Origin of the sequence: uncultured Roseobacter sp., assembly GCF_947496515.1 — a bacterium.
GTDB lineage: Bacteria > Pseudomonadota > Alphaproteobacteria > Rhodobacterales > Rhodobacteraceae > Roseobacter.
In genome coordinates this window covers 1-56,486 of sequence record NZ_CANMDB010000017.1, presented here as the reverse complement: position 1 = coordinate 56,486, position 56,486 = coordinate 1, and the positions used below count along the sequence as shown (strand labels likewise).

At 63.1% G+C, this 56,486-nt stretch carries 53 protein-coding genes (1 of these 53 running past the window's edge); 22 read left to right on the top strand and 31 right to left on the bottom strand.

The annotated features are described in order from the left end of the window. From Q1A53_RS21075 to iolD, 8 genes are all read right to left on the bottom strand, one after another. On the bottom strand, window positions 1-82 hold the 5' end (the start) of the coding sequence (locus Q1A53_RS21075) for a right-handed parallel beta-helix repeat-containing protein (protein ID WP_299970546.1). Its footprint begins 2,687 nt before the window's first position; 82 of the gene's 2,769 nt are visible here — the first part of the coding sequence; the start codon lies at window positions 80-82; its stop codon lies beyond the left edge, outside the window. A 500-nt stretch (window positions 83-582) separates the two neighbouring features. After that, on the bottom strand, window positions 583-2,559 hold the full coding sequence (locus Q1A53_RS21070) for an EAL domain-containing protein (RefSeq protein ID WP_299970543.1): 1,977 nt from the start codon (window positions 2,557-2,559) through the stop codon (window positions 583-585). 94 nt (window positions 2,560-2,653) lie between these two features. After that, entirely contained in the window at window positions 2,654-2,938 is a 285-nt protein-coding gene (locus Q1A53_RS21065) for a hypothetical protein (protein WP_299970539.1), read from the bottom strand. Window positions 2,939-3,144: 206 nt separating this feature from the next. Then, window positions 3,145-4,131 carry an inositol 2-dehydrogenase gene (gene iolG / locus Q1A53_RS21060; protein WP_299970536.1) on the bottom strand — a complete coding sequence of 329 codons (987 nt, stop codon included), beginning with the start codon at window positions 4,129-4,131 and terminating at the stop codon, window positions 3,145-3,147. Window positions 4,132-4,135: 4 nt separating this feature from the next. Next, on the bottom strand, window positions 4,136-4,963 hold the full coding sequence (locus Q1A53_RS21055; RefSeq protein WP_299970533.1) for a class II fructose-bisphosphate aldolase: 828 nt from the start codon (window positions 4,961-4,963) through the stop codon (window positions 4,136-4,138). A 134-nt stretch (window positions 4,964-5,097) separates the two neighbouring features. Further along, window positions 5,098-5,940 carry a 5-deoxy-glucuronate isomerase gene (locus Q1A53_RS21050; protein WP_299970530.1) on the bottom strand — a complete coding sequence of 281 codons (843 nt, stop codon included), beginning with the start codon at window positions 5,938-5,940 and terminating at the stop codon, window positions 5,098-5,100. Window positions 5,941-5,951: 11 nt separating this feature from the next. Next, a complete protein-coding gene (locus Q1A53_RS21045) occupies window positions 5,952-6,935 on the bottom strand; it encodes a PfkB family carbohydrate kinase (protein ID WP_299970528.1) in 984 nt (327 codons plus the stop codon). Beyond that, window positions 6,935-8,791, bottom strand: a complete 1,857-nt coding sequence (gene iolD / locus Q1A53_RS21040; RefSeq protein WP_299970525.1) for a 3D-(3,5/4)-trihydroxycyclohexane-1,2-dione acylhydrolase (decyclizing) — start codon at window positions 8,789-8,791, stop codon at window positions 6,935-6,937. Before iolD ends, Q1A53_RS21045 begins: the two co-directional genes overlap by 1 nt. Before the next feature lie 103 nt (window positions 8,792-8,894). On the opposite strand from iolD, the gene Q1A53_RS21035 reads away from it, so the two are divergent. From Q1A53_RS21035 to Q1A53_RS21025, 3 genes are read left to right on the top strand one after another with little or no spacing between them, the layout of a single operon-like run. Next, window positions 8,895-9,998, top strand: coding sequence for a Gfo/Idh/MocA family oxidoreductase (locus Q1A53_RS21035; protein ID WP_299970522.1), 1,104 nt, complete (start codon window positions 8,895-8,897; stop codon window positions 9,996-9,998). A gap of 10 nt (window positions 9,999-10,008) precedes the next feature. Then, on the top strand, window positions 10,009-10,899 hold the full coding sequence (locus tag Q1A53_RS21030; RefSeq protein ID WP_299970519.1) for a TIM barrel protein: 891 nt from the start codon (window positions 10,009-10,011) through the stop codon (window positions 10,897-10,899). A 36-nt stretch (window positions 10,900-10,935) separates the two neighbouring features. Beyond that, on the top strand, window positions 10,936-12,090 hold the full coding sequence (locus Q1A53_RS21025) for a Gfo/Idh/MocA family oxidoreductase (protein WP_299970516.1): 1,155 nt from the start codon (window positions 10,936-10,938) through the stop codon (window positions 12,088-12,090). Here Q1A53_RS21025 and Q1A53_RS21020 read toward each other — a convergent pair whose 3' ends face one another. Beyond that, a complete protein-coding gene (locus tag Q1A53_RS21020; protein WP_299970513.1) occupies window positions 12,091-13,092 on the bottom strand; it encodes a LacI family DNA-binding transcriptional regulator in 1,002 nt (333 codons plus the stop codon). It abuts the gene before it with no gap. A gap of 181 nt (window positions 13,093-13,273) precedes the next feature. Between Q1A53_RS21020 and Q1A53_RS21015 the strand changes: the two genes are divergently transcribed. The 3 genes from Q1A53_RS21015 to Q1A53_RS21005 all read left to right on the top strand — a co-directional run bounded on the left by Q1A53_RS21015 (window position 13,274) and on the right by Q1A53_RS21005 (window position 16,196). Further along, window positions 13,274-14,224 (top strand): sugar ABC transporter substrate-binding protein, encoded by a 951-nt coding sequence (locus tag Q1A53_RS21015; RefSeq protein WP_299970511.1) that lies wholly within the window; start codon window positions 13,274-13,276, stop codon window positions 14,222-14,224. Window positions 14,225-14,302: 78 nt separating this feature from the next. Further along, entirely contained in the window at window positions 14,303-15,415 is a 1,113-nt protein-coding gene (locus Q1A53_RS21010; protein WP_299970508.1) for an ABC transporter permease, read from the top strand. 1 nt (window position 15,416) lies between these two features. After that, window positions 15,417-16,196: an ATP-binding cassette domain-containing protein gene (locus tag Q1A53_RS21005; RefSeq protein ID WP_299970505.1), complete on the top strand. Its 780-nt coding sequence runs from the start codon at window positions 15,417-15,419 to the stop codon at window positions 16,194-16,196. 91 nt (window positions 16,197-16,287) lie between these two features. On the opposite strand, the gene Q1A53_RS21000 is transcribed toward Q1A53_RS21005, so the two are convergent. The 4 genes from Q1A53_RS21000 to Q1A53_RS20985 form a co-directional block, all read right to left on the bottom strand. Continuing rightward, complete coding sequence (locus Q1A53_RS21000; RefSeq protein ID WP_299970502.1) at window positions 16,288-17,673, bottom strand: PepSY domain-containing protein; 1,386 nt, start codon at window positions 17,671-17,673, stop codon at window positions 16,288-16,290. Window positions 17,674-17,743: 70 nt separating this feature from the next. Further along, window positions 17,744-18,106 carry a hypothetical protein gene (locus Q1A53_RS20995; protein ID WP_299970499.1) on the bottom strand — a complete coding sequence of 121 codons (363 nt, stop codon included), beginning with the start codon at window positions 18,104-18,106 and terminating at the stop codon, window positions 17,744-17,746. A gap of 220 nt (window positions 18,107-18,326) precedes the next feature. After that, on the bottom strand, window positions 18,327-20,243 hold the full coding sequence (locus tag Q1A53_RS20990; protein WP_299970496.1) for a fasciclin domain-containing protein: 1,917 nt from the start codon (window positions 20,241-20,243) through the stop codon (window positions 18,327-18,329). 24 nt (window positions 20,244-20,267) lie between these two features. Continuing rightward, window positions 20,268-20,687, bottom strand: coding sequence for a fasciclin domain-containing protein (locus Q1A53_RS20985; protein ID WP_299970597.1), 420 nt, complete (start codon window positions 20,685-20,687; stop codon window positions 20,268-20,270). 187 nt (window positions 20,688-20,874) lie between these two features. Here Q1A53_RS20985 and Q1A53_RS20980 point away from each other — a divergent pair, with 187 nt between their 5' ends. The 3 genes from Q1A53_RS20980 to Q1A53_RS20970 all read left to right on the top strand — a co-directional run bounded on the left by Q1A53_RS20980 (window position 20,875) and on the right by Q1A53_RS20970 (window position 23,772). Then, a complete protein-coding gene (locus Q1A53_RS20980) occupies window positions 20,875-21,720 on the top strand; it encodes a DUF6502 family protein (protein ID WP_299970493.1) in 846 nt (281 codons plus the stop codon). Continuing rightward, window positions 21,707-22,621 carry a DUF5666 domain-containing protein gene (locus tag Q1A53_RS20975; RefSeq protein ID WP_299970490.1) on the top strand — a complete coding sequence of 305 codons (915 nt, stop codon included), beginning with the start codon at window positions 21,707-21,709 and terminating at the stop codon, window positions 22,619-22,621. The genes Q1A53_RS20980 and Q1A53_RS20975 overlap by 14 nt, the downstream gene beginning before the upstream one ends. Window positions 22,622-23,586: 965 nt before the next feature. Further along, window positions 23,587-23,772 (top strand): hypothetical protein, encoded by a 186-nt coding sequence (locus Q1A53_RS20970; RefSeq protein ID WP_299970487.1) that lies wholly within the window; start codon window positions 23,587-23,589, stop codon window positions 23,770-23,772. Window positions 23,773-24,368: 596 nt separating this feature from the next. Here Q1A53_RS20970 and Q1A53_RS20965 read toward each other — a convergent pair. From Q1A53_RS20965 to Q1A53_RS20945, 5 genes are all read right to left on the bottom strand, one after another. Then, window positions 24,369-25,439: a Gfo/Idh/MocA family oxidoreductase gene (locus tag Q1A53_RS20965; protein ID WP_299970484.1), complete on the bottom strand. Its 1,071-nt coding sequence runs from the start codon at window positions 25,437-25,439 to the stop codon at window positions 24,369-24,371. After that, window positions 25,436-26,452: a Gfo/Idh/MocA family oxidoreductase gene (locus tag Q1A53_RS20960; RefSeq protein ID WP_299970482.1), complete on the bottom strand. Its 1,017-nt coding sequence runs from the start codon at window positions 26,450-26,452 to the stop codon at window positions 25,436-25,438. Before Q1A53_RS20960 ends, Q1A53_RS20965 begins: the two co-directional genes overlap by 4 nt. Further along, complete coding sequence (locus Q1A53_RS20955; protein ID WP_299970479.1) at window positions 26,449-27,501, bottom strand: Gfo/Idh/MocA family oxidoreductase; 1,053 nt, start codon at window positions 27,499-27,501, stop codon at window positions 26,449-26,451. The genes Q1A53_RS20960 and Q1A53_RS20955 overlap by 4 nt, the downstream gene beginning before the upstream one ends. 255 nt (window positions 27,502-27,756) lie before the next feature. Further along, window positions 27,757-27,963 carry a hypothetical protein gene (locus tag Q1A53_RS20950; protein ID WP_299970476.1) on the bottom strand — a complete coding sequence of 69 codons (207 nt, stop codon included), beginning with the start codon at window positions 27,961-27,963 and terminating at the stop codon, window positions 27,757-27,759. 263 nt (window positions 27,964-28,226) lie between these two features. Next, window positions 28,227-29,840 (bottom strand): choline dehydrogenase, encoded by a 1,614-nt coding sequence (locus Q1A53_RS20945; RefSeq protein WP_299970473.1) that lies wholly within the window; start codon window positions 29,838-29,840, stop codon window positions 28,227-28,229. Between the two features lie 92 nt (window positions 29,841-29,932). Here Q1A53_RS20945 and Q1A53_RS20940 point away from each other — a divergent pair, with 92 nt between their 5' ends. From Q1A53_RS20940 to Q1A53_RS20925, 4 genes are all read left to right on the top strand, one after another. Continuing rightward, window positions 29,933-31,162 carry a TRAP transporter substrate-binding protein gene (locus Q1A53_RS20940; protein WP_299970471.1) on the top strand — a complete coding sequence of 410 codons (1,230 nt, stop codon included), beginning with the start codon at window positions 29,933-29,935 and terminating at the stop codon, window positions 31,160-31,162. Window positions 31,163-31,315: 153 nt separating this feature from the next. Next, window positions 31,316-31,984 carry a TRAP transporter small permease subunit gene (locus tag Q1A53_RS20935; protein ID WP_299970468.1) on the top strand — a complete coding sequence of 223 codons (669 nt, stop codon included), beginning with the start codon at window positions 31,316-31,318 and terminating at the stop codon, window positions 31,982-31,984. Further along, on the top strand, window positions 31,984-33,342 hold the full coding sequence (locus Q1A53_RS20930) for a TRAP transporter large permease (protein ID WP_299970465.1): 1,359 nt from the start codon (window positions 31,984-31,986) through the stop codon (window positions 33,340-33,342). Before Q1A53_RS20935 ends, Q1A53_RS20930 begins: the two co-directional genes overlap by 1 nt. Before the next feature lie 20 nt (window positions 33,343-33,362). Then, complete coding sequence (locus Q1A53_RS20925) at window positions 33,363-34,142, top strand: IclR family transcriptional regulator (RefSeq protein ID WP_299970462.1); 780 nt, start codon at window positions 33,363-33,365, stop codon at window positions 34,140-34,142. 2 nt (window positions 34,143-34,144) lie between these two features. On the opposite strand, the gene Q1A53_RS20920 is transcribed toward Q1A53_RS20925, so the two are convergent. Together Q1A53_RS20920 and Q1A53_RS20915 are read right to left on the bottom strand one after the other, a co-directional pair. Beyond that, on the bottom strand, window positions 34,145-35,959 hold the full coding sequence (locus Q1A53_RS20920) for an adenylate/guanylate cyclase domain-containing protein (RefSeq protein ID WP_299970459.1): 1,815 nt from the start codon (window positions 35,957-35,959) through the stop codon (window positions 34,145-34,147). Continuing rightward, window positions 35,956-36,429: a FecR family protein gene (locus tag Q1A53_RS20915; protein ID WP_299970457.1), complete on the bottom strand. Its 474-nt coding sequence runs from the start codon at window positions 36,427-36,429 to the stop codon at window positions 35,956-35,958. The genes Q1A53_RS20920 and Q1A53_RS20915 overlap by 4 nt, the downstream gene beginning before the upstream one ends. A 247-nt stretch (window positions 36,430-36,676) precedes the next feature. Between Q1A53_RS20915 and Q1A53_RS20910 the strand changes: the two genes are divergently transcribed. After that, window positions 36,677-37,753, top strand: coding sequence for a DUF2793 domain-containing protein (locus Q1A53_RS20910; RefSeq protein ID WP_299970454.1), 1,077 nt, complete (start codon window positions 36,677-36,679; stop codon window positions 37,751-37,753). A gap of 133 nt (window positions 37,754-37,886) precedes the next feature. Then, window positions 37,887-39,485: a gamma-glutamyltransferase family protein gene (locus Q1A53_RS20905; RefSeq protein WP_299970451.1), complete on the top strand. Its 1,599-nt coding sequence runs from the start codon at window positions 37,887-37,889 to the stop codon at window positions 39,483-39,485. Between the two features lie 104 nt (window positions 39,486-39,589). Here the strand turns inward: Q1A53_RS20905 and Q1A53_RS20900 are convergent, their stop codons facing one another. The 5 genes from Q1A53_RS20900 to Q1A53_RS20880 form a co-directional block, all read right to left on the bottom strand. Then, a complete protein-coding gene (locus Q1A53_RS20900; RefSeq protein ID WP_299970448.1) occupies window positions 39,590-40,291 on the bottom strand; it encodes an ABC transporter ATP-binding protein in 702 nt (233 codons plus the stop codon). Continuing rightward, window positions 40,284-41,060, bottom strand: coding sequence for an ABC transporter ATP-binding protein (locus tag Q1A53_RS20895; RefSeq protein ID WP_299970445.1), 777 nt, complete (start codon window positions 41,058-41,060; stop codon window positions 40,284-40,286). The genes Q1A53_RS20900 and Q1A53_RS20895 overlap by 8 nt, the downstream gene beginning before the upstream one ends. Continuing rightward, window positions 41,057-42,916, bottom strand: coding sequence for an ABC transporter permease (locus Q1A53_RS20890; protein WP_299970442.1), 1,860 nt, complete (start codon window positions 42,914-42,916; stop codon window positions 41,057-41,059). Before Q1A53_RS20890 ends, Q1A53_RS20895 begins: the two co-directional genes overlap by 4 nt. Window positions 42,917-42,991: 75 nt before the next feature. After that, window positions 42,992-44,197 (bottom strand): ABC transporter substrate-binding protein, encoded by a 1,206-nt coding sequence (locus tag Q1A53_RS20885; protein WP_299970439.1) that lies wholly within the window; start codon window positions 44,195-44,197, stop codon window positions 42,992-42,994. 35 nt (window positions 44,198-44,232) lie between these two features. Continuing rightward, complete coding sequence (locus tag Q1A53_RS20880) at window positions 44,233-45,297, bottom strand: aromatic ring-hydroxylating dioxygenase subunit alpha (RefSeq protein ID WP_299970436.1); 1,065 nt, start codon at window positions 45,295-45,297, stop codon at window positions 44,233-44,235. 366 nt (window positions 45,298-45,663) lie between these two features. Between Q1A53_RS20880 and Q1A53_RS20875 the strand changes: the two genes are divergently transcribed. Together Q1A53_RS20875 and Q1A53_RS20870 are read left to right on the top strand one after the other, a co-directional pair. Further along, window positions 45,664-46,254: a thymidine kinase gene (locus tag Q1A53_RS20875; RefSeq protein WP_299970434.1), complete on the top strand. Its 591-nt coding sequence runs from the start codon at window positions 45,664-45,666 to the stop codon at window positions 46,252-46,254. Window positions 46,255-46,486: 232 nt separating this feature from the next. Then, window positions 46,487-46,735, top strand: a complete 249-nt coding sequence (locus tag Q1A53_RS20870) for a hypothetical protein (RefSeq protein WP_299970431.1) — start codon at window positions 46,487-46,489, stop codon at window positions 46,733-46,735. Between the two features lie 64 nt (window positions 46,736-46,799). Here Q1A53_RS20870 and Q1A53_RS20865 read toward each other — a convergent pair whose 3' ends face one another. From Q1A53_RS20865 to Q1A53_RS20845, 5 genes are all read right to left on the bottom strand, one after another. Further along, window positions 46,800-47,738, bottom strand: coding sequence for a D-glycerate dehydrogenase (locus tag Q1A53_RS20865; RefSeq protein ID WP_299970428.1), 939 nt, complete (start codon window positions 47,736-47,738; stop codon window positions 46,800-46,802). 11 nt (window positions 47,739-47,749) lie between these two features. After that, window positions 47,750-48,088 (bottom strand): tRNA-binding protein, encoded by a 339-nt coding sequence (locus Q1A53_RS20860; protein WP_299970425.1) that lies wholly within the window; start codon window positions 48,086-48,088, stop codon window positions 47,750-47,752. Next, the gene (proC, locus tag Q1A53_RS20855) at window positions 48,081-48,896 is read right to left on the bottom strand and encodes a pyrroline-5-carboxylate reductase (RefSeq protein WP_299970422.1); all 816 of its coding nucleotides are present in this window, start codon (window positions 48,894-48,896) and stop codon (window positions 48,081-48,083) included. Before proC ends, Q1A53_RS20860 begins: the two co-directional genes overlap by 8 nt. Before the next feature lie 37 nt (window positions 48,897-48,933). Next, entirely contained in the window at window positions 48,934-49,434 is a 501-nt protein-coding gene (locus Q1A53_RS20850) for a YbjN domain-containing protein (RefSeq protein WP_299970421.1), read from the bottom strand. A 295-nt stretch (window positions 49,435-49,729) separates the two neighbouring features. Then, window positions 49,730-49,972, bottom strand: coding sequence for an accessory factor UbiK family protein (locus Q1A53_RS20845; protein WP_299970418.1), 243 nt, complete (start codon window positions 49,970-49,972; stop codon window positions 49,730-49,732). A 94-nt stretch (window positions 49,973-50,066) separates the two neighbouring features. Between Q1A53_RS20845 and lgt the strand changes: the two genes are divergently transcribed. The 3 genes from lgt to pgeF are packed head-to-tail and all read left to right on the top strand — an operon-like array spanning window position 50,067 to window position 52,752. Next, complete coding sequence (gene lgt, locus Q1A53_RS20840) at window positions 50,067-50,945, top strand: prolipoprotein diacylglyceryl transferase (RefSeq protein WP_299970415.1); 879 nt, start codon at window positions 50,067-50,069, stop codon at window positions 50,943-50,945. After that, complete coding sequence (locus tag Q1A53_RS20835) at window positions 50,942-52,000, top strand: SAM-dependent methyltransferase (protein WP_299970412.1); 1,059 nt, start codon at window positions 50,942-50,944, stop codon at window positions 51,998-52,000. The genes lgt and Q1A53_RS20835 overlap by 4 nt, the downstream gene beginning before the upstream one ends. Further along, window positions 51,997-52,752, top strand: a complete 756-nt coding sequence (pgeF, locus tag Q1A53_RS20830) for a peptidoglycan editing factor PgeF (RefSeq protein WP_299970409.1) — start codon at window positions 51,997-51,999, stop codon at window positions 52,750-52,752. The genes Q1A53_RS20835 and pgeF overlap by 4 nt, the downstream gene beginning before the upstream one ends. Window positions 52,753-52,776: 24 nt before the next feature. On the opposite strand, the gene Q1A53_RS20825 is transcribed toward pgeF, so the two are convergent. Further along, the gene (locus Q1A53_RS20825) at window positions 52,777-53,277 is read right to left on the bottom strand and encodes an Lrp/AsnC family transcriptional regulator (RefSeq protein ID WP_299970404.1); all 501 of its coding nucleotides are present in this window, start codon (window positions 53,275-53,277) and stop codon (window positions 52,777-52,779) included. A 198-nt stretch (window positions 53,278-53,475) separates the two neighbouring features. Here Q1A53_RS20825 and trxB point away from each other — a divergent pair, with 198 nt between their 5' ends. Beyond that, window positions 53,476-54,477, top strand: coding sequence for a thioredoxin-disulfide reductase (gene trxB / locus Q1A53_RS20820; RefSeq protein ID WP_299970402.1), 1,002 nt, complete (start codon window positions 53,476-53,478; stop codon window positions 54,475-54,477). 399 nt (window positions 54,478-54,876) lie between these two features. Further along, window positions 54,877-56,196: a cytochrome P450 gene (locus tag Q1A53_RS20815; protein ID WP_299970399.1), complete on the top strand. Its 1,320-nt coding sequence runs from the start codon at window positions 54,877-54,879 to the stop codon at window positions 56,194-56,196. Window positions 56,197-56,486: the final 290 nt, after the last annotated feature.

Sequence of the window (56,486 nt, the reverse complement as noted above, 5' to 3'; positions counted from 1 at the left end):
CGGGTATGCTGGTGAAAGTGGCGTCGTGCTCTGCGTTGGTCCCGCCGCTTTTCGAGACGAGAAGGGATCGGCCTTGCGCCATGTCGCTGCTCCATTGATATACTTAAGGGTGAGTGAGTCGGATAAAATCGCGTTATACGAGCATTTTGAACAGCGTCCAGAGGTGTTCTGACGGGTTTTGAGACAGGCGCAATGCAGCGCGACGTCAATTCGCCTGAAGGGGGGAAAATCCGCTGTAACCTGCCGATGCCTGACCGGTGAACCGGCGTGTTTGCGCGGATTTTAGGCGGCGCGCACAGTCACGCGATGTTTATGGACGACAGATGCCGCCTTGCGGATCAGGTTCCGGGACTTTTTGGGGTCGTCTCGGCATCCCGAGCAGCGATCTGCTTCCCGAACTGGGGGGCTATTGCCCGCGGGCCCCGTTGAACGACCGAGACTGCAGGGTGCCCGTACCGGGTGCCAGACGGGAAAGGTGGCGTTGGTACCAAACAGGCGCGCAAGGTCTCTGACGCGCGAGCGCCTGCGGTCCTTGGCCTATCGAGGCCGCGGCGTCCGGCGACGGGCCGCTGCCCCTGCGGACTAAGTCCGGCCGATCCGGGCGATTTCCACATCAAGCGCGTTCATCGGGACAGGATAGGCAAAGTAATAGCCCTGCATCTGCTGACAGCCGATCTTGCGCAGGGCTTTGGCCTGTTGTTCGGTCTCGACCCCTTCGGCGACCGTGATCGCACCGATCTGATCCGCCAGGGTGTGGATCAGGCGGATGATGGGTTCCGAGGTAGGCAGCTCATCCACGAAGGACTTGTCAATCTTAATGCAGCAGATGGGAAAGCGCGAGATATAGGCAAGATTGGAATAGCCGGTGCCGAAGTCATCGACCGACACCCGGAAGCCGTAATCCACGATCCGGCGCAGCTGCTCTGCCAGCATATCGTGGTCCCCGACCAGCGCCGTTTCGGTGATCTCCAGCTCCACCCGTCCGACCGGAAACCCGGGCCTGCGCGACAGCTCCGCGATGATCTCCATGAACCGGGCGTCGAGGAACTGCCGGGGTGAAACATTGACGGACATGCCGATTGTCATGCCGTTCTGGTGCCAGGCGATCATCTGGTCGCAGGCCTTGCGCAGCACGAGGTTTCCCAGCTCTTCGATCATGCCCGTCTCTTCGCAGACGGGAATGAAGGCGTCGGGGGACACCATGCCGCGGACCGGATGCTCCCACCGCACCAGTGCCTCCACCGACATCACGCGACCGCTTTGAGCGTCCACGCGCGGCTGAAAATGCAGGATGAACTGATCTTCGGCAATCGCGCGTTTGAGATCCTGCTCGATGCGGAACCGCTCTGCGGCGGCGCGGTTCATATCCTCGTCAAAGAGAGAGGCACGGTTGCGCCCGGCCTGCTTGCTTTCGTACAGAGCGATATCCGCCCGCTTCATGTATTCCGACCAGTCGGTGGCACCGGGCGGGACGATGGCGATACCGATGCTGGTGGTCAGCGCCACCCGCGTCGATTTGTGGACGACCGGCTGATTGATGGCTGTCTGAATGGCCTCTATGCGGACCTCGGGGCTGGTTTCACCCTCGGCCAGACGCAACAGGGCCACAAACTCATCCCCGCCGAACCGGGCGAGCAGATCGTCCGTGCCGAGACATCCCTGCAGCCGCGCTGTCGCCGCGTGCAGGACGGCATCGCCCACCTCATGGCCAAAACTGTCGTTGATCAGTTTGAACCGGTCGAGATCGATGAACACCAGCGCAAAACGGTCCTTTTGTGCCTCATGCAAGCGTTCACCCAGAGCGCGGGTAAAATAGGCACGGTTGTAGCATCCCGTCAGCTGGTCGCAGTCCGCCAGATAGCGGGCCCTGTCGCGCGCCATCTTCAGCTCGCTCACATCCACTGCCGTGACCAGCGTGGCCGGTTGGCCGGTGACCGCATCGGTGCATCTCTTGACTGACAGATCATACCATGAGGATCCGGCCTCGGTGATGACTTCGGCCACGTGCCGGTGCTCTCCCTTTTCCAGGGCCTGGCAGACGATGTCGTCGTGATCTTCCGGGGTGACGAACCGGTCGCGGAACCGCGCCTGCCCGCGCGGGGCGGACCGGCGCGCCATGGGGTTCATGTAGAGTGCCTCGCCCGCGTCATCATAAAGCGTGATCATGACGTCCGTATGCAGCAGGGCCTCCGCACTGCGGATATTGTCGGGTGTGTCCTCGGCGGCGCCGGGCACTTCGCACATCATGGCCATCCGCCCGCCCGGCAGCATGAAACCGCTGAAGTACACCCTGAGGGTCGTGGGCACCCCGTTCGGGTAGAGGGTCCACATCTCATTGAATTTGGCATCGCGGTCGATGAAGTCCCGCTGGTACTGCCGCAGCCTGTCGCGCACGGTGATGGACATGCCCTGGCTCAGGTCGCGGTCGCACAGGTCCTCTTCGGAAGCTGCCTGCCAGATGTTGACGGCAGCGTCATTCGCCTTCACGACCCGACTGTTGTCGACGTCAAAGACCCAGATCGCCGTCTTGAGGTGCCGCAGAACATCAAAGTCGTCCACCTCAGGTGCGGTGAGCGCAAGATCGGGGGCCGCCGGAGCTGGCCGATGTCCGGATGCGCGCGCCATTATATCAACCGACCGGTCACGCCAGACGTCAGGCGGCGGCGCGCTGCGCGCGGGGGGTGGGTGCGGTCGACAACTGGGGTGATCCGTGGGCCGGATACCACAGACCCACCTTGCCTTCACCGATCCCGTTGCCCCCGGGGGTTTTCGGGCACTGCACGACACCCAAGGGAGGGCCCGCCAGATCCTCCGGCGATGTCCGGGCGCCCGCCGACCCGGCTGTCAGATGGGCGTCGCGCGGGATGCTCAGCTGCTGGGCCGCATGCTGTGGCGTGCAAGAATTTCCCGAGCCAAGACAGGCAAACAATCTGCGCATCGGCGCGCCCTCCTCCCAAAAAGATCTGGCCGCAATGCTTTGCGCAGGCGGTCTTAAGATCCGGTGACGAGACGGTGGTATGGCGGGGCTTCAGGCGGAGTATTCCGCTACAATTTGAGGCGAAGCCGTGCGGTTGCGCCCTCTTTAAGTCCCGCGCTCTGCGGTGATGCAGCCTTAAAAGGGGCGCTTCAAGGGGGTCAGGATCGTCACAGCGGGACGGGCCGCGCCTCCACGTGCGACAGCGCCGCGGCATCCGCGAGCAGTTGGGCCCGCAGACCGTCCTGCAGCGTCGGCGACAGCGCCGTGCCAGCCTGCACAGCCTCCACGAAATGGGCCATTTCCGCCATATAGGCTCCCTCATACCGTTCCAGAAAGAAATGCTGGGCGGGCGCGCGACGGAAGCCCTGAGCCGTGGCAAGCTCCACCGTGTTTTCCAGATGGTTTTCCGCCCGCAACAAGCCCTTTGATCCGTGCACTTCGACCCGCTGATCGTAGCCGTAGGTGGCACGGCGCGAGTTGGAGATCTGGCAGATCTGGCCGCTGGCGGTCGTCAGGGTGACGGCAGCGGTGTCCACGTCGCCTGCGGCGCCGATGGCCGGATCCACCAGTGCCGCCCCTACCGCAAACACCTGTACTGGCTCCTCCCCCAGCAGAAAACGGGCCATGTCAAAGTCGTGGATCATCATGTCCCGAAAGATGCCACCCGAGCTTTCGATATAGCCGATGGGTGGCGGGGAGGGATCGCGCGACAGGATCGTGACGATCTCAACGGCCCCGATCTCGCCCGCGACAATCCGCGACCGGATGTCGGCAAAACCCGGATCAAAGCGGCGGTTGAACGCTGTCATGAAGGGCACGCCCGCGGCTGACACCGCCGTCTCGCAGGCGCGGATCCGGTCAGCGGACATATCAACCGGCTTTTCGCAAAAGATGGCCTTGCCCGCCGCGGCGGCGGCATGGATCACATCGAAATGCGTGTCCGTGGGGCTTGCGATGACGACAGCGTCGACGTCGGATGCCGCGATGACCTCCGCGCTGCTGCGGGCCTCGGCCCCGGTGGCAGTGGCCAGGGCCGTCGCTGCCGCGGGCACCGCATCGGCGACGGCGACCAGCCGGGCGGTCTCCAGCCGGGCGATGGACATGGCGTGAACCTTACCGATGCGGCCACAGCCCAGAAGTCCGATGCGCAGCATGTGCTTATCCTTTCAGTGCCACCAGAACCCGCCGCGTGGCGGCGACCAGCGGCGCATGGGTGTCCTTGAGTATCTCCACCCGGTCAAACCTGTCGGGGTCCGCTTCTACAGCCGCGCGCAGTGCGGTGCCGAAGGCCATGCGCAGCTCGGTCCCGATGTTGTATTTGCAGATGTTGGAGCCGCGGGCCAGCGCCCGCCGTTGCGCCGCCGGCACACCGGAGCCGCCGTGGATCACCAGCGGCACATCCGTCACAGCTTCGATGGCGCGGAGGCGCGGCTCGTCGAGGCCGCCGTCCTGATCCTGTTGCAGATGCACATTGCCCAAGGAGATCGCCATGGCATCGACGCCGGTTTCCGCGGCAAACTGCGCGGCCTCGGCAGAGTCGGTCCCGGCAGAGCTTTCGCCATCGGCATAGCCGACAAAGCCGATCTCCCCCTCGCAGGAGGCCCCTGCCGCATGCGCCATCTGCGCGATGTCGCGGGTCCGGGCGATATTCTCCGCCAGCGGCAGGCGCGATCCGTCGAACATCACGGAGGTAAACCCGGCGTCGAGTGCCGCGCGGCATTCCTCGGCTGTGTATCCGTGATCGAGATGTGCCACGACCGGGACAGAGGACGCGTCAGCCAGATACCGGAACATCGCGCCGAGCACCGGCAAGGGCGTATGCGCCCGGCACCCCGGCCCCGCCTGCAGGATCACCGGGCAGCCCTCGGCCTCCGCCGCGGCCACATAGGCGCGCATGTCCTCCCACCCCAGGGTGACGAGGCCCGCGACCGCGTGGCCTTTCGTGAGGGCGGGTTGCATCACGTCGGTGAGGGTCACGAGTGGCATTGCTGAAACAATTCGCTGAGGGCGGTTACCGGACCGCGGGTGAGGGTGAAGCCACCGCCCCGGGGGGGCGGGGGCTGCCCGGCGATGCCGCCGGGCGGGGGTGAGTAGCTAGAGACGATGCGCCGGGATCCGGCTCATTTGAACTTCGCAATCATGTCCTTGATGCCGGGGATTGTCTCCACCTGGTAGGCGTGCGACGGCTGGAAATACTGCACGAGCGAGCGCTGCGACAGCCCACCGAGAATGGTGAAATAATACATCTGGTAGCCGGGCAGCACCGCGCAGGGGTGATAGCCGTTATCGAGGCAAATGGTGGAGCCATCGACGATGTGATAGGCATCGCCCGCCTTGCCATCCTCGCGCTGGAGCATCTGCACGCCGGAGCCGTGATTGGGCTTGAAGCGGAAGTTGTAGGTCTCGTCGTGTCGTGTCTCATCGGGCAGACGGTCGGTGTCGTGCTTGTGCGAGGGGAACCCTGACCAGCCGCCCTCGCCCACAGTAAAGAGCTCAGAGACCAGCAAACGGCCCACCTTGTCGTGATACTTGGTGCCGAGGATATGCTTGATCTTGCGGTGCGTCTTGGTGTCGTCGGAGCCGTATTGCACCAGATCCAGATCACCGGTCCGCACGTCGAAGGCCTCCAGCACGGTGTCATAGCGGGCGCCGCAGACAAAAACCTCCGCCGCCTCCGAGGTGCACTCCATCACCGCCCGCGCCGCCGTGGGCACATAGACCCCCTCGGGCTCCCCGTCCCAGACGTCTTCGCCGCGGTTGCCCAGCGCGTCAGCCTTGAAGCCTTCCACATCCACGTCGAGCGTGCCGGTGGCGGGCACGATGCAGGTCTCATAGCCTGGCACGGCGTACTCAAACGCCTCGCCCTTTTCCAGTTTGACGATGTTGAAATAGTTGAGCGGCACCGTCGGGTCATCCACGTCCACGATGGGCTTGTTGTGATTGTCGAAGGGCGGGATATGCATGTCTGGCTCCTTTAGGGTGTGGTCGGGCCGGGATGATCTGACAGAAACTGCGCGAGCGTATCCGGGTCGGGCATGGCGGGGGCGCAGCCGGGTTTACCGACGACAATCGCTGCACAGGCGGAGCCGCGCAGGACCGCGTCATGCAGGCTCAGACCATCGGCGATACCGGTGAGCAGCCCCGCCATGAAGCTGTCGCCCGCGCCCGTGGGTTTGAGGGCGGTGACGGGATAGATGCCGCTGCGGGTCTCGCCTGTCTGGTCGATGGTGACAGCGCCGTCCGGACCCATCTTGTAGATCACGATGGTGGCGGTGCTCGCCGCGAGCGCGCGCGCCTTGTCGAGCCCCTTGTCGATGCCGCCGGCCATGAAGCCGAACTCCTCATCATTGCCCACGATCACGTCCGACAGGGCACCGGCGCGGGACAGCACATCTTCGGCCACCTGCGGGGAGGGCCAGGAATAGGGGCGGTAGTCCACGTCAAAGATGATCGGCAGGCCAGCGGTGCGCGCCAGCTCGAACGCGGTGAAGGCAGCACTGCGCGACGGCTCGGCGGCAAAGACGGTGCCTGCCGTGACCAGCGCGCCGAACTGGCTGTAGTCCACCGCGCGCACGTCGGCTTCGGTCATCTCGAAATCGGCAGCGCCGTTGCGGTAGATGACCGACTGGTGATCCTCCATCCGGCTTTCGTAGAGCGCCAGCGAGTTTCGGGCCTCGCCCCCGACGGTGCGGACGTGATCGGTGCCGACGCCGTATTTGCCCAGCAACCGCACACAGGCGCGGCCCACCGCGTCATCCGACACGCAAGTGACCAGCGACGCCGCACCGCCCAGCTTCACGATACCCGCCGCGGTGTTAGCGGCGGAGCCGCCCATGTCCACGTTCATCAGCGTGGCCTCTTCGACGCCAGTGCCCGCAGGTTCGGGAAAAAGGTCCATCCCGACGCGGCCGACAATGACAAAGCGGTTTGCGGCAATGCTGTCGAGCAAGGCTTGCATCAGACGCCCTTGCGCTGTTTGGGACGCGCGGCTTCGACCTCTTCATGCGCTTTGTGGATCTTGTCGGAGGTCGTGATGTGGGGCGTGCCCACCTCCCACCAGGTATGGCCCTGGTCGGTCCAGCCCTCGTAGGCGTCCACCTTCATGCAGATCACGTAAGTCTTGTCGCTGGCCTTGGCCCGTTTGAAGGCCTCACCCAGCTCCGCCGGGTTGGCCACGGTTTCGGCTGTGGCGCCCATGGCCGCGGCGTGCGCTTCGAAATCAACCGCGAAAGGCTGGATCGCCGTAGGCGTGTCGGCGATCAGGTTGTTGAAGCTTTCGTTGCCGGTGTTGGTCTGCAGCTTGTTGATGACCGCAAAGCCGCCGTTGTCGAGCACGAGGATGATCAGCTTCATCCCCGTCAGCACCGATGAATAAATATCGGAGTTCATCAACAGATACGACCCGTCGCCGGTAAGGACGATGGTGTCCTGATCCGGCTCCCGCTGGGCCTGGGCGATGCGCGCGCCCCAGCCGCCCGCGATCTCGTAGCCCATGCAGGAGAAGCCGAACTCCACATCGACCGTGCCGATGTCCAATGTGCGCCAGTTCGCCGTCACCTCCGCCGGAAGCCCGCCTGCCGCGGCCACGACCCGGTCGCGCGGATCACAGAGCGCGTTGATCACGCCGATGGCCTGAGCGTAGGAATTCGGACGATTGCCTGGGGCCACGTTCTCGGCCACATATGCGTCCCACTTCTGACGCTCCGCCTGGGCAAAGGCTTTCCAGGGGCCCGGCGCGCGGTAGTCGGACATCATCGCGGTGAGCGCGCACTTCGCATCGCCCACCACGGTCATGGCCAAATGCTTGGCCGCATCATGCCGGCCCACGTTGATCCCGATCAGCTGCGCGTCCTGCGCAAAAGCAGTCCAGGAACCAGTGGTGAAATCCTGCAGGCGCGTGCCTACGGCGAGGATCAGATCCGCCCGCTCGGCAATGGCATTGGCGCCGTCAGACCCTGTGACGCCAATGGGCCCGATGTTGAGCGGATGATCCGCTTTCATGTTGGCCCGGCCCGCGATGGTCTCCACCACCGGGATGCCGGTCGCCTCGGCGAAAGCCGTCAGCTCTGCCACGGCGCCGGAATACTGCACACCGCCACCGGCGATGATCACCGGACGCTCCGCCGACTTCAGCCGTGCAAGGGCCTCCGCAATCTCATCGGCATCGGGCGCCTGACGGCGGATGCGGTGCACGCGCTTGGCAAAGAAGGCTTGCGGGTAGTCATAGGCCCAGCCCTGAACATCCTGCGGCAACCCGATGAATGCCGGGCCGCAATCGGCCGGGTCGAGCATCGTGGCCAGCGCCGCGGGCAGCGACTGGAGGATCTGCGCAGGGTGCGTGATCCTGTCCCAATAACGGCTGACGGCCTTGAAGGCATCATTGACTCCAAAGGATGGATTGCCGAAATGCTCCAGCTGCTGGAGCACCGGGTCGGGCAGCCGGGTCGTATAGGCATCACCGCAGAGCATCAGCACCGGCAACCGGTTGGCATGGGCAAGCGCGGCGCTGGTCAACAGGTTCGCGGTGCCCGGCCCCGCGCTCGCCGTGCAGAACATGAAGCGCTGACGCAGCCATTGCTTGGCATAACCCGCCGCGGCAAAGCCCATGCCCTGCTCGTTCTGGCCCCGATAGAGCGGCAACGTCGCGCGATGATTATAGAGTGCCTCGCCAAGACAGGTCACATTGCCATGGCCGAAGATCCCGAAACCGCCCCCGCACAAACGATGCTCCTCACCGTCGATGACGATGAACTGATTGTCGAGATACCGGACGATGGCCTGCGCCACGGTCAGGCGCACGGACTGGTCTGTCATACCTGTTTCTCCCCCGCGCCGCGATTGGTGCTTGCGCCCTCTTGCCGCCGAGGATAATGATTTTGCAACCGGTTGCAAACAGAATCTCCGGGGAGGCGCAAGAATGACGGAAATCGGCATCGGGATCCTGGGGGGCGGCTACATGGGCAAGGCGCATTCGGTCGCCATGTCCTCGGTGGGGGCTGTTTTCAATACCGCCCTGCGCCCGCGGCTGGAGATGATCTGCGCCAGCACGCCTGCCTCCGCCGAGCGTTATCGCGCCGCCTACGGCTTTGCCCGGGCGACGGATGACTGGCAGGCACTGGTCCGTGATCCCGCGGTCGAGGCCATCGTGATCGCCACACCGCAAGAGATGCACCGCCCCATCGCGGAAGCCGCCTTTGCCCTCGGCAAACCGGTGTTCTGCGAAAAGCCGCTGGGTACCGGGATAGAGGACAGCCGCGCCATGCTGGCGGCAGCGGAGGCGTCGGGCACGATCCACATGACCGGGTTCAACTATGTGCGCACGCCAGCAACGCAATACGCACGGCAGCTGATCGAGGACGGCGTGATCGGCACCGTCACCGGCTTTCGCGGTCAGCACACGGAGGATTTTCTGGCCGACCCGGAGGCCCCGGCAAGCTGGCGCACGAGCGGAAAGGCCAACGGCATGATGGGCGATCTCGCGCCGCATCCCATCAACTGCGCGCTGAGGCTGATGGGGCCGATTGCCTCCGTCATGGCGGAGATCGAGACCGTGTTTGACAAACGCCCCGGCGGCACTGTCACCAATGATGATCATGCGCATATCCTGTGCCGCTTTGCCTCTGGCGTGCTGGGGTCGATCTACGCCAGCCGCATCGCGACCGGGCGCAAGATGGGCTACGCCTATGAGATCACCGGCACCAAGGGGGCCATTCACTTCGACGGGGAGGATCAGAACGCGATCCACCTCTACCGGATGGCGGGGCCCGAGGCGCAGCGCGGCTTTATCAAGATCCTGACCGGACCGGCGCATCCCGATTACGAGGCCTTTTGTCAGGGGCCGGGGCATGGCACCGGGTACCAGGATCAGATCATCATCGAGGCCCGCGACTTCCTGCGCGCCATCGAGACCAAGACCAACCTCTGGCCCACGTTTCGCGACGGGATGGAGGTCAACCAGATCATCGCCGCTGCGCATGCGTCTTCGGACGCGAAAGCCTGGCGCGATGTCTCAGACTTCTGAGGAGCCGCCCATGAGCATCCAGATCGGTAATGCGCCCTGTTCCTGGGGGATCGAGTTTCCCTCTGACCCGGCCTATCCTGCGTGGCAGTCGGTGCTGCAGCAATGCGCCGAGGCGGGCTACAAGGGGATCGAGTTGGGACCCATCGGCTATATGCCCGAGGACCCCGCGGTGCTGGCAGAGGAACTGGCCAGGCACGATCTCAGCATCATCGGCGGTGTGGTCTTCCGCCCCTTCCACGATCCCGACAAATGGGACGAGGTGATGGACGCGACGCGGCGCACCTGCAAAGCGCTCAGCGCCCACGGGGCGGAGCATCTGGTGCTTATCGACAGCATCTCGCCGCGCCGGGCGCCGACCGCGGGCCGCGCCACAGAAGCCGAGCAGATGGACCGTGCCGAATGGTCCGCTTACCGCGATCGCATTGCCGCCGTCGCGAAGCTGGGGACCGAGGAATACGGGCTCACCGTCGGCATCCATGCCCACGCCGCGGGCTTCATGGATTTCGAGCCGGAGCTGGAGCGGCTGCTTTCGGAGGTGGACGAGCGGATCCTGAAGATCTGTTTTGACACCGGGCATCATTCCTACGCGGGCTTTGACCCGGTGGCCTTTATGAAACGGCATATGGGTCGCATCAGCTATATGCATTTCAAGGACATCGACCCGGTGGTCAAAGCCGATGTGGTCGCCAATCGCACCGATTTTTATACCGCCTGCGGCCAGGGTATTTTCTGCAATCTGGGCAAGGGGGATGTCGATTTTCCGGCGGTGCGGCAGGTCCTGCTGGACGCAGGGTTCGAGGGCTGGTGCACGGTCGAGCAGGACTGCGACCCCTCCCTGCCCGGCACCCCCATGGAAGACGCGGCCAGCAACCGCACCTACCTGCAAAGCATCGGGTTCTAGATCCGCTGCCTGTCATCAGCAAGAAAGAGGCCTGTCATGGCAAAGCTCACATGGGGAATGATCGGCGGTGGCGAAGGCAGCCAGATCGGGCCAGCGCACCGGTTGGGTGCGGGGCTCGACGGGCTGTTTGACTTCGCCGCAGGTGCTTTGGATCACCGCGCCGCGGAAGGCATCGACTACGGCCAGCGGCTGGGTCTGGGGGAGCGCGCCTATGGCAGCTGGCAGGAGATGCTGGCGGGCGAGAGCGCCCGCGAGGACAGGGTCGATCTGGTCACCATCGCCACGCCCAACGCCACACATTTCGAGATCACGAAGGCCTTTCTGGAGAAGGGCTTCAACGTGCTCTGCGAAAAGCCCATGACCATGACCGTGGAGGAAGGCGAAGAGATCGTGCGGATCGCCGAGCGGTCGGGGACCATCTGTGCGGTGAATTATGGCTACAGTGGCTATTCGCTGGTGCGGCACATGCGGGCGATGGTGGCGCGCGGCGATCTCGGCAAGGTGCGGCTGGTCAACGCGGAGTTTGCCCATGGCCACCACGCCGATGCCGCCGATGCGGACAACCCACGGGTGCGCTGGCGCTATGATCCCGCACAGGCCGGGGTCTCTGCTCAGTTCGCGGATTGCGGGATCCACGCGCTGCACATGGCGTCCTTTGTGACCGGGCAGGAGGTCACCCGGCTCTCCGCGGATACCGTCTCCTGCCTGGAGGCGCGCGTGCTGGAAGACGATGCCATGGTGAGCTTTCGCATGGATGGTGGTGCTGTCGGGCGGCTTTGGACGAGTTCTGTTGCCATCGGGCGGCAGCACGGGCTGGGCATCCAGGTCTTTGGCGAGACGGGCGGGCTGCGCTGGTCACAGGAACATCCCAACCAGCTCTACCATATGCCGCTGGGGGGTCGGTTGCAGGTGATCGAGCGGGGTGAGGCGAACCTGTCGCCCGAAGCGGACCGCACAAGCCGCGTCACCATCGGCCATGCGGAAGGAATGCCGCTGGCCTTTGCCAATATCTACAAGGATCTGGCCGAGGCGATCAGCGCACGCAAGGACGGGCGCGAGATGGACCCGGCGGCCAACCTTTACCCCCGGGCCGCGGATGGGTTGCGGTCGATGGCGGCGGTCTATGCCGTCGCAGCCTCCGGCCAACAGGAGGGCAAATGGCTCGACGCGCGGCCCCCGATGTTCCGCTGATCACGGGGTCTGCGGGGGTCTGAGGGTCCCGCGCTCCACGATCCGGCAGGGCAGCACGCGCGCCTCGGGCGCGCGGTCGGGCTCGTCGAGCATGCTGGCGACCATGTCGATGGAGGCCTGCACGATATGGGGGATGGGCTGGCCGATGGTGGTCAGGTTGATGTTCTGCCAGCCCGCCATTTCCATATCGTTCAGCCCCAGAATGCCGATGTCACCGGGCACGTCGAGACCCGCATCGCGGATCGCGCTGAGCGCCCCGATCGACAACACATCATCGCCGCAGAAATAGGCCTGCGCGGGCTTGTGCTGCAAAAGCTCCAGCATGGCCTTGCGCCCGGCCTCGAACGAGTAGGCATCCGCAAAGGACAAGCTGGGCTGCAGGCCTGCGGCGGTGAGCTCTGACACAAAGCCTGTCATCCTGTCCTGGGTCGAGGTCGCTGCCTCCGGCCCGCCCAGAAAGGCCACATCCTCGTACCCCCGCGCGATCATGGTCCGGGCTGCCATACGTCCGCAGGCGACATTGTCGATGCCGATCACATGGACGTCCGGCGTGCCGGAATAGCGGCCAAACGTGTTCACCACTGGCATGCCCGCATCCCGGAACGCCTTGGAAAACGCGGGCGGCAGGGTCGAAGACGCCACCACCACCCCATCGACCGAGTACTGCCGCAGCATCTGCACACTGCTGTCGGGATCGGTTTCATCCGTCAGATTGACCAGCAGCGGGCGCAGACCACGGTCCTGCAGGCCCCGGGTGAAGAGATCAAAGACCGTCAGAAAGACGGGGTTGTGAAAGTTGTTGGAAATGAGCCCGATCATCTTGGTGCGCCGGGTCGTCAGGCTGCGGGCGAGGAAGTTCGGGCTGTATCCCAATTCATCCGCGGCTTTCAGCACGCGCTTGCGCATCTTTTCCGAGACAGACGCCCCGTCGGTAAAGGTGCGCGATACGGCGGATCGCGACACACCGGCACGCGCGGCCACGTCTTTGAGCGTTGCAGTCATAGGGGCCTTTTCGGGTTTCCTGACGCTGTTTTACCCCAACGCCGTCCGGGTTGCAGCACAAATGACAGCACATATTTGCAACCGGTTGCAAATTTACCTGAATCGTGTTTAGGTAATAATCGAGCGGGGAGATACACTCCGTTTCAAGCTTGGGAAGCTTGTGATTTTTTGGGAGGAAATAATGAAAACGATGATGAAACAGGCTGCTTTGGCCACAGCTGTCGCAGCGACAGCGCTGACGGGCGCGACCGCTGCTTCCGCCGAGGGAGAGACGTATATTCTGGTCAGCCATGCACCGGATTCCGACAGCTGGTGGAACACCATCAAGAACGGGATCGCGCTTGCGGGCGAACAGGTCGGTGCTTCTGTCGAATACCGCAACCCGCCGACCGGGGACGTGGCCGATATGGCACGCATCATCGAGCAGGCAGCGGCCTCCAACCCCGATGGCATCATCACCACCTTGGCGGATTTTGACGTGCTCAAAGGGCCGATCAGTGCCGCCGTGGATCAGGGTATCGACGTCATCATCATGAACACCGGCACGCCGGAGCAGGCCCGCGAAGTCGGTGCCTTGATGTATGTGGGTCAGCCTGAATACGACGCAGGCTTTGCCGCCGGTCAACGCGCCAAGGACGAAGGGGTGACGAACTTTCTCTGCGTGAACCATGCCATCCAGCAGCCGACCGTGGGCGAACGCTGCCGCGGCTATGCGGACGCACTGGGCGTGGAGCTGGGCAATGCGATGATGGACAGCGGGACAGACCCTGCCGAGATCAAGAACAAGGTGCTGGCCTATCTGTCGGCCAACCCCGATGTGGACGGCATCCTGACGCTGGGCCCGGTGTCCGCCGATCCTACCATCGCAGCGCTTGAAGAGAACGGCATGGCCGGTGACATCCACTTTGGCACCTTTGATCTGGGCGAAGAGATCGTGGATGCCATCAAGGGCGACGTGATCAACTGGGGCATCGACCAGCAGCCATTCCTGCAGGCCTACATGCCGGTGGTCATTCTGGCAAATTGGGACCGTTACGGTGTGCTGCCGGGCAACAACATCAACTCCGGCCCCGGCTTTGTGACCAAGGACGCGCTGAGCAAGGTTGAAGAGTTCGCCGGCGAATACCGCTAAGCGACACAGCTTTTTCGGGCGGTCTTTCCCTCGCGGAAGGCCTCCCTTTTTCCTCATACTGCTTTTGGAGGCCTCCAGATGGCTGATACCGCCAACTCAGACGAGCGGATCAAGGATATCTCGCGCCTGCGCCGCGCGCTCATTCGCCCCGAACTGGGCGGGATCGTGGGCACGGTTGCCGTTTTCACCCTTTTTGCGCTCTTTGCCTTCGACAGCGGGATGTTCAACAGCCAGGGGGTGATGAACTGGTCGGTTGTCTCAGCGCAATTCATGATCATCGCGGTGGGGGCCTGTCTGCTGATGATCGCCGGTGAGTTCGACCTTTCCGTAGGGTCCATGATCGGCTTTGCGGGTATGATGATCGCGGTCTTCGGTGTGGTGCTGGCGTTGCCCATGTGGATCGCCATTCTGATCACCTTTGCGATCTGTATGGCGCTTGGCGCGCTCAATGGCTGGATCGTGGTGCGGACCGGGTTGCCGAGCTTCATCGTGACACTGGCGTTTCTGTTTATCCTGCGCGGCTTTACCATCTACATTCCGCAGACGGTGGAGAACAAAACCATCATCGGCGGGATCCGCGATGCGGCAGAGGGCGACTGGCTGGCGCCTTTGTTCGGCGGCAAGATCGGCCAGCCGATTTTCCAGTGGCTCGGGGATCAGGGACTGATCGCGGTGTTCGAGCGGGGGACGCGCGCGGGTCAGCCTGTTGTCGATGGCATCCCGATGCTGATCGTCTGGGCGATCGCCCTGGTGGTCATTGGCCATATCCTTCTGACACGCACCCGCTTTGGCAACTGGATTTTTGCCGCGGGCGGCGATCCCGACGCGGCGCGCAATTCCGGGGTGCCGGTGAACCGCGTCAAGATCCTGATGTTCGTGCTGACCGCCTTCTGCGCTACGGTGCTGGCGGTCTGCCAGGTGATGGAGTTTGGCTCCGCGGGTGCGGACCGCGGCCTGCTGAAGGAGTTCGAGGCGATCATCGCCGTGGTCATCGGTGGCGCCCTGCTGACGGGCGGCTACGGCTCAGTGGTCGGGGCGGCCCTGGGCGCATTGATCTTTGGTGTGGTACAGCAGGGGCTGTTCTTTGCCGGGGTGGAAAGCTCGCTCTTCCGGGTGTTCCTCGGAGTGATCCTGCTCTTTGCGGTGATCCTGAACACCTATATCCGCCGCATCATCACGGGGGAGCGCTAGTATGGCCGATCCCATCATCCAGATGCGCAACATCGAAAAGCACTTCGGCTCGGTCATAGCGCTTGCAGGCGTGTCGCTCGACGTGCACCGCGGCGAATGCCACTGCCTGCTGGGCGACAATGGTGCCGGGAAATCCACCTTTATCAAGACCATGTCCGGTGTGCACAAACCGACCCGGGGCGAGATCATCTTTGAAGGTAAGCCCTTGGACTTCAACCGCCCCCGCGATGCCATTGCGGCGGGGATCGCCACGGTGCACCAGCATCTGGCGATGATCCCGCTGATGTCGGTCAGTCGCAACTTCTTCATGGGCAACGAGCCGGTCAAAAAGCGCTTTGGCATGTCCTTTTTCGACCATGACTACGCCAACAAGGTCACCATGGCCGAGATGGGCCAGATGGGCATCAACCTGCGGGGGCCGGATCAGGCGGTGGGCACGCTGTCGGGCGGCGAACGGCAAACGGTTGCCATCGCGCGCGCGGTGCATTTCGGGGCCAAGGTGCTGATCCTCGATGAGCCGACCTCGGCCTTGGGTGTACGCCAGACGGCCAATGTGCTGGCAACGGTGGACAAGGTGCGCAAGCAGGGGATCGCCGTGGTCTTCATCACCCACAACGTGCGCCACGCCATGGCCGTGGGCGACCGCTTTACAGTGCTGAACCGCGGCAAGACCTTTGGCACCGCCAGCCGCGGCGAGATCACACCGGAAGAGCTTCAGGACATGATGGCCGGTGGTCAGGAACTGGCGACGCTGGAAGGATCGCTCGGCGGCACCGTCTGATATTCGGGGAGGCTCGGCGCAATCCGTGCCACCAGAGTATGTCAGCGTATTGAACAGGGGCAGCGTGTCGCGCCGCCGCCCCTGCCCGCGATCAGGTCAGGCTCTGACGAAGTCGGGGCATCCGGGAGAGGATCAACAGATCGAGCGCCAGCACACTCAGCAGCGCAATGCCTGCCATGGGAAAGGCCATCGACACACCGAGCCCCACCAGAATGGCGCCCTGCCATAGCGGCATCTCCTTAGGCATAGGCGGCGCCGCGAGACGGCCCGCGCCCGCGGGCCTGCGCTTCCACCACAGCACAACGGAGCTGACACAGAGAAACAGCACCGACAGGCAGACCACCGTATTGGCCAGAACGCTCCACAGTCCCAGTGTGCCCATATGCAGGGCAATGCCCACCGCCATCATCTTTGCGGGCACGGAATAGTCAGCATAGCGGACGTCGGCGAGGATCTTGCCAGTGAACTGGTCCACGTGAATGGTCCGGTCCGTCGTGGGCACGGTGCTGTCGGTGCTCATGGAATCGCGGCTGAGTGTCCAGACCCCAGCCTCTCCGGAGGGCAGGTTCAGCTGGTAGCGCGCATCGAACCCGATGGCCCGAGCCAGTGCATCCACACTGTCGAGCGTCACCGGCCCGGACACGCCCGTTACGCCTGCTTCGCTGCCGGAGGCCGGCAAGGGCGTCTGCTCCAACCCCCAGGGAACCTCGCGCCGGTCGTGGTTCATACTGGCATGGGTCTCATCCGACAGCGGGACGTTGTCCCACTTCTCAGCGGGAAACTGGCTCCAGGCCTGGACCATCTTGCCGCCCCAGATCCCGGCCCAGGCCAGACCGGAGATCAGAAAGAAGACCAGAAAGATCGACATCCAGATGCCGACAACACCATGCAGCGATTTCCACAACGACCGGCCGCGGCCGAAGCCCGGCAGCAGCGCCGCGCGCCATCCCGCCTCTCGTGGCCACCACATGTAAAGGCCCGTGGCCACCAGCATCAGGCTGAGCGAGGCCGCTGTCTCCAGCAGTCTGTCGCCGAGGACACCCAGCATCAGGTCGCTGTGGATGCCGTCGAAAAAGTCATACCAGCCACTGCGCCGCGGGAAACGTTCGATCACCTGCGCGGTGTAGGGGTCCACTGCGACCATCGTTGCCTCGCCGTCCCGATCAACCCGAAAGAGGGCTGCCAGATCGTCGCGGCGCGGGGCCACATATTGCCTGAGTGTGCCGCCGGGGACAGCGGCCAATGCCGCCTGGGACTGGGCAGAGACCGCCAGCACCGTGTCTTGCGGTACGACAGGGGTGCGTTCGCCGTCGCGGCCGTCAACCCAGGCGATCCACAGCATCATCATGCCGGTAAAGGCCAACACTGTGAGAAACGGAATTACGAACAACCCGGCGTAGAAATGCCAGCGCCACGCGGCGAAATAGATCTTGTTGGCGCGCCGCTCGGGCTGCGCATCTGGTGCAGTCATTGTCATTTTAGGGCTCCAGGCCTGAGAACCCGCGGCACAGGGCGCACGGGCAATAAAGGGTTCTGATGTAAGAGGATCAGGCCAGAGGGGGTGCGCGGACCAGACGCGCCGGATCAAGGCCGCGCGCCTCTGCCAAGCGTTTCGCGATGACCCGGAGCCGGTCACATTTGGGCAGTGTTGCAACAAAGGTCCCGCCGCTCGTGGTCAGCAAGGCCGCCGCATCACTGATCCGGCAGGCCTCGCAGGCCACAGGCGCGGTGCCATCGCTACCGCCCGATCCGCAGACATCGCTCAGCGATCCGCCCGATGCCAGATACGCGATCATGTCGGGGGATGCTGCGGGATGCGCCACACGATGGGCAAAGCCGACCGCGATCACCGCGATCATCGCACTGACGATCAGCAAGACCCGGCAAAATCTGACTGCGCTTTGCACCATGCGAAAGATCTAGCAGGCATCGCGCATCAGCACTAGCGGGCATCGATGCCAGTACGCCGGATTTTCAATCCCGGCAATCCGGCAGAAAAAGGGGCCGACAGCGTGCTGCCGACCCAAGTTGCCTGACGCGGTGCCACGTCAAGCTGGGGTATCCGGCACCGGGGTCTTGTGATGCCAAAGGCAGATGGCTGCACCCGGTGCCGGATGAGGGATCCACGGCCTAGAAGATGAAATCTTCCGCACCCAGATCGATGTTCCGTCCTGTCAGGATGATCGCCTGATCCTCGCCCAGATCGATCACGGTCGCCCGCCCCTTCTGGGTGATGCTCAGATCGTCGATGCTGGCAGCGTCGGTGCCGCTCAGGTCGATCAGGTCATGCCCATCCTGGAAATGCTTGATCAGGTCGGTGCCATCGCCTGTGCGGAAGACAAAAACATCATCGCCGCTGTTGCCGATCAGCAGATCATTGCCCTTGCCGCCCTCTAGCCGGTCATCGCCGCGCCCGCCGTGGAGGATGTCATTGCCCGCACCGCCGAGCCCGATGTCATCCCCACTGCCGAGCCGGATGAAGTCATGACCGCCGTTGCCGTCCACCAGGTCATTGTCGCGTCCGGTGCGGATCACACTGCCGCGGTCACCGTCGATCACGAAATCAACGTCACCGGATCCATCCGATTGCAGGATGTCCGCTGGCAGCAGCACACCATCGAGCACATGCGCGATGCCGTTTGAGGCCTGAATGTCGGTCGCGATCAGGCTGGGGTCGGTGATATCGGGATCCGCATCCACAAGGCGCGTGCCCTCAACCGTCAGCGTGCCCCCCTGCAACGTGACGATGCCCGTGCTGCTCAGGACAGCGGTGGAGTCCAGCGCCTCGGGTACCACGTGGTAGGTCAGGATCTCAGTGAGCAGCGGAACGGGATCACCGCCACCGCTCAGCAATGTCAGCGCATCGACCAGATAGGCAAAGGCTTCGCCCTCGTCCGACCCCTTGAACCCCAGCGTCTGGCTGAGCGTCACAAAGGCGTCGTCGTTGGGCGCAAAAACCGTCAGATCCGCCTCCGGATCGTTCAGCGCATCCGCCAGCCCGGCTGTCTGGACCGCGTTGAGCAGCAGATCGAAATCGCTGCCATCCTGATCGAAGGTGCCACCGCTGGCCGCTACGATCTCGGTCAACGTCGGCAACGGCTCAGGCTCGGGCGTGTTGCCGGGGATGTCGAGCGGGATCAGCACCCGGTCGATCACCTGGACCATGCCGTTTGACGCAGCGAGATCCGGGATCACGATATTGGGGTTGGCCACATCGGGTTCATTGTCTACCAGCTCGGTCCCCTCGGAGCCGAAGGTCGCCCCCTCCAGCAAGGTCTGGACCTGCTCGGCGGCATCCACCTCTGCCGCGGTCTTGGCGCCCGCTGACACGTGATAGAGCAGGATGTCCGTCAGCAGCGGGATCGGGTTGCCATCGGGGGCGAGCCCTGCCAGCGCTCCGGCGATAAAGTCGAAGACGGCATCTTCATCCGTGCCATCCCCGTCAAAGCCCAGATCCTTGGCCAGTTGGGTAAAGGCCGCATCGGTCGGTGCGAAAACGGTAATGTCATTGGCGGCCTGAACCGTGCCGACCAGATCCGCCGCCGTCAGCGCCTTGACCAGGATGTTGAAGTCATCCGATCCCGCAGCGATCTCCACGATGTTGGGTTTTGCGATCTCCCCGGCCGAGAGCTTGTCGTAGCTGAGCCCCCGGCCCGTCACGTTCGCGGGGCTACCGACCGTCAGGGACACACCGACAGGCGGTACAGGCCCCAGGAAGGTAAAGCTGTCAGGCTGTTGGCCCGGCTGCTCCAGTTCGACCAGACGGTAGCCTTTGCCGTCATCGCCGCGCAGGTGCCAGACGTTCTCTGCATAGAGCCGCCCACCTGTGCCAACGTCCTCGCCGTCACGCAGAATGGTGGCTTTCTGACCGCTGGTATCATCGCCGCGCTCATTGCGGTGCGCATCGCCCGACAGGCGCGGATCGTCATCTGTCACGGTAATGTCCAGCGTGGCCGAGGCGGGCATGGTGAACTCAAGGTGAGACCTTATCGAGGTCTCGCCAAACAGATCTGCCGCGCCAAAGCCGGTAAATTGGAAGGTTTTCATAACTCAGTCCTTTTTTGCCGCGGATTACGGGAGCAACACTTCATCGATGACATGGATCACGCCGTTGGAGGCCGGGATGTCCGCCTGGATCACATCGACGCCATTCACAGTGACACCGTTGCGGCCGTCCACATGCACGGTCTTGCCATTGACCGTTTCGGGGCTGAGGCGTTGTCCGGCCAGATCTGCTGCCATCACTTTGCCGGGCAACACGTGGTAGGTCAGGATTGACACCAGCTGATCCTTGTTCTCGGGCTTGAGCAGGGTTTCAACCGTGCCGGCCGGCAAGGCTGCAAAGGCCGCATCAGTCGGCGCAAAGACGGTGAAAGGGCCTTCGGACTGCAATGTCTCCACCAGATCCGCCGCGCTGACCGCCGCGACAAGCGTGTCGAAAGATCCGGCCGACTGGACAACCTCGACGATGTCGGGATCCTGTGCGGGCATCGTGGCGCAGCCAGCCAGCGCGAGACCAGAGGCCAGGAGGCCCGCTTTCAAGAGGGTTGAGAATGTCATCGTCGTACTCCTTCAGGTTTTGTGTGATTTTTTCCCACATAAAGCATCGCGACATTTCGTCCAGACCGGCGTGTCGCTTTTTTGTGGAAAAAATTTACACAGTCGTCATCTTGGCCTGGTGACCGACAATGATCCCTTCAGCCAACCCGGCCGCTTTGAACGCGCGATCCGCAAGGTGCTGCGTCCGCTGGTGCGGGCGTTGATCGCTCAGAACGTGACGGTCCGCGCGCTCTACCGGGTCGTCAAACAGAGCTACGTCGAAGTGGCCGAGGAAATCCTCGGCGATGACGCGACCGATAGCCGGATCAGCATCATGACCGGCGTACATCGCCGGGACGTCAGGGAATTCCGCACGCTGCCGGATGACGATACCGAAGGGCAGCGGCGCAAGCTCTCCACCCTCAGCACCGTGGTCGGGCGCTGGATGTCCAACGCGGATTACACGGACCCGGATGGTCAACCCATCGCAATCCCGCGCAGTGCAGAGACGGGTCCGAGTTTCGACGCGCTGGTGCAATCCGTGAGCCGCGACATCCGTCCGCGCACCGTGCTCGACGAACTTGCCCGGCAGGGCATCGTCACCACCGAGGACGACAGCGTGCATCTGGTGCTCGACGGTCTGGTCGGCCCGGCAGACATGGATCAGCGGTTGCATTTCTTCTCGCATAATCTGGGCGATCACATGAGCGCGGCGGTGGATAACATCCTGGCAGAAGATCCCGCCCATCTGGAACGCGCGGTGTTCTACAACGCGCTGACGGATGACGCGCTGCACCGGATCGAGACAGACGTGCGGGACGTTGCCACCGACGCGCTAAGGCAGATCAACAAGACCGCGGCCGGGTTGCAAAGTGAGGATGCCACCGACCCGACCGCCACAAATCGTTTTCGCTTTGGTGTCTTCTTTTACAAGGAGACCGAGCGGCCAAAGACCAAAGGACAAGATCCCAATGAAGACCGGTAATCTCTCCCGTCGCGCAGCAGTGTTCAGCGGTATGGCAGCCTGTGCCCTGCCCCGGGGTGTTCTGGGGCAGGAGCGTGAACTTGAGGGCGGGATCGGGGGCACCGGGATCGTTGGTATCCTGACGGATCTGAACGGCTTCATCGTTGCGGGGCGGTCGGTTGCGATCAACGCCGGTACCGTTCTTGTGGATGCCTTCGGGCCTCTGCCCACCGGCAGCCTCGTTCCCGGCGACAGCCTCACGGTCGAGGCGGCTGCATCTGGGGATGGCCTGGTCGCCCGCCGGGTGTACCTGACCCAGCCCGTGGTCGGCCCGGTCAGCGCGGTCTCGGGACAGCGGGCCGTTGTCAACGGCGTTGAGGTTGCCCTGACATCGGGAATGCAGCGACCACGGGTGGGAGACCGTGTCGCGGTTTCTGGTCTTTGGCAGGGCAATCGCGTGATCGCGAGCCGACTGTCGACCGCCAGGTCTCCGCGTGACGTGATTGCAGGGGATGTGACCCGCCGGATCGGCAGGTTGGCGGTTGGCGGTGTACCGGTGACGCGGGTCGGTGCCGCTCAGACCGATGGCAGTTTTGCGACTGTTTACGGCCGGTACGACACAGCTGCGGGCCGCTTTATTGTCGAGAACACACAAGGAGGCCGGTTTGTCCTCGCCGCCGGGCCCTTGAAGCACTTGGCGGTCGAGGGCTTCCTGGAGCCGACCCGGCAGGCGCCGGAGTTCCGGATTTCGGGACTGGGCCATAGCTTTGCGCGAAACCTCAGGCTGGCGGAATTTGCGGACCGCCGGGTGCTGTTCAGCGGACCTTACAAGGATGTTTTCGCCGCGGACAAAGCCGTCATCCTGCCCGAGGACCCGCGCAGACGGAGGAATGTGCTGAGAACGCTATCGACACGCACCTAGATATGCGGGCTGCAAACGGCTTGCTCACGGCTCGATCCGACTGGAGCGGTGGTCCGCGCGCCGCAGATAAAGTCAACGCATCCTCGGTGGCTGACACGCCACCCGATCGAAAGACAGCGGCCGGACCGAACCCATGTGATCGGTCAGCGCTAGCCGACCCATGCGGTTTGGTCTCTGACAGAGCGCCGCAGACATCCGTGACAGCAGGGCCCGACGTCCCTAATCGAGCAAACAGGGCTGTGCGCGAGAAGCATCCCATCCCGGATCTTGATAGGATTTTCCACGCCCAATTTACCCGATCGTTGCATCAGCCGATGTGTCCAAGGCAGGAGATGATACCGGCGGGTAAATGGCGTCTTGAAAGCAGGCCTGGTGGCGGCGGTTGAGATAAGCGAAGGCCGCCTGAACCAAGCGTGCGAAGCGATGGTATGGTTGTTCAGTGGTGCAATCGGTCCTCAATGTTTCAATGATCTTCCATGCCTCAGCGAGAGTGCGGGAGACATGGGTCACTCAGGCATTCGTCCATTGCTCGGTGGCTGATTGCGAAGCACCCTGCCGAGCAGGGCGGAGCCTGCCGTTGAATGCTTCGACAAAAACATTCTGTGACGGCTGTCCCGGTGTGATGTCATGCCGGACGACGCCATGTGCGTCCTGATGGTTGCGGGCATGGGTGCGCCGAGCCGGGCGTTGGTCGACCTCGGGCCCTTGCTACTGATCGGGGATGTTCTATCCGGCTTACGGGCCGCGTTCAGTCTGAGCATCCGACGGCCGTGACGCGGTTGCCGCAACCAACTAGCGCAGGGCAATGGTGACAGACGGTTCCGCCCTCATGACCGAGGCGCTTTACGCATCATGCACAGATCCGCTCCGCCACATTCGCTCAGAAAGCGAGCGCCTGCATCTTAAAATGAGCAGAGATCAGCCGTCTTTACCAAATCTTTAATCTTTGCCCCGACCGTTGAAGGATGAAATATGTCTGGAAAATCACCGTCCGCCGCAATGATGGCGCGACCGATCGCCGTCAAGGCTACGCGCTTGCCGGCAGTATGGGAGAGGCGTTGGAAATGGCCGGTCACCCGAATGCGGTGGCGATCCCGCAGACCCATCAGATGTGGCCCGGCACCCCGGGGGAGACTTTTTTCTGGCGTTAAAGACGGTGTGGAGCACATCTTTTTCTGCCATTGACCTCCGCGCACCATTGGTTACCCGCCCTTGTCTTTTTCGGCAAAGGCCACGCGGATCCGTCATCCGATCATAGACGGCGCGGCTGCTGCGATTGGTCGTCCTCGGCATGAGGTGTGGCCTCATTCTATAGCTTTCTCGTGGCTGGCCGCCTGAGACGATCACTGTCCCGTATGGATGAATTCGGTTTTTGATCCCCGCTCAGTCCTGGGACATGTCCCACCGACGCCCGTGATGAACACTCAAGGTAGGGAACGCCGTAAAAACCGCCTGCAGTAGACGATGGTCGGTCAAAATACCGTTGGTTGGCGACGGCGGCGTCCAGCTGACCAATTGCGCGACCTTCGAAGGTATGCTGCCCAGCGGAAGTCTGTCTGCGGCATGGGTACCAAGGCAACCGATCTACTACGGGCGCGCAGGCCATCTGCCCGGATATGTCGCGGTTCACCGACCCTCAGCGATCTTTATCAACAGCGGACTGCCGTTAACATATACATGCCGGTTTCCGGCGAGCCTCCCGTCGTCCGGACGATCCTCGTAGTGGCGGCCAAGCGGCGCAGCGACACTACTCCTCAGCCTGCCCTGAGACCCAACCGCCATAGAGCGCCGCTGTCTTGTCCAACGGCAGCCGAACCAGCCGCGTCTCGCGCGCCGCGGTATAGAGCGCTGTCACAAGCTCCACCGACTGACGCGCATCCCTCAGGCTGACGTCATCTGCGGCCCGCCCCTCCAGCGCATCGGCGACGGCTTCCAGAAAGCCTTCGAAACCGGATCGCACGACGGGCACGGCGTCAATGACCCGGTCCACATCTTGTTGCCGCGCATCGCCACGGGCCGTGAAGGTCCAGACATCCTCCGCGGGCGTATAGGGAGCCGAGCCGCTTTCCGCGGTCAGCTTTTCAAAGCAGTATCGGAGCCGCGATGTGTCCCGTGCCGCACCCAGCGTCACGGAGCTGGTCATCAGCGCACCGCTCTGCATCACCATCGAAATGGCTGCACAATCGTCCACGTCTATGTCATTTACCCGCGTCGCCAGATGAGCGCTGACCGTCGCGACCGGGCCCATCACATGGCACAAAAGATCATGCGCGTGGATCGCATGACCCAGGATGGCACCACCCGCCTCACCGGCCCAGGTCCCGCGCCAAGGGGTGGCGTAATAATCTGCACCGCGGTTCCAGTGCGTCTCCGCACTGGCGACGAGGGGCCGCCCCAGCATCCCGGCATCGCGCAAGGCTTTCAACTGCGCCATGGCACGACCGTAGCGATACTGAAATACCGGAAAGACCCTGCACTGCGACCCGGTCACAGTGGCCTCGATCCGGTCCACATCGGCAAGCGATGTCGCCAGAGGCTTTTCGCAAATGGCGTGCTTGCCAGCGGCCAGAGCCTCAAGGACCGCAGTCAGATGCAGATGCGGCGGTAAGCAGATGTCGACCAGGTCGATCTCGGGATTAGAAAGCACCGCTGCCAGATCGGCAAAGACACGGATACTGTCGTCAGCGCCCACGGCCTTTGCGGCGCGCGCCAGATCCAGATCGCACATCACATCGACGGAGAACCTGTCCGGCAGCGCACGGTAGCCTGCCAGATGCTCTGCGCCGATCCCGGCACCCACGATCGCGACCCGGATCACCCTACGCCACCTTCGGCCAGGATCTGCGCCTTGAGGGCCAGTTCGCAGACCGTGAACGCGTGTTCCTGCGGCATGGCGGTTTGTGTGCGGTTGCGTAGATCGGCAATCAGCCGCGCGAAGTAGGGCAAGCCAGCATCCCGCGCATCGATGTGCTCGCACCGGTCATCGTTCACCAGTAGCAGATGATCCGTGCCCTCGCGCCCGCCGACATCAACGTATTTGCGCAGCTCGATATAACCCTTTGTCCCGAGGATGGTGAGCCGCCCATCGCCCCAGGTCGGCAGCGCATCGGGGGTGAACCAATCCACCCGGATGTAGCCATGGCCGCCTGCGCCGCGCAGGGCAATTTCACCGAAATCCTGAAGCCCGGGCGTCTCGGGATGCGCCAGGTTGCGGGCCGAGGCCATGGTAATCTCCGCCTCCGTTGATCCTGTAAAGAAGAGAAACTGATCGATCTGGTGGCTGCCGATATCGGTCAGAATGCCGCCATAGGCCGCGCGGTCAAAGAACCAGTCAGGCCGCGTCAGCAGATTGAGCCGGTGCGGGCCCAGACCAACGGTCTGCACCACCCGACCAATGGCGCCCTCAGCGACCAGCTCTGCGGCACGGGTCACGGCGGGCACCTCAAACCGCTCCGAGAAATCGACAGACCAGATGCGGCCCGTGCGCGCAACGCTGGCACGGATCGCAGCCAGTTGGTCAAGTGTGGTGCATCCGGGCTTGTCGCTCATCACGTCCTTGCCCGCCTCCATCGCCCTGATCGCCCAGGCTGCGCGGTCTCGCGGAATGCTCGACAGCAGAACAAGGTCGATGTCAGGATCCTCCAGCAGAACCTCCGCCGTTACTGCCCGCGGCACATGGGCAAAGCGCTTCATGAACCCTGCGACCGTCTCGGGCGCGCCCTCGGTCTGCCAGCCGACAAACTCAGCCCCCGCATCAATCATGTTCTGCGCCATACCAAAGATATGGCGATGGTCGATGCCGATGGCCGCAAATCTGATTGGCCGGGTCATGGGATCAGAACCTCCCGCGTCCCGCTTTTGGCGGCGCGGACGATAGCGTCAATCAATTCGTGGGCTGCCATGGCGTCCGCGCCGCTGGCGTAGAGCGGGGCATCGCATCTCAAATGTGTCACGAAGTTCTCCAGTATTTCCTGATGCCAAGCGTGGGTGAAGGCCATCGGATCCGCACCGCCGCCGGTTGCGGCCTCTTCTCCGAAGGACTGCACACGCCCGTCCCGGTAGGTCGCCGTCAGCATGCCCGCCTCCAGATGCAGGGTTGCCTTCTCGAAAAACAGCCGCAGGCTCTCCGCCCGGCCAGGAAAGCTCGCCGTGCTTGCGGTCAGGGAGCCGACAGCCCCGTTTTCAAAGGTGAGACCCGCGACGACATAGTCTTCGCTTTCCATCTCATGAAAGGCCGTGGTCTGCGCCATGGCGGTCACCGAGGCGACGGGGCCGGTGAAGCTGAGCCCGAGATCAATGGTGTGGATGGCCTGGCTGATCAGCACGCCACCGCCATCGCGCGCGTAGGTGCCGCGCCCGGGCTCATCGTAGTAGCTTTGTGCCCGCCACCACGGCACGTCGAATTCCGCCACGACCAACCGACCCAGACCGCCCTTTGCGATCAGATCCCGCGCTGCGCGGGAGGCCTGGCGCGTGCGGTGCTGAAAGACGACCCCGAGGATGACGCCTGCCTCCCGGCAGATCTGCACGACCTCTCGGGCCTGCTGCGCTGTTCGGCCTACCGGCTTTTCGAGCAGGATATGCTTGCCCGCGGCAGCAAGTGTCGAGACGAGATCAATCCGCGCATTGGGCGGTGTGGCGATGATCGCAAAGTCGATCTGGGGGTCTGTGGCAACATCATCGACGGACGAATAGTGGACCACCGCCGCGCCGATTTTGTCAGACGCAGCCGCGGCCAGCGCTTCGGCACGGTCGGGGCGTCGGGAAACGATGGCCTTGAGGTGCACGTGCCGTGCCGCATCGGCGCAGGCGTCAATATGAGTTTGCGCAACCATGCCAGCGCCGATCAGCGCCGCCGTCTTTCGGTTGTCATCCGTCATCTCGCTCCCCCACCCCGATCTCCCCACAGGAAATCATATGAATCAACGAGCTAACAGGAAAAACATGGATTGGACAGCCGGGTTGAAAACACTTGCTAGGTCGCTATCAACGACTGCATGCGGGTGAAAAACTGCACATGTGTTGGCTGCAAACCCCGTCGGACGACTGTCCCGCGACCCATCTGCGCCGGTCGATGTCACGGGGACATCAGTGCTCCGGACAAAAGGCTGGTTGCGCCGTGACCCGGCTGGTTTTCAGACGAATCCGAGGCGCGCCAGAGCGCGCGCCGCGCTGTCCTGTTCGTCCAACGTGCCGAACATCAGATCGTGATTGAGACTGGAGATCAGGCTGCTCAGCGATCTTTCCTTGACGCAGCGACGCACGAAAGACACCACGTCGCTCTCATCAAGTTGCAGCACATGGTGCGACGGTTTCAACTCTCGGATTGTTTCGTGCAGCATCACCACCCCCGGTTTGCCGATTCTTCTCGGTCAAAATACCCGGCCCGGACAGCCCGTGTCATGCAATGATTGAGGGATCCCGCCCGGATAAGTTGAAACGCGGTGTAATACCTTGGCGCAAGGCGATTTTATTTTCATCCCGCATAACCTGTGGATAACACCGGGAAAACGGCCCTCGCCGGTGGATAACATCGGCGGCCAGATGGCCAGCCTCGGCGGGGCCGATCTGAGTGGCGACAGCGCTGACCGCATTCGACGTCCGGTCAGCGGTGCGCTGCCAGGATCAGATCCGACGCCTTCTCTCCGATCATGATGGCGGGCGCATTGGTGTTGCCCGATACGATCTCCGGCATGATCGAGCAATCCGCGACCCGAAGCCCCTGCACCCCGTGAACCTTCAGCTCCGCATCGACCACGGCATCCTTGCCAGTGCCCATCTTGCACGTTCCTGTCGGGTGATAGATCGACGCGGTATTGTTGCGCGCCCAGTCGAGCGTGGCGTCATAGTCCTCCATGTCGAGGCTGGCGTGGGGCCGGAATTCCTCCGAGATCTTGGAGGTTAACGGCGCGTGACGCGCAATCTTGCGCGCGATGTTCACACCCGCAACCACCGTCCGGCAGTCAGTTTCCGTTGACAGGTAATTGGGGTGGATCTTGGGATAGGTCCGCGGGTCGGCTGATTGCAGCCGGATCTCGCCCCGGCTTTCGGGACGCAGCTGGCAGACCGACATGGTGAAGGCAGAGAACTTATCCGCACCTTTGCCCGGGTTCTCCGCCGACAAAGGCTGCACATGGAACTGGATGTCGGGCGTCTCCACATCCTCGCGCGTCTTGATAAAGCCCGTCGCCAGGCTCGCCGCCATGGTCATTGGCCCCGCGCGGAACATCAGATACTTCAACCCGATCTTGGCCTGACCGAAGAGGCTGGACACCTCGTCATTCAGCGTCGGCTCGTTGCATTTGTAGACCAGTCTTGCCTGCAGATGGTCCTGCATGTTCTTGCCCACGCCCTTGAGGTCCTTCTTGACCTCGATACCGTGTTCGGACAGCTGGTCGCCCTCGCCGATACCCGACAGCATCAGCAGCTGCGGCGAGTTGATGGCCCCGCCCGACAGGACAATCTCGCGCCGGGCGGTTACGGTCTGCAGCTTGCCGCCACGGTCCCGGTAGCTGACGCCCGTGGCACGCCCATCCGCGATGTCTATCTTGTCGACCTGCGCATGGGTGATGATTTGCAGGTTGGGCCTGCTGCGCGCAGGTTTCAGATAGGCCACGGCAGAACTGCAGCGCCGCCCGTTGCGCGACGTCAGCTGGAAAAAGCCCACACCTTCCTGATCCGCGCCATTGTAGTCGGGATTGAACTTGTAGCCCGCGGCCTGAGCGGCGGCGACCCAGGCATCGGTGATAGGACGCTGGATCCGCATGTTGGACACCGACAGCGGCCCCTGATCGCCATGGAATTCGTCAGCCCCGCGCTCATTGTTTTCCGCCCGCTTGAAGAGCGGCAGCACATCATCCCAGCCCCAGCCGGTGTTTCCCATCTGGCGCCAGCGGTCGTAGTCCTGCGGCTGACCACGAACATAGAGCAGTCCGTTGAGCGAGGACGACCCCCCCAGAACCTTGCCGCGCGGCCATTCGATCGAGCGTCCGTTCAGGCCGGGATCCGGTTCGGTCTTGTAGCACCAGTCGACGGATGGATTGTGGATTGTCTTGAAATAACCGACGGGAATGTGGATCCACGGGTTGAGGTCGCGCCCCCCCGCTTCCAACAGGACGACCTTGTGTGCCGGGTTCTTGCTCAGCCGATTGGCCAGTACGCACCCTGCCGAGCCTGCACCGATGACGATAAAATCTGCTTCCACGTCCGCCCCCTCCATGTAGAATAAAAAAACTCTATGCAAAAACGAATTACCATACTAGGGTTTTTTGGGACAAATCGTCTCAATAATTGTCGTTCAGGGAGGAACGCATGAAAGTTCAAAACAATCTCAAGGGCATATCGCGCCGGGATCTCTTCCGGATCGCCGGGCGCTATGGCCTCAGCTCGACATTGCTGGCCGCCGGAACCTTTGGCGGCGCGATGAGCGTGGCAAACCTGGCCGCAGCCGCGGAATCAAGCTACGAAAAACGCTTTGCCAAGGAGGCGAAGTTCACGCTCAAGATGGGCGCTGCCGGTTTCAACCCGCAGAACCTGCTGATCGAGCGTGCCGGCGTGCTGGAATTCCTCCGCGATCTGGAAAGCCGGACCGACGGTGAAATCCGGGTCGAGTTCATTGGCAATAATCAGATCTGCAACCAGCTCAGCTGCGTCGAGAAGACCCAACAGGGCATCGTGGACATGTATGCCGCCTCCACCCAGAACTCTGCCGGTGGTGCGCCCTATCTGAACGTTCTGGACTACGCTTATATGTTCCGCACGCGGGCGGATCAGTACTACTTCATGTACAGCCCGGAATCGCAGCGCATCCTGCGCGAGCCGTTCGAGAAGCGTCACGGGTTGAAGTTCCTCTTCAGCCACGCCGAACTGCGCGGCATCCAGCTGGGTCTGGCGTGGGAAGACCGCGACCTCGTAACCAATATCGAGACGCTGAACGGCACCAAGAACCGCGTGACAGGCACTCAGCTGGGCCGGATCGCCATGCAGGCGCTCGGTCTGAACCCGGTGCCCATCGCCTGGGAGGAAACTCTCGACGGTCTCAAGCAAGGCCTGATCGACGGTGCGGAGACATGGGCATCCGCCGTGGCCTACGCCAACATGTCGCCCGTGGTCAGCCAGTCGGTCGACCTGCGGTTCTTCTGCGGGACAGAGCACACGGCAATGTCCGCATCGGTCTTCGACAGCCTGGACGGTAACCTGCAGGATGCCGTGATGGAATCGGCCTATCTGGCTCAGGTCCACGTGCAAGCCGCCAACGAAGCAGCGCTGGTCAACACCGTTGGTGCGACCGATCCTCAGCTGCCCGGCACGATCTTTGCCCAGAACAACGTACGGATGGCAATGCTGTCAGACGCAGAGCGCAAGAAGGCCGAAGAGATGTGTTCGCCCGAGTTCCAGCCACAGCTGTGGGAGCAGTGGCGCGAGCGGATCAACGGTTGGGCCGGTGGTATCGACACCTACCAGGACATCTACAACGAGGTTCGCAACAACCCGCACGCGCTGGCCGAAAACGTCGAGCCACGCCGCTGGTGGAAAGCCTAAGGGCGCGCCTGACGACAAAACAGCCGGCCCCCGCGGGGGCCGGTTCTTTTTTCCGCCCCGCAGCGGCACACAGGTTTAGGAAAGCGCCTTTGGCAGCGCGTCCTTGCCCCCGGCACTGCGCAGGCGGATCAGACCTTTCGGGAGGGACAAGGTTTGTCGACATTTTCTGAAATTGGAGCGATTATATCGGCTCTCGCGACGCAGGACAGCTTTGAGATCTCGGGTGCGCTCCGACCGAATGGCATCTGGTATCTCGGCGCCTTGACCATGATCGTACTGGGGTTCGCGGTCTCGCTGCTCTATCGCGCGATACCACTCCTTGACCGCCATCTCGAACGAACGATCATGGTGGCCTCCTATCTGGCGATCGGGTTCATTATCTTCTGGGCGGTGATCGACCGCTTCATCTTCAACAGCCAATGGCCCTGGTCCACGACAATCCCCCCTTTCCTGTTCATGATCATGGCCTGGTTCGGCGCCGCCTATAATATCCGGCTGCGCACGCATCTGAGCTTTTCGGAGTTCCGCACGAAGATGGGGCCGACAGGCCAGTTGACCTGCCTCTTTCTCGATTTTCTGCTGTGGCTGGGGTTTGCGCTCATCCTGTTTGTCACGACCTGCCGGGTTGCTGCCAACTCTGCCGCCAATTTTCAGATCGTGCTGGGCACCGACAACACCATGCAGTGGTGGTTCCTCGTCTCCGCGCCCATCGCCGCGGTCCTGATCGCCGGTCGCGCGATCGAGAATATCATCGAAGATTTGCAGAAATACCGCGCGGGTGAACCGCTGATCGAACAAGCGGTCATCGGGGGAGACACATAATGGCTGACGGAACCATCATCACGCTGATCTCACTCGGCGTTACCGCGTTGTTCATGCTGGGTGTGCCGGTCCTTCTGGTGATCGCCTACTGGGTCATCGGCTGTTCGTTCGTCTTGGGGCTCACCCTCGACAACATGGGCGCAGAGCTTCTGAACGTGTTCAACAAGGGCTATGCGCTGCTTGCCATGCCGCTTTTCATTCTGACGGGTGACCTTATCAACAAATCGGGGATCGCCAAACGACTATCGGACTTTGCCTACGCCTGTCTGGGGTGGCTGCGCGGCGGGCTTGCCATGGCCTCCATCGGGGCTTGCGGGCTTTTCGCCGCGATCTCCGGGTCGAACTCCGCCACCACGGCGACCATCGGCTCCATGCTGCATCCCGAAATGGTCAAAGGCGGCTATGACGAACGCTTCTCGGCGGCTACGGCGGCCGCGGGTGGTACCGTGGGGATCATCATCCCGCCGTCGATCATCTTCATCGTCTATGGCTTCCTGCTTCAGCTTGAAGTGGGCGAGTTGTTCATCGCCGGCATCATTCCGGGCTCCTTGATGGTTCTCGCGATGATGCTGACCTGCTGGATCGTCTGTAGCCGCAACGGCTGGGGGCATCTGATCGCCATCAACCCGACGCGGATTTTCAAGACGGGCCTTGGCGGTTGGTTGGGCTTCTTCGCCATCTTCCTGGTGCTCTGGGGCATCTACACGGGCAAGTTTTCCCCGACCGAGGCCGCGGGCGTCACCGTGGGCTTTGGCGTGATCGCAGGTCTGGTCAGCTGGGGGCTCAGCCGACTGTTCCGCATCCGGGATGACAAGACCTGGGATCAGAAGAGCTATGGCGAGATGCTGCTGGTGGACGGTTTTACGCTGCCGGAAATTCCCAGCATCGTTGTCCGCTCGGCCCAGATCACCGGCATCCTGGCACCGCTGATTGCGGTTTCCGTGGTCATGCAGCAGATCCTGTCGCTTTTGGGTGCACAGCAGGTGATCGGCGATTTCGTCACCTCGATGGGCGGCTACTACGCGGTTCTGGCGACGGCGATGGTCATCGTGTTCGTGTCGGGGATGGTTCTGGAATCTCTGCCGGTGACAATCATCCTCGCGCCGATCCTCGCACCAATTGCGGCAAGCGTCGGTGTGGATCCGATCCACTTTGCGGTGATCTTCCTGGTCGGAGCCTCTATCGGCTTCATCACGCCGCCTTACGGGTTGAACCTCTACGTGGCGTCAGGTGTGACGGGCGTGCCCTATTTCCGGTTGCTCAGATATTCGACAATGTATCTTGTCGCATTGATGGCAACTTGGATTCTTGTAGCCTTGGTACCAGACTTGGCGCTGTTCTTGGTGCCAGGTAAGTAGACGCACAAACAGGAATGCCAATGCCAGAGGATTCTCCTCCAAACCCGCAGGGCCAGATCCCGACCAATCTAAGGTTGCTGGTCCTGCTTGAAGAGGTTGCGCGCGCCGGGGTACCGGTGACGCCAACCGCTCTCAAAGACACACTGAACCTGCCCAAGCCAACGCTGCACCGGCTTTTCAACACCGCCGAGGCGTCGGGGTTCCTGCAGCGCGACATCGATGGCCGCTCCTACGGTCCCGGCCCCCGGCTGCGGCAACTGGCCGTCAACACCGTCTCCTCTCAGCGTATCCGCACAGTTCGGCTGTCGATCCTGCGGGCCATTGCAGAGAGGATCGGGGAAACTTGCAATATCGCGACCCCTGACCGGGACGGGATGATCTACCTCGACCGGGTCGAAACCCACTGGCCGCTCCGTATCCAGTTACCGGTCGGCAGCCAGGTGCCGTTTTATTGCACGGCCAGCGGCAAGATGTATCTGTCGTCACTGCGACCGGTGTATTTTGATCGCTACCTCGACGCGGCCAAGCTGGAGGTGCAAGCGCCCGGCACCATCACTGACAAAGCGGCTCTGAAAGCCGAAATAGAAGCAACGCGCAAACGCGGGTATTCCACCGACAATCAGGAGCTGATGGAGGACATGGTTGCGATTGCCGTCCCGGTTACGGACCGGCAAAAGCGCCTGGTCTCCACGCTGTCGGTCCATGCGCCCATGCAGCGGCACGATATCGGATCGCTGACCAAGCATCTGGACGATCTCAAAGCCGCAGCCGCCAGCCTGAGCGAACTGGTCAACAGCTGAGGTTACGCTGCTGCGGTCTGATCCCGGTTCATCCAGAAATGAACTGTTACTTCGCCGTCCCGCCCGCGCACGGGCACCGTTTCGATCCTGTCTGCAGGCGTGCCGCCCGCCGAGGTCTGCGCGGTCATCAGCTCCGCCGTTGCGGCCACGTCCGCGCTGTGGTGCTTGGCGATCTCCAGCAACCGGCTGGCCAGATTGACACTGTCCCCCGCAACGGAGACCTGCTGATGTCGTGCACCGCCCAGCCGCGACAGAACCACCGCGCCATAGTGGAGACCGATCCGGCATCGAAGCGCTGTGTCACCGGGGCCGAGAGCGCGCGCGTTTTCACGCAAGGCAAAGGCCACAGCGAGGGCCTGATCTGCGCAGGGCTGAGCTGCCTCCGTCAGGCCAAAAACTGCCAGCGCACCGTCACCCATGTAGTCCAGGACAACGCCCGATTGCGCCTCCACCGCTGAACTAATCGCCCCGTGGAACCTTTTAAGCAGACCCTGGGTCGCCTCAGGACCCAGCTGCTGGGAAAGTCGCGTAAAGCCGCTCAGATCAATGAAGAGGATCGCAACGCGGCAGGCGACGGGAGTCTTGAGATAGTCGGGATCAGTCGCGATTCTTTCGGCCAAGGCAGGCGCCTGAAAGAGTTTGACGGCGGCCAGCGAGCGGGACACCTGCGCCGCTCTCCTCCGCTCGATCAGATACCGAAGCACGCCGCAGAGCACGAAGGGCAGAGCACCGCTGGCCAAAGGCACAGCCGCACTGAGCCAGATGCCTTGGGCAAAGGCCCAACCTACCACCGCCATCCACGTGGCCAGCGCGCCCGTGGCAAGAAGAGCGCCCAGGGAAAGCGGCAGTATCAGCAGCAGCCCACTGATCAGGACGGCGATGACACCGCTGGCAACCGCATCGACCCGCCGTGTCATCTCATCACGGCGCAGCGTTGGACCACCCAACAGCTGCGAGACGGCAGTGGCCAGCACCTCCGCCCCCGGAACACTCTCACCGTAGGGCGTCGTGAACCGGTCGCCGAACCCGGTTGCGGTGATGGCAACGATCACGATCTTGCCGGTCAGTGCCGCGGTCTGTTCACCTCGGAGAACGGCGGCCGCGGAATACGTGGGCACGCTGCCGCGGGGGCCGATCAGACGCAGTGGCATGCTGAACCCGTCGTCGAGCGAAACCCGGGTCGCGCCCAGCTCCAGCCCTCCCGCAGAGATGGCCGGTTCCTGCCCGATAAATCGGGCCGCGAGCCGCAGCGCAAAGGCGGGCTCAATCCCGTGGTCTGTTCGAAAGACCACCGGCAGGTGACGCGGCACCCCGGTTGTGTCGACGGACAGATTGACCAGCCCGACCTCAGCGGCTTCGGCAAACCGGGCATCCGGGCGCAGGACCTCCGCTGGCTGCGCGACACCGGGCCCTGTACCCGAAAACCGGCCTGCCGCGGCGATGATCACCGGAGCGGATGCGAGCGCCTCTGACAGGGCCTGATCCGCGCGCGCCTCGCCGGGGTCAGCCAGAATAACGTCGAGACCGATAGCCCCCGGGGAGGCAGCCGCGACCGCCGTGATCGTCCGCGCGAGCATCGACCGTAGCGGCGCGCCCACCTGAGCGGCCTGTGCCATGGTCGCATCGTCTATCGCGACGATCACCACATCCTCCGGCGGGGTGACAGTGCCCGCGATGCGAAACCGAAGGTCGAGAAGTGCTGCCTCCGCCGGATCGGTCAGGCTGCGTTCGGCGGCCAGATGCGGGTTGATCACAACCCATGCCCAGAGCGTCGCGGCACATGCCGCCAGCGCAACGGTCAGGGCTTGTTGCCTCATCGCCCGAAGCGGGCCAGCAAAGCCTGCACGCGCGCGGCGCCCCATTGCCGGACGATCAAGGGGGTATCATCGCTGACATCCACACCCTCCCCGGCACCCAGCAGCACGCGTGTGTCGGAGCGGGTGCTGCGCGCCACCATGACCTCCCCTTCGATCACGAACACCGACGTCCCCGTGGGCGTCACATCCAGCGCATAGACCGTCCCGCGTACCGCCGCGATGGCATGCGGCGTGCGAACCTGCGGGCGCGCGACGCCCGGTGCGACCTCGATCAGCGCCCCGCCCCGTTCAAGCTCGATGATCTGGGGCGGGCCGTCCTCTTGGGGAGAGACAAAGCCAAGCTCCGTCGCTGCCTCCAGATCCAGCGTGATGCCGGATGTACAAGACAGCACCTCGCGCGGTGGCTCTGCCACGGCCACGACGCTGCAGCCCGGCAGGGTCTGCGCAGGGGCAGCGCCTGTCCCAGCCAAAACCAAGAGTGCCAAAACGACCGGAAATATCTGAAGTACATTCATAAACCAACTTTCTGCAGATTTATCGGCGCCGCTGCGCGAGGCGCCATGTAAAGCCGTTCGGGGACGCCCTCCAATACCCTGCTCACGGTGTCTTCACCAGAGATACCGCCGGGAAACTCCAGCCACCGCGCGGTGGTTTAAGCCGCGCGCAATCTGTTTGCCACAGTTTGGCGCCGATCAAAACCTTCGCATGGGAATTCCAATGGCCGATACCTCCAGCTGCCTGTCTTTGCCCTTTATCCAGCCTAGCCAGGCCCAAAAGCATGTCACTCACAACGAGGCCCTGCGCATTCTCGATGTGCTCACGCAGCTCGGAGTTCTGACCGATGACCAGTCTGAGCCGCCCGGTGTCTCGGAGGAAGGCGACCGCCATATCGTGGGCGATGCGGCCTTGGGCGTGTGGTCCGGGCAGGAAGGACGTCTGGCGCTCTTTGAGAACGGACTATGGCAGTATTTCGAGCCCAAGAGCGGCTGGCGCGCCTATGTGAGCGCGCGCGAGACGATGGTCGTCTTTGACGGCACCGACTGGATTGACCTCGACAGCGCGGAACTGCAGGACATCGAAGGGTTCGGTTTGGGCATGACCTCCCAGCCCACGGCGCCCTTTGCGGCCAAACTGAATGCCGCGCTCTGGACAGCGCTTTACCGGGCGGACGGTGGCGATGGCAATCTGATCTCCACCTTCAACAAGGAGCGGTCGCGCGACGATACCGGTTTCGTCTTTCAGAAAGATTTTGCCACGCGCGGGCTGCTGGGTCTTTTCGGCAACGACAATCTGCGCCTCGCCACCTCGGCCAACGGGGTCGATTTTCAGGACGGACTCGTGGTCGATGTCGCCACAGGCATCGTGGATCAGCCCAACCTGCCGCGGTTCAAGGCCGCCACGAACTTCGACAACTATACGGCTGCAGATATCTGGACGACCGTCGGCATCAATGACGCTGCCTTCAACGATCAGAGCGCTTTTGACCCCGGCACCAATCAGTTCACAGCGCCCGTTGCGGGCAGCTATGTCTTTGGCGCGACCCTGACGTTCAAACAGAACAACTCGGATCAGGCGCGGCTGCGCGGGCGCTTCCTGCTCAACGGCAGCGACACGGTCAGCGGCTCCCTGGTGGAGCAGACCGGCCCCCATGTGTCGGAGCGCACGACGCTTCAGAACCAGGCGATGGTGCTGCTCTCCGAAGGCGACACGGTCGAATTGCAAGGGCAGCTGCGGGATCAGGACGGCTACTTCATGGCCGACCAGACCGTCTTTTGGGGCTACAAGGTCGGTTAAGGCCGCCCGTAGCGGCAATCGATCCGGAAAGATGCGGCTGACTGCTTGACCTGAGCGGTCGGATGACACCAAACCATGGCACGGCTCAAACGGCGGGGGATTGCCCCGCCGCACGCACATAAAGGGTTTCGCCATGGATCTGCGTTCGCATCACCCCTACCCCTCGCGCCGCTCGGCTGTTGCAGCGGACAATCTGGTCTCGACATCCCATCCTCTGGCCGCTCAGGCAGGAGTGCGGATGCTGGCACAGGGTGGCAACGCGGCAGACGCAGCCCTTGCGGCAGCGATCACCCTGACAGTGGTGGAACCAACGGGCAACGGCATCGGCTCGGACGCTTTCGCGATCCTGTGGGACGGCACCGCGCTGCACGGGCTCAACGCCTCCGGCCGCTCCCCAGCGGGCTGGACGCCGGAGCGGTTCGCAGGCCATGACACGATGCCTTTTCATGGATGGGAGAGCGTCACCGTGCCGGGCGCGGTCTCGGCCTGGACAGCGCTGTCCAGACGCTTCGGCAAACTGGCCTTTGCGACGCTCTTTGAGCCCGCGATCGGCTATGCGGAAAACGGATTTCCCGTCTCGCCCGTCATCGCCACCCTGTGGCACCGCGCAGCCCAACAGTTGAGCAGCCAGCCCGGATTTGCGGAGACCTTCATGCCCGAGGGCCGCGCGCCCCGCGCAGGCGCGTACTTCCGAAGCCCCGGACACGCCCGCACCCTGCGGCTGATTGCAGAGACAGAGGGCCGTGCCTTCTACGAAGGCGAGATCGCAGCCGAGATTGCCGCTTTCGCTGCCGAACATGGCGCAGCACTGACGCAAGCGGATCTCGCCGCCAATAGCCCAGATTGGTGCGGCACCATCGCAAAGTCCTTCGACGATACAACACTGCACGAGATCCCGCCCAACGGGCAGGGCATCGCAGCCCTCATGGGCTTGGGCATCCTGTCGCAAACCGGTATCCGCGATATGGACGCAGACGACCCACAAGCACTGCATCTGCAGATCGAGGCCATGAAACTGGCCCTGCGCGATGCCGAAAGCTACGTCGCAGACCTGGACCATATGAAAAGCATCACAGTGGAAGACCTGCTGGACGACGGCTATCTGGCGACGCGCGCGCGGGAAATCGACCCGGCGAAGGCCCGGGATGTCGGCGCAGGCGCGCCCAAGCACGGCGGTACGGTCTATCTGACGGCGGCGGATGCCTCTGGCATGATGGTATCGTTCATACAGTCAAACTACGCAGGCTTCGGCTCTGGCGTCGTGGTGCCCGGCACCGGTGTGGCGCTGCAGAACCGTGGCGCGGGCTTCAGCCTTGACCCCGCGCATCAAAACCACGTGGGCCCGGGCAAGCGCCCCTTCCATACGATCATCCCCGGATTTCTCATGGGCCCCGACGGCCCGCAGATGAGTTTCGGCGTCATGGGCGGGCCGATGCAGGCTCAGGGGCATGTGCAGATGGTGCTCCGCACCCAACTCTGGGGCCAGGATCCGCAGATGGCTGTGGACGCACCGCGCTGGCGGGTGACCGACGGGCTCGGCGTCGCCTGCGAAACCACTGTTCCCCCCGCCACCATCGAGACCCTGCGCGCCATGGGCCACCAGATCACCCTCGAGGCGCCCGACAATGCCTTTGGCTTCGGCGGCGCCCAGCTCATCCACCGGCTGTCCGGCGGCCGCGGCTATGTGGCGGGCTCCGATCCACGCAAGGACGGCGCGGCAATGGGCTTCTGACGCAGCACCCCGCGGCGTCCGCTCGCGCCGCCCTGCTCTTTCATCTTGCCAAATAAACTCAAATCCGACGCAGTAACCCGCGCTGCCGTCGGATACGGCGCACCTCAGGCCGCCAGATAGGCCTCGCGGATTTCAGGATGCGCTTTCAGATCCTCCAAAGTACCGTGATAAACCTGCGCGCCGCTTTCGATGATCACTGCCCGATCCGCCACCGCCTGCGCGAAATGCAGGTTCTGCTCGGACAAGAGCACTGTCAGCCCTTCGGATTTGAGCTGCTGGATAACTCGTGCCATCTGCTCCACGATCACCGGGGCCACGCCCTCGCTGGGCTCGTCGAGCAGCACGACGGACGGGTTGCCCATGAGTGTCCGCGCGATCGTCAGCATCTGCTGTTCGCCGCCCGACAGTGCCTTGCCGCGGTTGTTGCGGCGCTCGGCGAGGTTGGGAAACAGATCGAACAGCATGTCTTCTGTCCAGGTGGGCGCCCCCGCGCGCGGCGGCTGACGGCCCACCAGCAGGTTCTCCGCCACGGTCAGGTCGGTAAAGATGCGCCGCTCCTCCGGCACGTAGCCAAGCCCCATTTTGGCGATCCGGTGCGGCGGCAGCCCGGTGATCGGTGTGCCATCGAAACGCACGGTCCCCGAAGCCGGGCGCACAAGCTGCATGATCGACTTAATTGTCGTGGTCTTGCCCGCCCCATTGCGCCCGAGCAGCGCCACCACCTGACCGCCCGGCGCAGAAAAGGACAGATCGCGCAACACGTGGGCCTTGCCGTAAAAACTGTTGATGCGCTCGACCTCAAGCATGCGCCGTCTCCTCCGCGCCAAAGACCGTGCCACCGCCCAGATAAACTTCCTGCACCAGCGGGTTGCCCCGGATCTCAGCGGCGGAGCCTTCGGCGATCAGAGCACCGCGGTTCAGCACCATAATGCGGTGGGCATGGGCAAAGACCACATCCATATCGTGTTCCGTAAAGAGCACGCTGACACCCCGGTCCGCGACGATCTTGGCTGTCAGTTCCATCAGGGCGATCCGCTCGCGCGGTGCCATCCCGGCGGTGGGCTCGTCCATCAGCAGCAGCTGCGGCTCGTGCGCCAGCGCAATCGCCAGCTCCATCCGTTTGAGATCACCGTAGGCCAGCACGGCACAGTGCCGGTCCGCCTGCTCGGCCATCCCTACCATGTCGAGCAGCGCGAGTGCCTCCTCCCGGTGCATCCGGTGGGCGAAGGTGAGAAAGCGGAAGACTTCGCCGTGGTGCGACAGCAGCGCCATCTGCACGTTCTCGATCACCGTCATGGAGCTGTAGGTCGCGGTGATCTGAAAGGTGCGCCCGACCCCCTTACGCCATATCTGCCGGGGCGAGAGGCCGGTGATCGGCGCACCGGCCAGCAGCACCTCCCCGGCCGAGGGTGCAAGCTGACCCATCAGCATGTTGAAGCACGTACTCTTGCCCGCGCCATTGGGTCCGATCAGCGCCAGCAGTTCAGCCTTGGCCAACGTAAAGCTCACATCATCCACCGCGGTCAGCCCGCCGAAGGTCTTGGTCAGCCCGCAGGTCTCGAGCACCGCACTCATGTCTGCTCTGCCGTTTTGAGAATACCAAGCCGGCTGGCTGCCTTGCGCAAGGAGCCGACGATGCCTTCGGGTGCCACGATAACCACGAAGATGATCAACAGACCCATCACCAGCCGCCAATATTCAAACCGAGTCAGCAGATCCTCGATACCTTTGAAGAATGCGCCCCCTGCAACACCGCCCGCCAGTGTCTTGACGCCGCCAAGGAAGACCACGATCAGCGCGTCGAAGCTGCGCACGATCTCCAACTCGTTGGGAAAGACACTGCCCTTTGAGAAGACAAAGAGCCCCCCGGCCACCCCTCCCATCATCCCGGCAAAGCCAAAGGCCACCAGCTGCACCCGGCGGGTGTCGATACCGGTCGCTTCGGCTTGCCGGGCGCTGTCGCGTGCGGCGCGCAAGGCATAGCCGAAAGGCGAATGGGCCACGTGACGCAGGACGATGATACCGCCCACGGACAGCGCCAGCGCAAAATAGTAATAGATCGTGGTGCCGTTGAGCCAGTCGGCGGGCCAGATATTGACGATACCATCGTCACCGCCTGTGACCTCGCCCCACTGGAAAACGAGGCTCCAGATCAGCTGCGCAAAGGCCAGCGTCAGCATGGCGAAGTAAACACCCGTCAGCCGCAGGCAAACCCAGCCGATGGCCAGTGCTGCAAGCCCCGCCCCCAGGGGTGCCAGCAGAAAAGCGGCCTCCATCGGGCTGCCCGCGTGTTTGACCATCAGGGCCGCGATGTAGGCACCGCCGCCGTAATAGGCCGCGTGCCCGAAGCTCACGAGCCCGCCAAGCCCCAAAAGGAAGTGGAGGCTTGCCGCGAAGAGACAAAAGATCACGATATCCGTCAGCAGCACCTGCGCGAAGGTCGAGCCGAAGACCGGCACCAGCGCCAGCACGGCGAGCCCCGCAATCACCATCAGACGCACCGGACCGGAGGCAGGCTTGATCGGCGTTTCCGGCTCGCCCACCTGACCATGCTCGCCCGCAACTTCCTCGCGGCCCAGCAGACCGTAGGGGCGGATCATCAGCACCACGACCATGACCACATACATCAGCACCAGTGTGGATTGCGGCAGGTAGGTCACACCAAAGACATTGAGGACGGAGATAAGGATCGCGGCGAGATACGCCCCCGGCAGCGAGCCCATTCCACCGATCACGACAACGACGAAGATGGGCGCGAGGATGGTGAAATCCATCAGCAAGTCGGCACCGCCCTTGGGCAGTTGCAGCGCGCCACCGAGGCCGGCGAGTGCCGAGCCGAGGGCGAAGACGCCCGTAAACAGCCACGCCTGATTGACGCCGAGGGCACCCACCATCTCGCGGTCTTGCGTCGCGGCACGGACGAGCACGCCGACCCTTGTACGGGCGATCAGATACCACAGGGCCAGCGCCACGAAAGGGGTGAGGATCAGCAGCACGATGTCGTATTTCGGGATGGGCTCGCCCATGATCCGGTAGACACCGCGCAGGCCGGGGGCGCGCGGACCGAGCAGATCTTCCGGCCCCCAGATCATCAGCGTCAGATCCTGCACCACGAGGATCACGCCGAAGGTCGCGACGAGTTGAAAGAGCTCCGGCGCGCGGTAGACGGGCCGCAGCACCAGCATCTCCACCAGCATGCCGATGAGCCCCACGGTCAGCCCGGCGAGCAGGATCGCCGTCCAGAACCCCACGGCCCCCGGCAGCACCTGCATGAAGGTGTAGCCGGTATAGGCCCCCAACATATAGAGGCTGCCGTGGGCGAAATTCACGATCCGCGTGACACCAAAAATCAGCGACAGCCCACAGGCCACGAGGAACAGCGAACTGGCATTGGCCAGCCCTGTCAGTATCTGCGCGACAAAGAATTCCATGGGTATCCGAGGTTAGGGGCGACAGGAGGCAGCACGCTCGGAGGCGTGCTGCACGTGATCGAGGGGCGGTCAGCGTTACTGCGAGGGCCGCAGTGCGCGCACTTCCTCATCGGATGGCAGGTAATTCGCGCCGTCCTTGTATTCCCAATCGACCATCACACCCTTGCCGTCCTGCAGCGCGGTGGCGCCCACATATGCCCCCATGGTGGACTGGTTGTCGATCTCGCGGAAGGTGATGTCGCCCATGGCGCTGGCCACTTCCAGCCCTTCGAAGGCTTCGCGGATGGCCTCCGTCTCGGTGGAACCTGCGCGTTCCAGTGCCGCGGCAATGGACTGAACGGTCATGTACCCGACAATGGAGCCAAGGCGCGGGTAGTCGTCATAGCGGGCCTGATAGGCGGCGACGAAATCGCCCGCGGGGCCGTCGTTCAGATCATACCAGGGAAAACCGGTCACGGTCCAACCTTCGGGTGCCTCATCACCCAGTGGGTCGAGGTACTCGGGCTCGCCCGATAGCAGGCCGTAGACATTCCGCCCTTCGAACAGACCGCGGTCGGTGCCGTCGCGCACGAATTTCGCCAGGTCGGGGCCGAAGGTGACGTTATAGATCGCATCGGGTTTGGCGCGCTCCAGCGCCTGCACCTCGGCGCCCGCGTCGATCTTGAAGAGCGCGGGCCACTGCTCGGCGACAAACTCTGCCTCTGGCTTGAGCCTCAGCAGGTTCTCCTTGAAGGCCGCGACCGCGTCCTTGCCATAGGCATAGTTGGGCGCGATGGTGGCAAAGCGGACTGCATCCGTCTTGGCAGCGGCCTCTGCCAACATCGCCGCCTGCATGTAGGTCGAGGACCGCAGCCGGAAGGTGTAGGCATTGCCCTGTGCCCAGACCAGACTGTCGGCCAGCGGCTCGGAGGCGAGGTAGACATAGCCCTTTTCGCCCGCAAAGGACGAGATCGCCAGACCGACGTTCGACAGGATCGTCCCGGTCAGCATCACCGCGCCCTCGCGGGTCATAAGCTCTTCGGCGATCTTGACGGCCTCGCCGGGCTCACCCTGATCATCGCGAAAGATGAACTCCAGCGGTTTGCCCAGCACACCGCCCGCGGCGTTGACTTCTTCCACGGCCAGCTCGATCCCCATCTTGTAGGGCCCTGCAAAGGCCGCCATGCGCTTGTAATGGTTGATCTCGCCGATCTTGATGGTGTCTTGGGCGAGCGCGGGCAGCGGCAGGGCAACCAGCGCGGCAGCCGCCGCGAGCCCTCTCAGGAATGTCTTGCGTTTCATGGTGTCCTCTCTGTCTGTGATGTCCCGACCGTTGATCAGTCGTGTTGGATAAAGCTGGGAGCGACGGCCTCGCCCAGATCTTCGGTGGCCTCGGCGGCGATCAGGTCGCGGATGCGCTTGCGGTAGACGGTGGGTGCCTTGTCAATGGCAATGCGGATGGGTCGGCGGCGCTGCGGGCGCTGTTCATTTGCATGTACCGCCTCCAGGATCTCCTTGTCCTCGGCAAAGGCCTGCCGGAACATCCCGTCCATCTGTGCGGCGGCCTCCTCTCCCGGTTCAGTGTTGCGCAGGTGCATCCAGTGATCAATCGTATGATGCTCATTCACAGGTGTTACGAAATGCAGCGCAAAGACGCGCACGCCCCTGTTGCGGTCCTCCTCCGAGCACGCCAGCGCGGTGTCAATGCTGCCAAAATCAATCACCGCCGTCGACGGCAAATGCAGATCGTAATAGTGCCAGCGGTCCACGTTGCCGTCAAACCCGCCGAACTTCTGGAAAAAGCCGATGGGTGGCGCATCGCGGATCCATCGCCAGGCAGAGATCACCGCGCCGCTGGTGGACACATGCACCGGCACGTTCTCCGACGCCGCATTGCCCAGGGTGGTCGGGTGCACAAAGCTCACATGTGCCGGATCGACGAGGTTCTCCGCCACGTTGAGGTAGTGCGAGCGGATATGCAGGGCGTCGCCGTGGTGCAAATGCCAGCCGGGTTGCGAGAACTGCGGCAGATCAAAGATATCGTCCGGATCCGCAAGCGCCGGCGTGCCCATCCAGATCCAGACCACGCCGTGGCGTTCCTCCACCGGGAAGGTCTCGACATAAGCGCTTTGCGGCGTGTTCTGCTGGCCGGGCACGCGGACGCATTGGCCGGTGCCGTCAAAGGTCATGCCGTGATAGCCACACTGGATGGTATCGCCGATCCGCTTGCCCTTGGAGAGCGGCAGCAACCTGTGCGGGCAGCGGTCCTCCAACGCGCGCAACGTGCCCGTCGTTTCGCGAAACAGCACCAGATTCTGGCCCGTAATCTCAACCGCGCGCAGGCTGGTGCCAAAGTCTTTTGACCACCCGGCAACATACCAGGCGTTTCGAACAAAACTCATGCAGCGAACGCCCCCGTCTCGTTAACGAATGACCAAAGTGAGCCGCATCGGATCGCTTTGTGTCAATCGTTTTTTCATTTGCATGCAAACATTTTTCGGATTTCGCCCGGACTGCCGAAGTTCAGTTCAGAGCCTCGCCTGCCGCCCTGTACGGCAGGCGCAGGCATATCGCTATTTGTCAAAGATCCAGCCGCCGCCCTGGGAGCGCCCGGCCCGCTGTCGTGTTCCGGCGTCACAAGGAAGTAGCCGGATCAAGGTTACTTTTCCTGGTTTATCCCACCGTCCGGGAGCGCTACTTAGACATTCTAGGCTTTTGGCTGACTGCATGCACGGACCAGAGGCCACGAACAGAAAGGTCGGCGCGCCGTGGCCAAGCTCTATTTTCACTACTCAACCATGAACGCGGGCAAATCGACCGTCCTGCTGCAGGCCGCTTACAACTACCGCGAACGCGGGATGGAGCCCTATCTGCTGACCGCACGGTTGGACCATCGGGCGGGGGCCGGACGGATCGCGTCGCGCATCGGTATCGACGATGCGGCCGATACCTTCGAGCGGGACAGCGATCTCTTTGCGCAGATCGCCGCAAGACAGCAGGCAGGACCGATCGCCTGCGCCTTTGTGGATGAAGCGCAGTTTCTGACCGAAGCACAGGTCTGGCAACTTGCCCGCGTGGTCGATGATCTCTCGGTCCCGGTGATGTGCTTTGGACTGAGGGTGGACTTCCGAGGCAAGCTCTTTCCCGGCTCGGCAACGCTGCTCGCGCTGGCCGATGAGATGCGCGAGGTGCGCACCATCTGCCACTGCGGGAAAAAGGCCACGATGGTCGTGCGCCGCGACGGCGCGGGCAAGGTTGTCATGGACGGGGCGCAGGTGCAGATCGGCGGTAACGAGACCTACGTGTCGCTTTGCCGTGTCCATTGGCGGGAAGCGGTCGGCGACCGGCCGGACAGCTGATCGCCGTGGAACCGGTGGGGCCGCCCGGCTCCAGACGACACGAAGGATGGATCAGGGTCCGCTAAAGCGCGTCGAGCCATCCCGCGTGCGCGTTCTCAGCCTGGGCGCGAAAAGGCCTTCGAAGGCCTTTCGCCCCTTGCCGACGTCCGCTCTGCGAGATCCAGCCGCTGCGGAACCTCTGCGCGCCTCTGGCCGTTATCCTATCGCAGTGCAGAATCAGGAGAGCAAAGAGATGGACAGATTGAGCATCGTACTGACCTTCATGGTCGGCGCCGTCATCACCGGCGCCATCGTTATCCCCGCCTTTGTCATGGGCTATTACTCAGTCTGGCCAGTGGTCATAGGCGCAGCAGCCTCGATTGTCGCATCTTGGCCGATCTCCTATGTCATCTCCCGCAGGATCAAGCGAAACGACCCAAGCTGGGACCGCACACCGAGCGAGAAGACGCTGCTGCCCAACCCAAATGCACCGGAGGTTTGATACAGCAGGGCTCAGCCCATCCGCCACGTCTGAAGCATGCCCTGCCGCGACGCAGGACTGAGCATCATACCGGATTGGGCACGGGCTGGTCTTTGAAGAACGCGTCGAGATTTTTGACTGTCATCAGCCCCATTTCCTCACGGACCCCCAGCGCCGCGGTCCCCAGATGTGGCAGCAAAGTCACGTTTTCCATGGCAATCAGCGTCTCGGGCACCTTGGGTTCGAACTCGTATACATCGAGCCCTGCACCAGCGATCTGACCCAGTGCCAGCGCGTTGATTAGCGCAGCTTCTTCGACGACATTGCCGCGGGCGATATTGATCAGATGTGCACTGGCCCGCATGGCGCCCAGCACCTCTGCATCAATCAGGTGGTGAGTCTCGTCTCCCCCCGGCACAGCCACCACCAGAACATCGACCGCCTCAGCAAGCGCGACGAGGCTTTCCTTGGCCACGGCGGGAAAGTCCAGCGACTTGGGAGAGCGACTGTGATAGGCGACATTCATCCCAAAGCCAAAATGGCACCTGCGCGCAATGGCCTGACCGATCCGGCCCAGCCCGACGATACCGACCGTCTTGCCCCCAAGATGCATGCCGAGCAGTTGCGTCGGATGCCACCCCTCCCACTGACCCGCACGCAGCAAACGCTCGCCCTCGCCCGCGCGGCGCGCGCTCATCAGCATCAGCGTCAATGCAACGTCCGCCGTGGCATCCGTCACGGCACCCGGCGTGTTTGTCACCACGATTCCGGCCTGTCGCGCAGCGCCCACATCAATGTGATTAAAACCGACGCCAAAGTTTGCGAGGATGCGGCAGCGCGGGTTGGGGTGTGCCGCGAAAATCTCGGCGCTGAAGAGATCGCCCAAGGTAGGGATCACCCCATCGTAGTCGGTAAGCGCAGTCGCCATCTCCGCCTCGGTGAGCGGTCCGGTGTCCTGGCGGACTGTGACATCAAAGAGCGCTTTCGCCGCGGTCTGAACCTCTTCCGGCAAGGGCCTGGCCATGAAAACCTTGGTCAATGCATCCGCCCTCCTTCAGGCACATCGTGATCCGGGCGCGCCAGCACGATCTCTCCCTCAGCGTCCGGCAAACCCAGCACCAGCACCTCGGACATGAAAGGCCCGATCTGACGCGGCGGGAAGTTGACAACGGCGAGCACTTGCCGGCCAATCAGCGCCTCTGGCGTGTAATGCGCCGTGATCTGAGCGGACGTCTTGCGCTCGCCCAGCTCGGGGCCAAAGTCGATCCACATCTTGATGGCCGGTTTGCGCGCCTCTGGGAAGGCCTCGGCGCGGGTCACAGTGCCGCAACGGATGTCTACTCTCAGGAAGTCATCAAAGCTGATGTTATCCATTGGCCAGCTCCCGGGAGCGGTCGGCAGCGGCGCCGACCGCACGGCGCAGGAGCGCGGGGAAGCCTGACTGCGGCTCCATCAGCACCTCCAGCGCGGCCTGAGTGGTCCCGTTGGGCGAGGTCACATTGCGCCGCAGCACATCTGGCCCCTCATCCGACGCCGCGGCCAGCGCACCGGCCCCCGCAACGGTTGCCGTTGCCAGCTGCAAGGCCACCTCCTCGGGCAACCCTTCGGCGACGCCTGCGGCAGCCATGGTTTCAATCATGTGAAAAACGTAGGCGGGACCCGATCCGCTGACACCGGTGACCGCGTCGATCTGTGCTTCTTCGGTCAGGCGGATAACGTCGCCCACAGCGCTCAGCAGGGTCTCCGCCTCCTCCAGCGCCTGCGTGCCTGCCGCATCATTGCCGACAATGGCCGTGATGCCCTGCGAGATCGCGGCCGGTGTGTTGGGCATGGCCCGCACAATGGGGGTTTGCGCGCCGAGGATCGCCGAAAGCCCACCGATGGTGATGCCCGCGGCGACGCTGACAAAGACGGTCCGCCCGTTGCCCATGGCGCGCAGTGTCGGCAGCGCTTCGGCCATCATCTGTGGTTTCACGGCCACCAGCACGAGCGCGGGTGTCTCAGGAAGTTCGGTGTTGAGATGGACCCCGGTACCGCGCAGCCAGTCCGACGGGTTGGGGTCCACCACCCAAACGGCCTGGGGCGGCAAATCGCGGGCGAGCCAACCGGCAAGCATGGCGGAGCCCATCTTGCCACAGCCCAGCAACACCAGCCCGCCCTGCGCGATGCGACTGTCTTTCATCGGCTCCGCCCTTTCTATCCCCAGGTCGGAAATAGAGTTACGCGCGCCCGTAAGCCTCTGCAATAGCGACCTGCAATGCCTCGGATGCGGTCTGATTGCCCCAGACCAGCAGTTGCATCGCCGGATAGTACCGCTCCGCACTCATGATGGCGGCCCCGATCATGGTGTCGATCTGGTCCGCACTGGCTACATGACCGCCAGCCAGAACGAGGCCGTAGCGGTAGACCATCAGTTTTTGTTCGTCCCAATGGGTGAAGGCGCCTGCCCAGCACTGATCGTTGATCTGGTTCAACAGGTCGTAAAGATCGGGCAGCTTGTCGGCGGGCGGCTCCATATCGAAGGTGCAGATCAACCGCAGCGTCTCATCATAGGCCGACCATGCCAGCGTCAGCGAATAGGTTCTCCACTGGCCTTCGACGGCCATGGCGATCTGCTCGTCGGAAATGCGGTCGAAATCCCATTCGTGGTGCGCGGCGAGATGCTCGACAATGTCGATCGGGTGAATGTCATCTTCCAGATACTGCTCGGAAAGGGCCATGGTGCCACCTCTTTTTATCACTCTAGCGATGTGGGCCCGAAGTGGCCCCCAAATGCTAGGTGCCTACACTACAGACCGGGGCGATCCCCCTGGTCCGTACAAGATATGGTGGGACGCTCGGGAGCGTCTGGCAACCCCTATTCTGGTAGGGACCCTCAATAAGTTGTGGATGAACGGCAATAGAGCGCGAAATGTCGCCAAGCGTTAACGGACGCACGCCCGCCTTAACCAAATCGCAACGAAAAAGGCGCGCAGCCATGCCACGCGCCCGTCGTCTTGCAGCACTGAGTTTGGCTCAGTCCTTTGCCTCAAGCGCATCGAGCCGCGCCTTCAGCGCCTCATTCTCCTCGCGGGCCTTCTGTGCCATGGCGCGCACCGCATCGAATTCTTCACGGGTGACGAAGTCGCGGTCCGCCAGCCAGCGGTCCACCATGCCCTTCATCGCCGTCTCGGCCTCGTCGCGCGCACCCTGCGCCACACCCATCGCATTGGTCATGAGCTGCGAAATATCGTCAAAGATCTTGTTGCGGGTCTGCATCGCTCGCCTCCGGCTGTTCACAACTTCTATATGGTGCGCAAAGGGCCGCGCTGCAAGGTTGACTTCCCCTGCCGCGCGCAGGAAAGGAGGCGCCATGCTCGCGATGCTGCCCTTCCCCGACATCTCGCCCGAGATCTTCTCGATCTCGCTCTTTGGTATGGAATTCGCGCTACGGTGGTACGCGCTGGCCTACATCGTGGGCATAGTCGCGGGCTGGCAGCTGGTGGTCCGCGCCGTGCAGAGCCCGCAGCTCTGGCCCGGTCAGACGCCCGTGATGCAAAAGGCGCAGATCGAGGATCTGCTCACATGGGTGATCATCGGGGTGATCCTCGGCGGGCGGCTTGGCTACGTGGCCTTTTATCAACCCGGCTATTACCTGCAGAACCCGGGTGAGATCCTGGCGGTCTGGCAAGGGGGCATGGCCTTTCACGGCGGCATGCTGGGGGTTGTCGTGGCGGGGCTGATCTACACCTGGAAACACCAGATCCCGCGGCTGAGCGCGGCTGACATCATGGCGCTTGGCGTGCCACCGGGGCTGCTGCTGGGTCGGATTGCAAATTTCATCAACGCCGAGCTTTGGGGACGACCCACCGATCTGCCGTGGGGCGTGGCTTTTCCAACGGCGGCGGCCCAAGACTGCCCCGATGTCATCGGCATCTGCGCCCGCCACCCCTCGCAGCTCTATGAGGCCGGGCTGGAAGGGCTGCTGCTGGGCGGGCTGCTGATCTGGCTGGTCTGGCGTGCGGGCGCGCTCAGGACGCCCGGGCTGGTGGCGGGCACCTTCTTTGCGGGCTACGGTGCGGCGCGTTTTGCGGTGGAATTCCTGCGCCAGCCCGATGCGCAGTTCGTCACCGCCGGCAATCCGCTGGGGCTGGCCTGGCACGTGGGCGGTTGGGGGCTGACAATGGGGCAGATCCTGTCGCTACCGATGATCCTGCTGGGGCTGTGGCTGATCAGCCGCGCCCGGGCATGAGCCTGCGGGATCTGCTGATCGCTCGGATCGCCGCGACCGGGCCGATATCGCTCGCGGACTACATGGCGGAATGTCTGCTGCACCCGGAGCATGGGTATTACACGACGCGCATGCCTTTTGGCGCCAAGGGCGATTTCATCACAGCGCCTGAGGTCAGCCAGATGTTCGGTGAGTTGCTGGGTCTTTGCCTCGCCCAAAGCTGGCAGGATCAGGGGGCGCCTGCGCGCTTTACACTGGCCGATCTGGGTCCGGGACGCGGGACGCTCATGGCCGATATGCTGCGCGCCACACGACGCGTTCCCGGTTTTCATGCCGCGGCGGAAATCGTGCTGATCGAAGCCTCGGACAAGCTGGCAGAACAACAGCGCGAGCTTCTCTCTGAATACCCCGTCCGATACCTGCGCGATGTGGCGGCACTGCCCGATCAGGCGCTGTTCGTTACCGCCAACGAGTTCTTCGACGCGCTGCCCATCCGCCAGTTCACCCGCGACGTGACCCACTGGCGCGAAACGCAGGTAGGCCTGAAAGATGGCGCCCTGACGTTCGGCCAGGGCCCGGCGCTGCCGCAACCGGCGCTGGAGCAGCGCTTTGCCCACACCGCCCCGGGCGAGGTGGTCGAGATTGCGGCGGCTGCCGGGCCGATCCTGCATGAGCTGGGCAGCCGGATCGCAGCCCATGGCGGTGCGGGCCTGATCATCGACTACGGAGACTGGCAAAGCCGGGGCGACACGTTTCAGGCCCTGCGTGGCCACGCGCCCACGGACCCGCTGGCAGATCCGGGACACGCCGATCTGACCGCGCACGTGGATTTCGAAGCGCTGGCGGAGGCCGCCCCCTGCCAGTACACGCGCCTGACCCCTCAGGGTGTCTTTCTGGAACGGCTCGGTCTGACGCAGCGCGCGCAAAAGCTCGCAGCGCAGCTGAGCGGAGACGCCCTCACCGCCCATATCGCGGCACATCGGCGCTTGACGCACCCGGCGGAAATGGGAAACCTGTTCAAAGTAATGGGGCTGTTCGCGATTGGCAGCGGCCCGCCGCCCGGGCTTGACGTATGACGCTTGAGATACTGACCTGTGACGCGCTGTCGCCCCTGCGGCACGGTTTCTTCACCCGCCGGGGGGGCGCGTCGTCGGGCGTGTTCGCGGGGCTCAACTGCGGGGTGGGAAGCTCTGACCAGTCTGAGATCGTCGCCATCAACCGCGCCCGCGTGGCTGAGGCGATGTCCGTGCCCGCCGACCACCTGCTCGGCGTGCATCAGGTCCATTCTCCCTGCGCCATCACCGTCTCAGAACCGCTGGCCGAAAAGCCCCGGGCCGATGCCATGGTCACCGCCACACCGGGGCTGGCGCTGTCAGTGCTGACCGCGGATTGCCAGCCCGTCCTGTTCGCAGATCTCGAGGCTGGTGTGATTGGCGCGGCCCATGCAGGCTGGCGCGGCACGCTTGAAGGGGTGCTCGACGCAACGGTGGATGCCATGTGCGATCTGGGTGCTGAACGTGCGCGCATCAGCGCGGTGATCGGCCCCAGCATCTCGCAAAGAGCCTATGAAGTGGGGCCGGAGTTCTTTGAGATCTTCATCGCCACCGACCCCGACAATGCACGTTTCTTTGCGGGCGGCAAGGCAGACCGCATGCATTTCGATCTTCCGGGTTTCGGACTGAGCCGGTTGCGCAACGCAGGGATTACGTCAGCCGAGTGGACACGCCATTGCACCTATGCGGATGCGGACCGGTTCTATTCCTTTCGCCGTGCAACCCATGCACAGGAAGCTGATTATGGCAGGTTGATCGCGGCCATCACACTGTGACCGCCGTTGAACTGCCGTCTGCTGTCAGGCGGTCGTCTGCAACTGCTCTTCGATCACCTCGAACGGCACGCCCGGTTCGTCCTTTGCGCCGCGGATAACCAGCGATGTCTTGACGCTCGCCACATTTGGTGTGGTCAACAGTTCACCCGTCAGGAATCGCTGAAAGCTCGACAAATCAGGCGCTGCACATTTCAGGATAAAATCCACCTCGCCGTTGAGCATGTGACACTCGCGCACCAGGGGCCAGGCGCGGCAGCGATCCTCGAAGGCGGCAAGATCCGCCTCCGCCTGACTGGCGAGCCCGACCATGGCGAAAACCTGCACTTCAAAGCCAAGCTCGCGCGCGTCCACATCGGCGTGGTAGCCGCGGATGTAGCCCGCCTCTTCGAGAGTGCGGACCCGGCGCAGACAGGGCGGCGCAGAGATGCCGACCCGCTTGGCCAGCTCCACATTGGTCATCCGACCATCCGCCTGAAGTTCCGCGAGAATCTTTCGATCGATCGGATCGAGTCGTGTAATGCCCATATATCCCCCGATTTTTCGGTTGTTATAACATGACCCGACGGATGCGCAATATTGTTTCGCCAAAGCGCAAGATCCTTTCGGACACTTGAAGTGCGCGCAACTCTTGATTGCATAAATGCGCGGTGAGAAGGGGTTCCAGCAGGTCGCGCCTCGCTATATATGTCGATGGCTGCAGCGATATCAACGGAGGGCGCGCATATGTCCGAGACACGGCACATGAAGGTACTGATCATCGGCTCCGGTCCGGCGGGATACACCGCGGCGGTCTATGCAAGTCGCGCAATGCTCAACCCCGTTTTGGTGCAGGGGATCGAACCCGGCGGCCAGCTGACCACCACAACGGAGGTCGAGAACTGGCCCGGCGATACGGAGGTGCAGGGCCCCGATTTGATGATACGGATGCAAGAGCATGCAAAGGCCATGGGCACGGAGATCATCGGCGACATCATCACCGATCTGGATCTCGGACAGCGCCCCTTTACGGCCAAGGGTGACGGCGGCACCACCTATATGGCTGATGCGGTCATCCTTGCCACCGGCGCGCGCGCCAAATGGCTAGGGCTGCCGTCGGAGGAGAAATTCAAGGGCTTTGGCGTGTCGGCCTGTGCCACCTGTGATGGATTTTTCTACCGCGGTCAGGAGATCGTGGTGGTTGGCGGTGGCAACACGGCGGTGGAAGAAGCGCTCTTTCTGACCAATTTCGCCTCCAAGGTGACGCTGGTGCATCGCCGCGACGAGTTGCGCGCCGAAAAGATCCTGATCGACCGACTGATGAAAAACCCCAAGATCGAGCCTTTGTGGTTCCACGAGTTGGAGGAAGTGACGGGCACGGAAAACCCGCTCGGCGTGGAGGGGGTGAAACTGCGCCACACCCAGACCGGGGAGATCACCGAGATCGCCGCCAAGGGTGTCTTTATCGCCATCGGCCACGCGCCCTCCAACGAGTTGGTCAAGGACGTGCTGGAAACCCATATGGGCGGCTACGTGGTGACCAAGCCCGACAGCACGGAGACCTCCATCCCGGGTGTCTTCGCGGCGGGCGATCTGACAGATCACAAGTACCGCCAGGCGGTCACCTCCGCGGGGATGGGCTGTATGGCAGCGCTGGAGGCCGAGCGTTTCCTGGCAGAGACCGCAGGCGAAGAAACCTCGCTGCCGCTGGGCTACGGGGCAGAAATAGGCAGCAGCGCGGCGGAGTAACCGGTGCCTTGGCTGAGGCCAGGTGATACCCGCCGCTTGAACGGCGACCTCACAGGATATCGGGTGATTGCTCCGGACTGGTCCTCGCTTGTTGGCGACCGGTCAGCGTGGACTGTTGGAGTGGCGGGCTGTGAGGTTTGGTATTTCTTGTCGGATCTCCTCTCTCAGCACGGGCGCATCTGCTCACCGTAAAGGCGCCATTTGCCCTCAGATGCTCCGCGCCGATGGAAAAATCGTTGCGACCGACGGCGCAGAATGAACGGTCCTGCATCAAGGGGCGTGTTGCGCGCCCCGGCTCATCAGAGAACGGTGGTTTAAGAAGGTTCTCACTTCACCTCGGGATAAGGCCGATTGTGCCCGTTCAGGCACGGCACTTGTCCCGAACTGCGAGGTTTACCGATGCCCACCAAGGCCGCTCTGGCGCATATTCCCGGCCCCCCTGCCCTGCCGCTTGTCGGTCACACCTTCGCCATTGCGCGCGACAGCTACGGCACTCAGGCAGAGTACATCCGGCGCTACGGCGAGGTCTACAAGACCAACATGCTGGGAGTGTGGCGCGTGAACCTCTGCGGTGCGGATGCGTTGGAGCGGGTGCTGCTGGACCGGACAGGGCTTTTTTCCTCCGAAGGCGGATGGGACGCGCTGGCGCGGATCTACCCGGGCGGTCTGCTCCTGCAGGATTTCGAGCACCACCGCGCCAATCGCCGGATCATGCAGGCCGCCTTTCGCGCCGAGGCGATCCGCGACTACCGGCTGCGCATGACAGGGGCGATGACCGAGCTGTTGGATCGCTGGCCTGACGGCGAGGCATTCTGTTTCTACAAGGCGATCAAGGCGCTGACCCTGCGCCTCGGCGGTGCTGTCTTCATGGGGCTGCCGCTCGACGGGCCGCTGGCACAGCAGGTCAACCGGGCCATTCAGGACGAGATCCGCGCCTCGATCACGCCGATCCGTCAGGCCATCCCCTTCACGCCCATGTGGCGCGGGGTGCGCGGGCGCGATTTCCTGCGCGAGGCGTTCCGCAAGCTGATCCCCGAACGGCGCGCGCACGGAGGTGATGACTTCTTCTCCCGGATGTGTGCGGCGACGGATGAGAACGGACAGGGCTGGGACGAAGACCAGATTCTTGATCAGTTCAACCTGCTGATCATGGCCGCCCATGACACCACCGCCACCTCGCTCTCGGTCATGATCGAGGCGCTGGCGAGCCACCCCGAGTGGCAGGACCGGCTGGCGCAGGAGGTGGCAAGCCTGGGTGACAGACCGCTGGACGAGGACGCCCTGGGGCAGATGCGCCAGACCAACAACGTTTTTCGCGAGGCTTTGCGGCTGGTCCCGCCGGTGCCTTTCATTCCGCGCAGGGCGACGCGGGACTTCGACTGGCAGGGGTACCGGATCCCCGCGGGCACGTCGCTGTCGCTCAATCCCGGGGTGACTATGTTGTCGGAGACCTATTTCACCAACCCTACCGCCTTCGACCCGGATCGTTTCGCGCCCGACCGGGCCGAGGATCAGCGCCACAAATTTGCCTGGAGCCCCTTTGGCGGCGGGGCGCATAAGTGCATTGGAATGCACTTCGCCACGCTGCAGGTGAAGCTCTTTGTGGCGACACTCCTGCGGAGCAGACGCGTCAGGCTGGCAGGTGCGCGCCCCGAGTGGCAGCGCATGCCTATCCCGAAACCCAAAGGCGGGTTGCAGGTGATCCTAGACCGGATCTGACCGCGACACGTCACACTTCCGTGCAAGCGGGGACTGGCGGAGATTGGCCGGAGCCCCCGCTTGACGCGGTCAGAACGTGCTTGAAAGCCGCACCGCATACGCGCTATGGGCCGCTCGATGCACCTTTGGGGGGAGGGTGCCGGCACCTTTTGATATGACGCGAGTGAATTCATGACTGCATCCAATCTTTCCCCCATCTCTGAACTCTACGTTTCCTCTGATTCGGCTCAGAAGCTGAAGTTGGAGGCGGGGGATTTGACGAGTTGGGATCTGACCCCGCGGCAGATCTG

Excerpts from the sequence above, each read along its gene's own strand:
- Q1A53_RS21065 (WP_299970539.1), bottom strand. The coding sequence starts at position 2,938 with ATGCGCAGATTGTTTGCCTGTCTTGGCTCGGGAAATTCTTGCACGCCA.
- iolG (WP_299970536.1), bottom strand. The coding sequence starts at position 4,131 with ATGCTGCGCATCGGACTTCTGGGCTGTGGCCGCATCGGTAAGGTTCAC.
- Q1A53_RS21055 (WP_299970533.1), bottom strand. The coding sequence starts at position 4,963 with ATGCCACTCGTGACCCTCACCGACGTGATGCAACCCGCCCTCACGAAA.
- Q1A53_RS21050 (WP_299970530.1), bottom strand. The coding sequence starts at position 5,940 with ATGCATATCCCGCCCTTCGACAATCACAACAAGCCCATCGTGGACGTG.
- Q1A53_RS21045 (WP_299970528.1), bottom strand. The coding sequence starts at position 6,935 with ATGCAAGCCTTGCTCGACAGCATTGCCGCAAACCGCTTTGTCATTGTC.
- iolD (WP_299970525.1), bottom strand. The coding sequence starts at position 8,791 with ATGACAGACCAGTCCGTGCGCCTGACCGTGGCGCAGGCCATCGTCCGG.
- Q1A53_RS21035 (WP_299970522.1), top strand. The coding sequence starts at position 8,895 with ATGACGGAAATCGGCATCGGGATCCTGGGGGGCGGCTACATGGGCAAG.
- Q1A53_RS21030 (WP_299970519.1), top strand. The coding sequence starts at position 10,009 with ATGAGCATCCAGATCGGTAATGCGCCCTGTTCCTGGGGGATCGAGTTT.
- Q1A53_RS21025 (WP_299970516.1), top strand. The coding sequence starts at position 10,936 with ATGGCAAAGCTCACATGGGGAATGATCGGCGGTGGCGAAGGCAGCCAG.
- Q1A53_RS21020 (WP_299970513.1), bottom strand. The coding sequence starts at position 13,092 with ATGACTGCAACGCTCAAAGACGTGGCCGCGCGTGCCGGTGTGTCGCGA.
- Q1A53_RS21015 (WP_299970511.1), top strand. The coding sequence starts at position 13,274 with ATGAAAACGATGATGAAACAGGCTGCTTTGGCCACAGCTGTCGCAGCG.
- Q1A53_RS21010 (WP_299970508.1), top strand. The coding sequence starts at position 14,303 with ATGGCTGATACCGCCAACTCAGACGAGCGGATCAAGGATATCTCGCGC.
- Q1A53_RS21005 (WP_299970505.1), top strand. The coding sequence starts at position 15,417 with ATGGCCGATCCCATCATCCAGATGCGCAACATCGAAAAGCACTTCGGC.
- Q1A53_RS21000 (WP_299970502.1), bottom strand. The coding sequence starts at position 17,673 with ATGACAATGACTGCACCAGATGCGCAGCCCGAGCGGCGCGCCAACAAG.
- Q1A53_RS20995 (WP_299970499.1), bottom strand. The coding sequence starts at position 18,106 with ATGGTGCAAAGCGCAGTCAGATTTTGCCGGGTCTTGCTGATCGTCAGT.
- Q1A53_RS20990 (WP_299970496.1), bottom strand. The coding sequence starts at position 20,243 with ATGAAAACCTTCCAATTTACCGGCTTTGGCGCGGCAGATCTGTTTGGC.
- Q1A53_RS20985 (WP_299970597.1), bottom strand. The coding sequence starts at position 20,687 with ATGCCCGCACAGGATCCCGACATCGTCGAGGTTGTCCAGTCGGCCGGA.
- Q1A53_RS20975 (WP_299970490.1), top strand. The coding sequence starts at position 21,707 with ATGAAGACCGGTAATCTCTCCCGTCGCGCAGCAGTGTTCAGCGGTATG.
- Q1A53_RS20970 (WP_299970487.1), top strand. The coding sequence starts at position 23,587 with ATGAAATATGTCTGGAAAATCACCGTCCGCCGCAATGATGGCGCGACC.
- Q1A53_RS20960 (WP_299970482.1), bottom strand. The coding sequence starts at position 26,452 with ATGACCCGGCCAATCAGATTTGCGGCCATCGGCATCGACCATCGCCAT.
- Q1A53_RS20955 (WP_299970479.1), bottom strand. The coding sequence starts at position 27,501 with ATGACGGATGACAACCGAAAGACGGCGGCGCTGATCGGCGCTGGCATG.
- Q1A53_RS20950 (WP_299970476.1), bottom strand. The coding sequence starts at position 27,963 with ATGCTGCACGAAACAATCCGAGAGTTGAAACCGTCGCACCATGTGCTG.
- Q1A53_RS20945 (WP_299970473.1), bottom strand. The coding sequence starts at position 29,840 with ATGGAGGGGGCGGACGTGGAAGCAGATTTTATCGTCATCGGTGCAGGC.
- Q1A53_RS20940 (WP_299970471.1), top strand. The coding sequence starts at position 29,933 with ATGAAAGTTCAAAACAATCTCAAGGGCATATCGCGCCGGGATCTCTTC.
- Q1A53_RS20930 (WP_299970465.1), top strand. The coding sequence starts at position 31,984 with ATGGCTGACGGAACCATCATCACGCTGATCTCACTCGGCGTTACCGCG.
- Q1A53_RS20925 (WP_299970462.1), top strand. The coding sequence starts at position 33,363 with ATGCCAGAGGATTCTCCTCCAAACCCGCAGGGCCAGATCCCGACCAAT.
- Q1A53_RS20920 (WP_299970459.1), bottom strand. The coding sequence starts at position 35,959 with ATGAGGCAACAAGCCCTGACCGTTGCGCTGGCGGCATGTGCCGCGACG.
- Q1A53_RS20910 (WP_299970454.1), top strand. The coding sequence starts at position 36,677 with ATGGCCGATACCTCCAGCTGCCTGTCTTTGCCCTTTATCCAGCCTAGC.
- Q1A53_RS20905 (WP_299970451.1), top strand. The coding sequence starts at position 37,887 with ATGGATCTGCGTTCGCATCACCCCTACCCCTCGCGCCGCTCGGCTGTT.
- Q1A53_RS20900 (WP_299970448.1), bottom strand. The coding sequence starts at position 40,291 with ATGCTTGAGGTCGAGCGCATCAACAGTTTTTACGGCAAGGCCCACGTG.
- Q1A53_RS20895 (WP_299970445.1), bottom strand. The coding sequence starts at position 41,060 with ATGAGTGCGGTGCTCGAGACCTGCGGGCTGACCAAGACCTTCGGCGGG.
- Q1A53_RS20890 (WP_299970442.1), bottom strand. The coding sequence starts at position 42,916 with ATGGAATTCTTTGTCGCGCAGATACTGACAGGGCTGGCCAATGCCAGT.
- Q1A53_RS20885 (WP_299970439.1), bottom strand. The coding sequence starts at position 44,197 with ATGAAACGCAAGACATTCCTGAGAGGGCTCGCGGCGGCTGCCGCGCTG.
- Q1A53_RS20880 (WP_299970436.1), bottom strand. The coding sequence starts at position 45,297 with ATGAGTTTTGTTCGAAACGCCTGGTATGTTGCCGGGTGGTCAAAAGAC.
- Q1A53_RS20870 (WP_299970431.1), top strand. The coding sequence starts at position 46,487 with ATGGACAGATTGAGCATCGTACTGACCTTCATGGTCGGCGCCGTCATC.
- Q1A53_RS20865 (WP_299970428.1), bottom strand. The coding sequence starts at position 47,738 with ATGGCCAGGCCCTTGCCGGAAGAGGTTCAGACCGCGGCGAAAGCGCTC.
- Q1A53_RS20860 (WP_299970425.1), bottom strand. The coding sequence starts at position 48,088 with ATGGATAACATCAGCTTTGATGACTTCCTGAGAGTAGACATCCGTTGC.
- proC (WP_299970422.1), bottom strand. The coding sequence starts at position 48,896 with ATGAAAGACAGTCGCATCGCGCAGGGCGGGCTGGTGTTGCTGGGCTGT.
- Q1A53_RS20850 (WP_299970421.1), bottom strand. The coding sequence starts at position 49,434 with ATGGCCCTTTCCGAGCAGTATCTGGAAGATGACATTCACCCGATCGAC.
- Q1A53_RS20845 (WP_299970418.1), bottom strand. The coding sequence starts at position 49,972 with ATGCAGACCCGCAACAAGATCTTTGACGATATTTCGCAGCTCATGACC.
- lgt (WP_299970415.1), top strand. The coding sequence starts at position 50,067 with ATGCTCGCGATGCTGCCCTTCCCCGACATCTCGCCCGAGATCTTCTCG.
- Q1A53_RS20835 (WP_299970412.1), top strand. The coding sequence starts at position 50,942 with ATGAGCCTGCGGGATCTGCTGATCGCTCGGATCGCCGCGACCGGGCCG.
- pgeF (WP_299970409.1), top strand. The coding sequence starts at position 51,997 with ATGACGCTTGAGATACTGACCTGTGACGCGCTGTCGCCCCTGCGGCAC.
- Q1A53_RS20825 (WP_299970404.1), bottom strand. The coding sequence starts at position 53,277 with ATGGGCATTACACGACTCGATCCGATCGATCGAAAGATTCTCGCGGAA.
- trxB (WP_299970402.1), top strand. The coding sequence starts at position 53,476 with ATGTCCGAGACACGGCACATGAAGGTACTGATCATCGGCTCCGGTCCG.
- Q1A53_RS20815 (WP_299970399.1), top strand. The coding sequence starts at position 54,877 with ATGCCCACCAAGGCCGCTCTGGCGCATATTCCCGGCCCCCCTGCCCTG.